We start from the raw sequence: 57,671 nt of genomic DNA, 5'->3' as shown, positions 1-57,671 counted from the left end.
CTGGTAAGCGCACCGAAGATCATGAATATCCCGCCGATAACCAGGTACCGGTAATAAAAATTGACCGCGGAGGAAAGCTCACCTGGCACGGCCCTGGCCAGCTCGTTGGCTACCCCATCGTACAGTTGCCCCAGCCCTTTGATGTTGTCAAATATGTGCGCCTCTTAGAGGAGGTACTGATTAACGTCCTCACAGATATGGGCATCACCTGCCAGCGGGTAGAAGGACGCTCGGGGGTATGGGTCATGGGCGATGGCGCCTTAGTGCCCGATAAGAAGATTGCTGCTATCGGTATTCGCGTCTCTAAGAAGACAACCATGCACGGCTTTTCTCTGAACTGCAACAACTCCACTGATCCCTTTGGCGCTTTTATCCCCTGCGGTATCACCGATGCCGGTGTTACCACCATCTCAGAACAGCTGGGGCGGAATATTAGCCCCTCTGATGTTGTTGATGCAGTAGAAAAAGAACTAGCGCGCTACGCCGATCAACTAGCTGCCAACTTCACTGTCCAAGACTAGTCTGATTAGCTGCCATACCCTATCACCGGCGAGAACCAAGCTATATACCAAGGAGAACCCCACCTCATGAGCGCCCAGCCAGAAGGCCGCAAGCTGCTTCGCGTTGAAGCCCGCAATGCCGAGGTCCCCATCGAGAAGAAGCCCTCATGGATTAAGACCAAGGCCAAGGTCGGCCCTGAATACAAGGAAATGATTGACTTGGCCCGAGGCTCTGGCCTGCACACTGTGTGTGAAGAGGCAGGCTGCCCCAACATCTTCGAATGTTGGGAAGACCGCGAGGCCACCTACCTCATCGGCGGTTCAGAATGTACCCGCCGTTGTGACTTCTGCATGATTGACACCGGCAAGCCTGTTGCCATCGACCGCACCGAGCCTCTGAAGGTAGCACTGAACGTTAAGAAGATGGGTCTGCGCTACGCCACGGTCACCGGTGTAGCACGTGATGATCTTGAAGACGGCGGGGCCTGGCTTTATGCCGAAACTATCCGTCAGATTCACCGGGTTTCCCCTAATACTGGGGTCGAAATCCTGATTCCCGATTTTAAGGGTAAGGAAGAGGACGTCCAGCAGGTTATTGATGCCCAGCCTGAGGTCTTTGCCCACAATCTTGAGACTGTTCCTCGTATCTTCCGTCAGATTCGCCCTGCCTTCCGCTACGAGCGTTCTTTGGACGTCATCACCCAGGGTAAAGAGGCAGGCTTGATTACCAAGTCCAACCTGATTCTGGGTATGGGCGAAACCAATGACGAAGTCTACGAGGCCCTGTGCGACCTGCACGATGCTGGCACTGATTTGATTACTCTTACCCAATACCTGCGCCCTGGCCCTCTCTTCCACCCCATCGACCGCTGGGTTAAGCCCGCTGAGTTCGTTGAATTGTCGAAGATGGCTGAAGAAATCGGCTTTGCCGGCGTCATGGCAGGCCCCATGGTACGCTCGTCCTACCGTGCCGGTAAGCTCTGGGCTCGTGCAATGAAGAAGCAGGGGCGTAAGATTCCTGAGCACCTGTCTCACATCGAAGATTCAGGTTTTGCTATGCAGGAGGCCAGCTCTTTGGTAGCGGCCGGAGCATAAAAGCTAGCTCAGCCTCTAGAGTTTCAAGCGCCCAGCGGTTTCACCGGTGGGCGCTTGCCGTATAGAATAGGTAAGTTAGGGCGCGTATGGCACCCGCCCGCCCAGAATCGACTCACGAAGGAAACACAGTGGCTGAATCCCGTGGCAGCACCCGCGCACAGACCCGCGAAGAAAAGAAGAAAGCTCGTCAGGAGCGCCGCGCCAAGCGTGGCCCCGGCATGTTTGCTCAGATGAAGCAGGTCTATGCTATGACCCGCGAGCAGGACCCCACCATCCCCTGGATTCTTGCCCTCATCTTCTGTGGCACCCTTCTGGTTTTCCTACTCATCGGTCTGCTACTGAATAACTGGATTACCTTCCTGCTGATTGGTATCCCCCTGGGTATCTTGTTCGCTGTCATGGTGCTCTCTCGCCGTGCAGAAAAGGCTGCCTTCGCGCAGTTAGAAGGCCAGCCCGGACGCTCCGGTGCAGCTCTCTCTACCCTGCGTCGCGGCTGGATTTTCGAGCAGCGCCCCGTAGCAGCCAACAAATCCCAGGACGTCGTCTTCCGCGCCATTGGACGCCCTGGCATCGTCCTCGTCACTGAGGGGCCCACCAGCCGCGTCAATGGCCTGGTTCAGAAGGAAAAGCTCAAGTACACCAAGATTGTGCCAACTGTTCCTGTTACCGTCATTAACACCGGTTCTGCTGAGGGCCAGGTTGAGCTTAAGCAGCTCACCAAGACCATGAATAAGCTTTCTAAGAAGCTCACCCAGCAGGAGATGCACCAGGTAGCAAACCGCATTGATTCGCTGTCAAAGCAGAACAACATGCTCAATGCTATTCCTAAGGGTATTGACCCTATGCGTATGCGCCCTAACCGTAAGGGCATGCGCTAAGCCTAAGGGTTTACTCACATAAGGGGGGCCCGCTCAACACCTGTTGAGCGCCCCCCCCTTTGTACCGTGGGCAAGTCTACTGCCCAGTTTTTTTCTTAGAGCTACGCCACCAGTTCATGATGAAAACGTAGGCAATCAAGGCCAGGGTTATTTGCATCATGTAGCGGTCGATAGTTTCGAGAGTTGGCTGTATGCCTTCACCAAAACGCAATCCCAGGTAGAGGTAGAAGAGCTTATTGCACAGGGCCAGCAGGAAGATATAGAGGCCAATCATCCACCCCTTGATTTTGCGAATCCCGGCGATTGCAACCAGGATTGTGGCAGGGATAGGTGAGAAGGGGATAAACCCTAATGCCAGGCTCAGGAAAAGGTGCTTCTCGACAAACCCTTCAAGTTTGCGCCACCACAGGGGGGTGTGGTTGGCGAATATCCAGGTGATGAAATCCTGCCCCCAGTGTTTGCCCATGAAGAAGTAGACAAGCAAGAATTTGATGGCACTGGCAGCTGCAGCTAGGCTGAGGGCAGCTAGCATGAGGACAGCACCCTGGTTCTGGGCGGCTGTAATCAGTAGCCCCAGCCCTGATCCTGTGAGCAGTGAGAGAAGCCAGGGGGCATCAACCATGAGGTTAGGGCGCAGAGGAATCATGACCATTGAATAAATAGTCATCAAACCCAAAAGACTCAAAAGAATCTTGTCGATTTTTCGTGGCTGGGTGAGAAAGGACGGTAGCGCCGGGTCCTTTGTGTGGGGCGGTTCTTCGGGGTTAGGGTTCGTCATATTATCTTTCTTTTATCGAATCATCACCAAAATAGTGTGACGGGCCCGGTCATGTAAGCCTCGCTGGTCTGCGTCCATAATGACAACGGGTAATACCAGCATGATGAGGGACTGGCGGATAAGGGCGGTCAGCCAACCAGCGGGTTTACCATCGAGTCTTTGCACCTGCATGCCCAGGGCAAAATGCCCCATGGTATGCCCCATGAAACCTACAGCTGCCACCATATAGAGCCAGAAAAAGACTAGCTGTACGATATCGGGGATGGCCGTATTGACGGTGGGGAAGATAGTCTGCCCCAGCACAAAAAAGATGCCTTCAACCAGTAACCAATCCACCCAGAAAGCTAGCAGACGGCGCCCCGGGCGAGCCACGGCTCCCCGTCCTGACCGCGGTCTGCCCATATTCTGGCCGGGGTACTCCTGATCAGTGGGGGCACCTTCAATCCATGAGCCTAATTCTTTTCTTGTCAGCACCCCACTAACCTTACCGGCTCTTAGCTCCTTTCACTGGGGAAAAGCTGGGGCAAGCATCCCGTACTCTGAGAAACTTGAGCTTAGAACCCCTACACTAGATATAAGGGACCGTAGCCCCCTTAAACCAGGTAACGCCCACGCAACCCAGGCACAAGGCAAGTTACATGCGCGAAACAAAAGCGACACTTTAGGGCAAAAAATACGCCTTAGGCTAGAAACAACAGCGAGGGAGCCCCTGCAAACGGGCACCCATGGGTCGATAACAACTCAAGGAGAACAAACGACCATGTTCACTACTGCACAGGAAGTCCTCGACTTCATCAAGAACGAAGACATCAAGTTCGTTGACATCCGCTTCTGCGACCTGCCCGGCGTTCAGCAGCACTTCAACCTGCCCGCTAAGGCTATCGACGAAGATTTCTTCACCGTAGGCCAGATGTTCGATGGCTCCTCAATCCGTGGTTTCCAGGGCATCGCAGAGTCTGACATGCAGCTGATCCCCGATGTCACTAGCTGCTACGTTGACCCCTTCCGTCTTGAAAAGACCCTGGTCGTTACCGGCTCCATTGTTAACCCCCGCACCGGTGAGTCATACCACCGTGACCCCCGTGGTGTTGCAGAACGCGCCGAAGAGTACCTGAAGTCAACCGGTATCGCAGACACCGCTTTCTTCGCATCAGAAGCAGAATTCTTCGTCTTCGAAAACGTCCAGCACGAAGTCACTCCCCAGTCAGTCTCCTTCAAGATTGATTCAGATGAAGCTCCCTGGAACTCTGGCCGCAAGGAAGAAGGCGGCAACCTGGGCAACAAGACCCAGACCAAGGGCGGCTACTTCCCCGTCTCCCCCGTCGATAAGCAGGCAGATTTGCGCGACGCCATGTGCGTAAGCCTTGACGAAGTAGGCCTCGAAGTTGAGCGTTCCCACCACGAAGTTGGTGCACCCGGCCAGGCTGAGATTAACTACAAGTTCTCTACCCTCACCCAGGCAGCAGATGACCTGCTCAAGTTCAAGTACGTCATCAAGAACACCGCCGACCAGTGGGGCAAGACCGTCACCTTCATGCCCAAGCCTGTCTTTGGCGACAACGGTTCAGGCATGCACTGCCACCAGTCACTATGGCAGGACGGCGAGCCCCTCTTCTACGATGAGCGCGGCTACGCAGGCCTCTCAGATATTGCCCGCTGGTACATTGGTGGTCTGATTGAGCACTCCTCATCAGTTCTAGCTTTCACCAACCCCACCGTCAACTCCTACAAGCGCCTGGTTCCCGGCTACGAAGCACCTATCAACATGGTCTACTCACAGGGTAACCGTTCGGCAGGTATCCGTATCCCCATCACCGGCACCAACCCCAAGGCCAAGCGCCTCGAGTTCCGTGCACCGGACCCCTCCTCTAACCCCTACCTGTCCTTCGCAGCCCAGCTCATGGCAGGTCTGGACGGTATCCGCAACCGCATCGAACCGCCTGCACCCATCGACAAGGACCTCTACGAACTGCCTGCTGAAGAAGCAGCAGACATCAAGAAGGCCCCCATCAACCTTGAAGAAGCCCTGGACGCTCTGGAGAAGGACCACGACTTCCTGCTAGCAGGCGACGTCTTCACTGAAGACCTCATCTCAGCATGGATTGACTACAAGCGCACCAATGAGCTCGCTCCCCTGCTGCTTGTACCCCACCCCCTCGAATACGAGATGTACTACGGCGTCTAAGACCTGTAGCTCCTAGATATTCCTCTGGCGGGGGCCGGTCACCTTTTCAAGGTAACCGGCCCCCGCCTTTTGCATGCGCTGGAAGGTTGATGCCCGCCCCCCCTAAGTAGGGGTCTGCACGCCAGAACACGCCCAGCACAAGTCGTCTTATCTGAGCCTTCTACGAGGCCTGCGGGTAGAAGAGCTTTTCATAGACTGCGCGGGCCTGACGTGTAATACGCAGGTAATCGTCCTCTAGTTTCCAGGCAGAACCGGGCGCGTAACCACACCAGCGGGCAATCGCTTCAAGATCTGAGCGGGTGGTCGTCAATGTATCTGATGCTCTACCGGTACGCAACACGTTCAGCCCGCGTATCTTTGAGGCAAGTTTCCAAGCCCTTGAAAGCAAGCTGGCATCTTGCTCATCAATAAGTCCGGCCTCTACAGCTGCCTCTAAAGCCTTGAGAGTAGAGGTTGTCTGCATCCCTGGTACTCGGTGTGCATGTTGTAGCTGCAAGAGCTGAACCAGCCATTCGACGTCCGTCAACCCGCCCCGGCCCAGCTTGAGCTGGCGGGTCTTATCAGACCCGCGGGGCATACGTTCGGTCTCCACACGGGCCTTCATACGGCGGATCTCGGTGACCTTCTCAGCAGAGAAAGAAACCGGGTACCGGTAGGGGTCGATGAGCTCAATAAAAGCCGCGCCCACATATTCAGAACCAGCAAAAGGGCGAGCACGCAGTAGAGCCTGAAACTCCCAGGTATCTGCCCAACGCTCATAGTATTCGCGGAAAGACTCCAGCGAGCGCACCATAGCCCCAGACTTACCTTCAGGGCGCAAGTCAGCATCAATCTCGAGAACCTTCTCAGCCCGAATCGGTGGTGTGGTGGGTTGTTTGAGTAGGCTGACCATGCGGTTGATGAGGTCCGTTGCTTCTGCTTGGGCTGCTTTACCATCGGCCCCCTCGCGCGGTATGTGCACGTAGATGAGGTCGGAGTCTGAGCCGTAGCCGATTTCGGCCCCGCCCTGACGGCCCATAGCGATTACCGCAAGGTCAGTGAGCGGGGTGCGGCCATCTGTGTAGGTTTCTCGCTCGGCAATAGCCAGGGCTGATTGGATGGCTCCCCGGTCGATATCTGATAGGCCGTGGGCAACTTCTGCGTTGGTGTTCAGGCCGAGGGCCTCCCCCATGGCCAGGCGCAGTATTTCGCGGCGGCGCACCATGCGTACTGCCCGAATGGCTTCGGCAGAATCGGTATGGCGGGTGAGCTGGGAACGTAACTCTCCTATGATGACGTCGGTGCTGCGCGGTTTGAGATCTTCAGCCCGGTCTAGCCAGGCGATAGGTTCTGGGGTGTCCTCCAATAGGTCTGTGATGAAGCGGGAGGAGGACAGCAGGGAGCAGAGTCGTTCTGCTGCTGCCGGTGAGTCGCGGAGCATGCGCAGGTACCAGGGGGTGCCGCCGAGGGACTCGCTGATACGGCGGAAACCGAGGAGGCCGGCGTCCGGATTAACACCTTTGGCGAACCAACCCAGAAGCACAGGCATAAGGGTGCGTTGGATCTCTGCTGAGCGGCGCAGCCCCTTAGTGAGGGCTTCAATGTGGCCCATAGCGCGTTTGGGGTCCTTATAGCCCAGGGCAGCCAGACGATCTTGAGCCGCCTGGGGCGAGAGGGCAACTTCGGCCTTAGAAAGGTGGGCGACAGCGGCCAGAAGAGGACGGAAGAAAAGCCGCTCGTGCAGAGACTTGACTACCCGTTTGATACCAGCCCACTGTTTGAGCATCTCAGCTTCGGTCAGGTGGGTGGGGGCTAGGGGCGAATTCATGGCCCGGGCAAGAGCGCGGCGGTCTTTTTCTTTAGCGGGCATCAGGTGGGTGCGGCGCATATACAGGAGTTGAATACGGTGCTCCATGACCCGTAAGGTGGCATAGTTCTCGGCAAAATCGTGGGCGTCTTTACGGCCGATATAGCTGGCTTTAGCGAGGGCGGCGATGGAGTCGGTGGTGGTTTGGGTGCGGATGCTCTCGTCGGTGCGTCCGTGCACGAGCTGCAGTAGCTGCACGGTAAATTCGACGTCTCGTAGCCCGCCTGGGCCTAGCTTAATTTGGCGGTCTACTTCTGCTGCGGGGATGTTATCGGTAACGCGCCGGCGCATGGCTTGGACTGATTCTACAAAGGAGTCGCGGGTTGCAGATTCCCAGATGAAGGGGCGCATGGCCCTGGCCCAGCGGACGCCTAGCTCGGGGGTGCCAGCGATAGGGCGGGCTTTGAGCAGGGCCTGAAATTCCCAGTTTTCGGCCCAGCGTTTGTAGTAGGTGGTGTAGGATTCCACGGTGCGAACCAGGGCCCCGTCCTTACCTTCTGGGCGGAGGTTAGCGTCTACTTCCCAGAGGGCAGGTTCTGGGGCTGGGGCCATAATGGCCTTGGAGAGGGCCATGACCAGTTCGGTACCAATCTGGGTCAGGGTGTTCTCATCTAGGGGGGTAAAGCCCTCCGGTAGGTCGGTGAGAGGTGTGTGGGCTACCGCGTAGACGACGTCGACATCAGAGATGTAGTTGAGTTCGCGTGCCCCGCATTTGCCCATGCCGATGACTGCCAGTTGCACAGCAGCTACTGTCTGGGGGTCGTAGTTTTTGCTGACGTCGGCTCGGGCGATAGCGAGGGCACCTTCAATGGCGGCAGCAGCCAGATCAGCTAGGAGCCGCCCGACCGTTGGCATGAACTGGGCCGGGGCGAAGCTGGTGAGGTCGTAGATGGCTAGTTCTGTGAGGTGACGGCGGTAGGCTACGCGCAGGGCAGTGTAGGCTTCTTTACCGGTGAGCTGGGCTTGCGGGTCAGTCGCATTGGGGTCTGCGCCGACGGCTGTGAGTAGTTCACGGCGGTAGAGAGTATCTAGCGGCGCGATTGGGGATAGATATTCTTCATCTGTCTCTGGCATTAAGGAGGCCGGGTGGTCCTGCCCAGAAAAGGAGGTGGGGTCTAGGGCCAGTAAGGAGGCGTGTTCGGGGTGGCGGATTAGGAACTCCCCTAGCGCCTCAGATCCCCCTAAGAGACGGTAGAGGGCTTCAGCTTGAGCGCCTTTTTGCGCTAGCTCTGCCACCTGGGGGGCGCGCTCAATGAGCCGTACCAGGGCAGGAAGGGCGATATCAGGTGAAGGGGCAAGGCGTAGGCCCTCAAAGAGTTTGGCCCGGTCTAGGCCCTGGAGTTCTGGGGATCTGAGCCAGCGGACGCTTTTGGCAGCGTCATAGAAACCTAGGGACACCATTTCGCTGACCAGGCGGAGGTGGGCCTTGCGTTCTTCTTCAGCCCGGTAGGCTGCCTCTTGGGGGGTTTCGTTCTGCTGGGTGTGGGTCACCGCTGACTCCTTGGGGTAATATCGCAGCAGGCGCAACACCTGTTGGGGTGTTGCGCCTGCTTGCGGGTGCTAGAGAATTCCGAGGCTATTTTTCAGTTCATAGGGGGTTACTTCTGCGCGGAAGGCCTCCCAGTCCTGGCGCTTGTTGCGCAGGAACTGTTCAAAGACCTGTTCGCCAAGGGTTTCAGCCATGAACTCTGATTCTTCGGTGCGGTGGATTGCATCGTAGAGAGATGAGGGCAGGGCGTGGTAGCCCATGGCCCGGCGTTCGGCGCTGGTCATTGCAGCGATATCCTCGGTGACTGCGGCGCTAGGTAGCTCGTATTCGTTCTCCACGCCCTTGAGGCCAGCAGCCAGAATCACGGCATAAGCCAGGTAGGGGTTGGAGGCTGAGTCGATACCGCGGTATTCCATGCGGGCTGACTGCATCTTATTGGGCTTATAGAGAGGAACGCGGACCAGGGCTGAGCGGTTATTGTGGCCCCAGGAGACGAAGGAGGGTGCTTCGCCGCCGCCCCAGAGGCGCTTGTAGGAGTTGACGAACTGGCTGGTGACAGAGGTGAACTCAGGGGCATGGCGTAGCACACCGGCGATAAAGTGTTTGGCGGTGCGTGAGAGCTGGTATTCTGCTCCTGCTTCGAAGAAGGCGTTAGTGTCACCTTCAAAGAGGGAGAAGTGGGTGTGCATGCCAGAGCCTGCGTGTTCAGTGAAGGGCTTAGGCATGAAGGTTGCGTAGATGCCCTGGGAAAGAGCGACTTCCTTAATGACGGTGCGGAAGCTCATGATGTTGTCGGCAGTCTGGAGGGCGTCTGCGTGACGAAGGTCGATTTCGTTTTGGCCGGGACCAGTTTCGTGGTGGGAGAACTCTACAGAGATGCCGATTTCTTCTAGGTTGGTTACTGCTTTGCGGCGGAAGTCTTGGACTGCCCCGCCGGGGGTATGGTCAAAGTAGCTTTCGAAGTCGACCGGTTCGGGGAAACCATTGGGCCCAAGTTCCTTCGATTTGAGCAGGTAGAACTCAATTTCTGGTGAGGTGTAGCAGGTGAACCCCATGCCCGCTGCTTTAGACAGCACTTTTTTGAGCACACCACGAGTATCAGAGGTGCTAGGTTCCCCGTCGGGGGTCAAGATATCGCAGAACATGCGGGAAGTAGATTCGTCCTCCCCACGCCAGGGCAGAACCTGGAAGGTGGAGGGGTCAGGTTGCAGCAGCATGTCTGACTCATAGACACGGGAAAGGCCTTCAATAGAAGAACCGTCAAAACCAATACCTTCGTCAAAGGCGCTTTCTACCTCAGCCGGTGCGATAGCAACTGATTTAAGTTGCCCCACCACGTCGGTAAACCAGAGGCGGACGAAACGCACGTTGCGCTCTTCAATGGTGCGCAAAACGAATTCTTGCTGACGATCCATGTAACCTATCCGTTCATGTCTAAAGGTGGTGCCCGCGCCCCGGTGGGCGAGCAAACGAATCCTTAGCATCAACTCTAGAACGTAACCCCCACAAGTGCCCAGTTGGCACGCTCTCAGAGCATATAAGAGTAACGATTTTTAAAGATTTCTTTCACCGGCTGAGATAACCCCCAAGAGTGCACTCAGTTGGCGGTGTGCCCTGAGGCCACTAGAGTTAAAGCATGTCTACGGCAGAAACAGCACCACACGCGTCATCAGCTACCCCTACCCCGGCAGAGATGATTGAAAAAACCATCACCGCCTTAGAGATCAAAGCTAAAACAGCAGATGCCTCTCCCCTCAAGACCTTCCTACTGGCCTTACCAGGAGGTGGGCTCATCGCCTTTGGCTTCGCCCTTTATATCAACACCCAGCTCGGGGGAGAAAACATGCCCAGCGGTGTTTTGAAACTCTTGTGCGCAATGACCTTCTCTGTGGGTCTGATGATGGTGGTCATGACCGGGGCTGAACTCTTCACCTCAACCACCATGACGCTTGCAGCCCGCGCCTCCGGGGTAATCTCATGGGTGCAGCTTCTCAAACATTGGGCTCTGTCTTATACGGGGAACCTGGTGGGGGCAGCACTCGTGGTTGCCCTATGCTACTGGGGAGGCTTACAGGAGAGAAGTAGCGGGGCCTGGGGGCAGCTCGTAACCACAGCAGCCACAACCAAAGTAAGCTACCCCTGGGGCCAGGCCTTTGCCCTCGGCATTGGTGCTAACTTCCTGGTCTGCACAGCAGTCTTCATGACCTTCGCGGGCCGTAGCACCGTAGATAAAATCATCGCTGTCATAGGCCCTATCACAGCCTTCGTAGCCCTAGGGTTCGAACACTCCATCGCCAACATGTTCCTGCTGCCCTACGGGGTGATTATCGGAACAGAACCCACCCTCACCTGGGGCGCAGTCATTCTCTCCAACCTCATCCCAGTTACCCTGGGGAACATCGTGGGCGGTGGCCTGTGCGTAGGGCTCTTCCACTGGCTGACCCAACAGAAACTTCGATAAGACCTCAAAAGATAAAAGTTAAGAGAGCGCACCAGCAGATAAGACGAGAAGCTCACCTACCACTTCTGGTTTTCTTGGTCCCACTGCTCGTTGCGCTCTTTAGCTTTCTCCATAGCCCGCTCGGCCTCTTGGCGGGTAGCAAAGGGGCCCCACAGCTCAGTAATTTTAGACTGCTGCCCCTCCTCCACCTGACCGGTGCTCAAGTTGTACCAGTACTGGCGGTCATGGGGGCCAGGGGTGTAATCATTGAGTGACATGGCATCTTCCTTCGCACCATCAGGGATGTTACATGCACCACTTTACGCCTTCTTAGGTGAAAGATACAGCTTTTGACACCGCCCTAAGCCCAACCGATGAGCACTCAGCGGTTAAGCTAGAAGACATGTCGACATCATCAGTAAGCCACAACCTCCCCACCGAACCAGGCAAAGCCCCCATCGGAAACCTCACCCCCGGCACCGTTGCCCCCATGCGCCCGGTACCAGCCCACATCGTCCGCCCCGAATACGTCGGTAAACCCGAAGCCAACGAAGGGCAAGGCTCAGACTTCTACACCCCCGAAGAAATAGAAAAAGTACGAGCCGCCGGAAAAATCGCAGCCGGAGCCATCGTCGAAGCCGAAAAAATTGCGACCCCCGGCACCACCACCAACGACATCGACGTACTCGTCCACGAATACATCTGCGACCACGGAGCCTACCCCTCCACCGTCGACTACCGCGGCTACTCCAAAAGCGTATGCACCTCACTCAACGAAGTCATCTGCCACGGCATCCCCGACTCCACCGTGCTAGAAGACGGCGACATCCTCAACCTAGATGTAACCGCCTACCTAAACAACATGCACGGTGACACCAACCGCACCCTCCTCATCGGCAATGTAGACGAAGAATCCCGCCTACTAGTTGAGCGCACCGAAGAAGCCCTCAACCGCGCCATGAAAGCAGTACGCCCCGGCCGTGAAATCAACATCATCGGCCGCGTCATCGAAAAATACGCAGCCCGCTTCGGCTACGGGGTAGTACGAGACTTCACCGGCCACGGGGTAGGACGCGAATTCCACTCCGGCCTCATCATCCCCCACTACGACGCCGCCCCAGCCTACAACACCGTCATCGAAGAAGGCATGATCTTCACCATCGAACCCATGCTCACCCTCGGCACCATCGAATGGGACATGTGGGACGACGACTGGACGGTCGTCACCCGCGACCGCAAACGCAGCGCCCAATTTGAACACACCATGGTTGTCACCGCCGACGGCGTTGATATTCTCACTCTGCCCTAACCGCCACGACCCTCAAGGAAAGCCCATGACGGACACAACCACCCCCGGCATCCCAGCACCCACCCCAGCGGACCTGGTCATCGGCATCGACATCGGAGGCACCGGAATGAAAGGCGGTATCGTCGATATCCGCACCGGCCAGCTAGTAGGCGACCGCTTCCGCATCCCCACCCCCCAGCCAGCCACCCCCCAAGCCTGCGCCACCGTGGCACAAGAAATCGTCGCTGAGCTACAAGGCCGAGAACTGGCACCCCTCCCCGATGCGGCGGTAGGCATTGATTTTCCAGCCATCGTAAAAAACGGGGTAACACTCTCTGCCGCCAACGTGCACGAATCCTGGATTGGTGCTGACCTTGAGGGCACCATGAGCCAGGCCCTGGGCGGCCGCACCGTTTACGCCCTCAACGACGCCGACGCCGCCGGCCTAGCCGAAGCCACCTACGGGCAAGGCCAAGGCAAGGAAGGGCTCATCATCATGGTCACCCTCGGTACCGGTATCGGCTCTGCCCTCATCATGAACGGCCAGCTCATTCCCAACACCGAACTGGGCCACCTTGAACTTGATGGCCACGACGCAGAAACCCGCGCCTCAGCCCGAGTACGTGAACACCAAGAACTCTCCTGGAAAAAATACGGCAAGCGACTGCGCCGATACTTCTCCCACGTAGAATCCCTCTTCTCCCCCGACCTGTTCATCATTGGCGGCGGCATCTCGAAACACCCAGAAAAATTCCTACCCTACCTTGAAACTGAGATTAACACCCCCCTGGCCATAGCCCAGCTACGAAACAACGCCGGCATCGTAGGCGCAGCCCTATGGGCAGCAGGCCACCCCAGCGAACACGAACGCCGCGCCACCGCCCAGAACTAGATACCCCCAGCCCCAACAAATAAAGGACGCCGCTGCCCCCTCTCCTACCAGCAGGTAGCAAAGTGAGCAGGCGGCGTCCTGGCATATCTAGCTGCTAGAGCAAGGTGGGCTGCTCCCCCTCGTCCGCGCCCTCTGCGCGCAAGGCCGCAATAGCCCGCTCAAAATCATCCAATGACTCAAAAGCCTGGTAGACACTAGCAAAACGCAGGTAAGCTACCGTATCCAGCTTAGAGAGCGGCTCTAAGATTGAGAGCCCCACCTCGTGGGCATCAATCTCAGCGATACCCTTAGCCCGGATCGATTCTTCCACTTCCTGGGCCAGCTTGGCCAGGTCGTCCTCACCTACAGGCCGCCCCTGGCAGGCCTTGCGCACACCAGAGACAATCTTGGACCGATCAAAAGGCTCCGTCACACCACTTCGCTTAATAACCGACACGGCGGTAGTCTCAACGGTGGTGAACCGCTTACCGCAGTTACTGCACTGACGACGGCGGCGAATCGCTGAATTATCATCAGTGGTACGCGAATCAACCACCTTTGAGGTGGCATTACGGCAGAAGGGGCAATTCATGTGGTTCCTCCGGTAGGTACCTTTACTGAGCCTGACCAGTACGCACGGTGATAGCTTCACCATGAGCGGGTAGGTCCTCGTCGTGGGCAACCGCAACAATAGCATCGCCAATGTCAGCCAGTGCCTCCTGGCTGTAGTTAATGAGCTGGACAGCTTTCATGAAAACAGTGGTGTTCAGCCCAGAAGCATAGGCTGCTGAACCGCCGGTCGGCAGAACGTGGTTAGAACCTGCCGCATAGTCCCCCAAGGGCACCGGCGAATAGGAACCGATGAAAATAGCCCCAGCATTACGCACCTTCCCGGCGACCTCTTCGGCCTTCTCCGTGTGAATTTCCAGGTGCTCGGCGGCATAAGCATCTGCCACAGCGATAGAGGCTTCCAGGTTATCGGTCAGCACCACACCGGACTGGGGGCCTGTTAGGGCTGTGGCAACGCGCTCGCGGTGCTTGGTTGCAGCTCCCCGGCGGCTAACGGCTTCTTGGACGGCGGCAGCTAGGGCGGGGCTGTGGGTGATGAGTACGGACCCTGCGTTAGGGTCGTGCTCTGCCTGAGAAATCAGGTCGGTTGCTACATACTCAGGGTTGGCGGTGTCATCTGCGATGATGGCGATTTCGGTGGTTCCGGCTTCACCGTCCACACCTACCACGCCTTGCAGGGCGCGCTTGGCCATGGCTACGAAGATGTTACCGGGGCCGGTGATGGTATCTACTGGTTCCAGTGTTTCATCGGCATCTTCAAGCCCGTAGGCCATAGCCCCTAGGGCACCGGCGCCGCCGATTGCCCAGATTTCGGTGATACCGAGCAGGCCCGCGGCACCCAGAATAGTGGGGTGGGGCAGGCCACCAAATTCTTTTTGGGGCGGGGTGCACAGCACAATGGAGCCGACCCCTGCTGCTTGGGCAGGCACAGTGTTCATAATGACCGATGAGGGGTAGACGGCCAGGCCACCGGGCACATAAACACCGGCGCGGCGGACGGGGGTCCAACGGTTAGTGAGGACGGCCCCAGGTGCTACCTCAAGGGTCTGGTCAGCCGGACGCTGGACGGCAGCAAAAGCACGGGTACGTTCAATAGCGATTTCTAGGCCCTTACGCACACCAGGGTCAAGGTTGGCCACAGCCTGGTCAATAGCGCTTTGGGGCACGCGCAGGGCGCCTTGCTCAACGCCATCAAACTGGGCGGAGAGCTCACGCAGGTAATCAGCCCCGCGGGTTTGCACCTTTTCAAGGATGTCTTGCACAGTGGTGAGCGCCTTCCCCACAAATTCGGTGGTCTGACGCGGGACGATGCGGCGCAGCTCAGCATAGGAATGGTGACTACCGCGCAGGTCAATGGTGCGCAGGGTGAAGTCAGCGGGGGCAGCGGGGTTCTGGGTGTTTTCTATTGTGCTCACTCTTTGATTTTAACGCCTCCGTCAAGGTAGGTGGAGCTTGGGAGCCTGATTATTTCAGCTGGGGGTCATTGTAGGTCTTTTTAGCAGGCTACCCTAACCACATGGCCACTCAGGCTACTGCGCAAATAGCTCTAGAATTCCTCAATCCCCGGCCCGCCGGATCATGTTTCCCGTAGCCGAGACGGTCACTGAACAACTCGCGACGCAACTCGCGAGCCATCGGCTCAGACTCAGGGGTTTACTTGTTCATATTGTTCATAGACGCGGTCAATCTTTTCACATCAGATTAGCCATGTACACAAACAATCTGACACGCTCCTAGCTGGTGGATTTACCCCTTATGAATAAGCCTCAAAGTTTTTAAGGGGTGATATGTACTGGGTTTAGGCCACACCAACCACCCACACAAAATCATACAAACCAAACAAACATCAAAGCACTTTCCTCCACCTCCCACAGCATCCAATCACCAAACCCCTCATACAACCACCACACCCAAGAAGCCGTCTCAGCCTCCAACCAAACCACAGAACCAAAAAACCAGGCTTTCCACCATTTCAGCCTTATACACCCCATTGACCGGCTCAGCCAGCGCATTATCATACGAACCTCCACAAGACCCAACCAACAACTGCACACCGAGCGCTTTCAACTCACGCGTGTAATCAGCAGAAACATACTGCGACCCACAATCAGAATGATGCACAACCCGAGTCAAATCAGACCCCGATTTCTTTGCCTCAAACAAAGCCTGCCGCAAAACTCTCAGCAGCTTTCATCAGCCGGTAGATCTAACCCCGTCCGATACCCCAGCCAGACCGCCGCATAGCCTGCCACATTTTACGCACACCATAGACCCCGTAATTCTCAGCATGAATCTGCTGAAGATCGGGAATCAACAGCTGGTCTTTCAGCACCCGAGCTAAAGGCACACGTTTCTTTGCCCTGTATTGGCACGGCGCAGTTCGGCGTTTTCTCCTTTGAGTCGTCGCATTTCAGCGTTGGCTTCGGTGCCGGCGGTGATTTCTTTGCCGGTGTCTAGGGCAGCGTGGTTGCACCAGCGGGTGAGAGTGCTGAGGGGGGGCGCCTAGTTTGGTGGTTGTGTCTTGACGGCTCATGTCATTGAGGGTGCGTCGTTGTCTTGGAGTTTGGTGTTGATGAGTCTGATGGCTCGTTCTTTGAAGTCGGTGGGGGGTATTGGGTGGGTGTGGTTTTTATTATTCCTTCGGTTGGGGTTGGGCGGAAGGTATGACCTAAACCCAGTACAAGAGAAAAACAACAGGCACCTGACTAGTAAGTATGCATAAGATATTACTTATTGTTAACTAAACCACCATTTAGTAAGTTTACTTTCTTTATAAATTATAAATACTGGTGAGATGGAGACATCGCCAATCACCGCGGCAAAGGCGCTGCGGAACGAAAGGAAAATACGATGACCACCAAGAAAGCTATCACTGGTTTTGCTTCTATCGCACTAGCTGTAAGCGGAATGTGTGCGATTGTCCCGGCAACCCATGCAGATACCGTCACAACACCCATAAGTGCTGTTTCAAACACCGCTGATTCTCCTCAAGAATCGCTCAAGTATCTCGCCGTTAATGACAGCCAGGTTATCGTTGGCTCTGACGAGCTAAAGTTCACCATCAATGCTGATGGCAAGGCTATCGCAACCGATGCAAAAGGTAACTCAGAAGTACTTCCCGAAGAAGCTGTTGACCAAAATGGTAACCAGATTTTCTTGAAGTACGAAGATAACGGCAATAACGAGCTTCTTATTTCTGCAATTGCGTCTACTGAGATGCGTAGCGTGGGCAAGTGCCTGACAGGTATCGGTGGCGGAGCTGTAACTGGCGCAGGCACCTTGGGTCTTGCAGGAGCCACAGTCGGAACCGTCACTCTCCCTGTCATCGGTACTGTGGGCGGGGGCGCAGTAGGAGCTGTCGTCGGAGGAATCGGCGGCGGACTAACTGGAGCATCTGTCGCCTGCTTCGACTAAAGCCGAAATATTTATCTAGCCAGATAGGTTGAACAGTATGTTAGAAAGAATTCAAAACAATATTGGGCTTCCCACGATTCTACTGTATTGGGGTCTAGGTATTATCAGCTGGCTATTGTTTCACAGTTTGGGAGCTGACCAACGGGTAGTTGGCTGGCTCTTGGGAGTACCGTTTGTAACAGTAGGCGTGCTCGTGAGTGTTGGATGGCTACTTGGACGAAAACCTCAATAGCTGATCTAGTTCCCTAATAAAATAAGGAACCTCAGATTCTTTCAAGCAAAATAAGGCCCCGTAGAAACGGATTTTTCCGTCTCTACGGGGCCGGCTATGTGCTACGGGTGAGGTTATTTTTGTATGATGGAGCGCTTCGAGGGATGCAAGAGGAGGCGCTTAAAGCCATTTTGCTTGCCTTGGCCTTCTTCAGCGACGTTAGCGTTAGGCATGTGGCTCATTGCAGTGACAAAGGCCGGACGGAAGACCTCTCGGAATTTATCTAAGTTCTGCGTTTGAGTGATATGTACGTGGTTTAGTTCCGACAATTATAAGACCACTAAAGCACCATCAACCACCTCCTGCGGAGTCCGATAACCAAGACCCTGATGCAACCGGCCAGTACTCCACCAAACCACCCAGCCAGCAGTCTCAAACTCCAGCTGACCAACAGAACCAAAAAGCCGGCCCCGCACCATCTCAGCCTTATAAGCACCATTGACGGACTCAGCCAAAGCATTATCATAAGAATCCCCAGTCGAACCCACCGACAGTTGCACACCCAACGCTTTCAAACCCTGGGTGTAATCCTACGCAATATACTGCGAACCACAGTCAGAATGATGCACAATCTGCGTCAAATCAGAGCCACCCTTCCTCACTTCAAAAAGCGCCTGCTTCAACGCCGTCAAAGGCATCCCCAGAGTATGCATAGTTGAAGAAACACCCCAACCCACAATCTTCCGGGAAAACACATCAGTAATGAAGGCCGTATAGCAAAAACCTGAATAGGTTCTGACATAGGTGAAGTCTGCTACCCACAGTCTGTTAGTGCATCAGCGGTGAAGTTGCGCTGAACCAAATCAGAACGGTCATCAATCACTGTGGCCGCTCTGGTGGTAATAGGTTTACGACCCCGATGAGCACCAGCAACACCGGCTATTTTCATGAGTCGGTAGGTCTGATCCCGACCAATATCCCAGCCGGCACGCCTCATGGCGTGCCACATCTTGCGCACACCATACACGCCATAATTCTCTGCATGGATTTTCACCAGTTCAGGAATCAGAAGCTGGTCCTTCAAAGTACGTGCTGCAGGAACACTAGCCTTAGCGGCGCGGTAGCCGCATGAGGTGATGAAACCACCAGCGAGGTTTTCTTGTAGTGCGGTGCAGATGTTCTCAACCCCGAAACGATTCCTATACCTATCGATATAGCGGATCATGATTGGGCTGGACGGTCGAGTTCTGCCGCGAAAAAGCTGATGCTGTCTGTAGAATCTCGTTGGTTCGCTTCAACTCGGCGTTTTCTTTGCGTAGGCGTCGGTTTTCTGCTGCCATATCAGTGGTGGTGCCGGGGGTGCTGCCAGCATCGATTTCGGCTTGTTTGTGCCATTTTCGCAGGGTTTCGGGGCCGTTGCCGAGGCGTTCTCCGATGTTTCGGCAGGCGGTGTAGATGCCTGTGTCGGGGTTGTTTTCGAGGTGGTCGTCCAGTAGGCGTAGGGCTCGTGTTTTGAGTTCGGCGGGGTATTGGGTGGGCATGGGTTTATTCCTTTGTTTTTTGTTTGTTTTCAATTTTAGGGTTCGGAACTAAACCCAGTAAATATCAGTTGGTGCTTCGGGTGCTGGGTCGACGTTTACGTTTCCGTATACGGATAATTTGAAGGTCGGGTTGGTGCCAGTATCGTAGGGTGCATTAATAACTTTTTGAGTTGCACCAGAGCCGTGAGACGCGTATCAGAAGCAAGGCTGTATTTTTTGAGTACAAGTGTTGTGTATGTCTTGGGTCACTGGTAGCCTGGCCGTGGGGTCGCTCCTGAGGAGGCCCCACGACACTACACCCATATTTCAAAGGTCCAAAGATGAGCTATCTGGAGGATAATCATGAAGCAAATAGCTTTTGTAGGCGCCGGAGCCGCAGCACTCATGTTGGTGCCTACCATTACTAGTGGGGCTTATGCATCAACCCAGATAGCGATAGACCAGCACTATGAAGAGCAGATTATCCAGGAGCTGGACGAACTCGAGCAAGACTCTCTGGAGAACAAATTTGTCGTAGAAGAAGAAAACAAAGTTCAACTTACCACTTTCGACGGTATATCCTCGCTGAGCCTTCCCGGAACCGATGTTGGCCAAACCGTTGATTCCGCTCAGCTTCCCAAAGAACTATTCTCCGGGATAGGTGAACCTGTACTAAATACAAGTAGCCAGGGAGCTACTATTTCTACATATGAAACGAGCCGGGGACACCAAACTCTCATCTCGATACCAGATTCTTCAGCAGCAAAAGACTACAGATTTGAAATTGGCGTTCCTGACGGTGGACGAGTACTTCAGAAAGAAGACGGAAGCATAGATATCCTCTCGTCTTCGGATGAAGTAGTAATGAGTTATGCATCTCCGTGGGCATTAGACTCAGTTGGAAATAAGGTTCCTACACATTACACCGTGGAGGGGAACGCCCTGATTCAAACGATTGAATTTACCGAAGATACCGCGTTCCCTGTTGTAGCAGATTCTGAAGGTTTTTGGGGCTGGGCTGAGTGCGTTGGAGTGCTTGGTGTAGAAGTTCTACCTTTATTTGTTCCAGGAGGGAAGCTGGCTGTTGCTGGAGTTAAAATTGCCGCAAAATTTGGAAGCGTCAAGAAAGGCGTGGAATTCATCGTACGCTCTCGCAAAGCTTTTAATGGGTGGGATGCCTACATGGCGCACCTAAAGAAAACTTATGGCAATGTATTTGCTGATGTGCTTGGTATTACTGCTGTTCGACACGCTTGCTTCTCATAGAGCCTTAGAAAGAAGTAAATATGCGCGACGTGGAGTATCCTCTTTTGCACGTATCGATAGTTCTAGCCCTTGTAACGATTCTAGGGGTTGATGGATTCGATGGCTACCTTCGGTACCTTATTCCTATCTTGGTTGCCGGGGTTCTGGTTACCTCGTGGTGGCGTCTGATTTCTTTGCGTAATTCTAACAGGCGCTAGTACACCAGATACAATAACTTTCTCATCATCATTTGGCGGAAAGGCGTTAGTTCTAGTAGGACTAACGCCTTTTCTTTTTGTTCGTGCTCTAGATACTAAATTTCCTCTTCCTTATCTTTGCGGCGCTTTTTGCCTGTTAGGAAGGCCCAGGGACCTGTACCAATGGCTACGAGAACTCCGGCGATACTAGTAAAGGTATACTACGGCGAGATGCTCTTAGAAGTATTCTCAGCAGTTTCTGCTTCCGACTCAGCCTGCGATGAAGCTCCTGACGTTGTGTTGTTACGGTTGGGCGCTGTGGGGTCACTGCTGGTAGGGGTTTGTGCCTGTGCAATCTCTACGCGAGCTGGAGATTAGCAAAGGGGAGAAAGACTCCTTCAAACTTTCAACGAACCTAGCGAAACCCGTCTCGGGATGTCTAAGGAAGGGTATCAAGGTAAAGGTGCCGCCTTACAGAAAGGTACTGAGATTTGGAATAGTCTGCGTACCGATGCGCAGGGATTGCTGAACGTGGGAATCTTTCACATGTTAGAGGAGTTGCCGGTTTTTGTTGATGGAGTAGGGGCAGATGTGACATCAGACCTGACTACTCGTATCATCTTCGAGCCTTTAGCTCTTTTTACTCAGAAGATGCTCGCTGAATACCCTCAACTTACTAGCGGAAACCATAAGATAGAAGCTATTCGTCGAAACGTATGGGACTCCCAGGCTAAAACCTGGATGGAAAAGGAATTTCTTCTTCCTGTAGTCGACAATCACCCTTTGCTTCTTGTTCCCCGCAACTGGGCACGCGCTAATGCTAGGGGCTTCAAGTGTGTATGCTCATGTTTGGGCAGAGAGCATGGTGGTGGTGAGGGTCGGCGGTGGATTCCAGTAGGAGACACTGAGGGTTATTATTCATAAGGGGTACCCCCTTATGAATAACCCTCTAAGTATCTACATCAGCTAATGATTGGGCGTCAGCAGTATTTGCCCCTCGGTAGTTACGGTCACTAGCTTACTACCTGGTTTGAATGATGGCGAGACCAGCTCACGAAGGTTGCTTCGAGGGGTGCAACTGGGGCTTTGCTGGATTCGCCGCCTGGTGAACACCGGAGCAGAAGATGTTGCTCAGCTTAATCGGGCCGGTATGGAGCGGTATGTGAAGGATTCGGTGATGTTCATTGGGCCGGCTGCTCCACCCCTGACCTACACCACCAAAACAGTCCTTGAAGGCTCCCTCTCACCCTAGAAACCATAAAAACCAGTTTTGAAGGGCGATGACTACGGCGGCAAATGAAAGATAGGACAGCTAAACCGACTAGCTCACTACCGCGCCCCTCCCCCACCAACTATCACGCTGCTCACCACCGTCCGTATTTGGGTATAACACCGTTTGGCAAGGGAAGAGACGGTACACCAGGAGACGGGGGCGGCTCTGACTCCCTGCACATCTCACATGATTCGAAAGGATTCCCTTTGGTGGAAACCACTGTCTATGACCAGCCAGCTTCGACTGGTTCCCGGCCCCGTCCCACGGTCAATTTCAGCCAGGCAATCAAAAATAATTTCAAGTACCTCTTCCACTTCTCAGGTAGAGCATCTCGCTCAGAGTTCTGGTGGGTTTACGGTGCCTTCTCTCTTGTGTCGCTCATCATCGCGATTATCTTGACCTTTGCCTTCAATCACAGACTCAGCGAAATGGATAAGTTCGAGGCACTCACCACTCAGTACGCGAATGGTGAAATCACCTACGCTGAGTACCATTCTCTGGCCGAAAGTGGCACCGGCCCTGCCTACGGCGTCATTATTCTTCTCGGCCTTCTCTTGCTCTGGTCGCTTATCTCTTTGGCCTGTACCCTAGCTGTTAGCTGGCGCAGACTCCAGGACGCTGGTTTCCATGGGGCCTTCTACCTGCTTTCTCTCGTAGGTTTTTTGGCATTGTCCCCTTTGTCATGTACTTCTTCCCCAGCTCCCCCAAGGGCTACCAGTACGACAAGCCCGCCGATATAGATCGCCCCTAAATCGCAACTACCTGCTGTATCAGGTACATAAAGCAAAAACAGTGAGAGCGCGTAGATTCTACGTGCTCTCACTGTTTTAACCGGTCACAGTGGGCGGGGCTGCCTTTTTACACCTAGAGTTAGGCATCCAAGCAGGCCGGGCCCAGCAACACCTTGAGATCACCAAAGAGGGCCGGGTTGGGGTTGACCCGCAGATCCGCCCCTAAGCGGATGAGTAGGCGCTTAGTGCGGGTCGTCATAGCAATGCGCACCTCAGATTCACCCTTGTGATTCCGCAAAATATCGCGCAGCTGCCCCAGGGTCTCTTCAGTTGCCTTATACTCAGGAATAGCGATTGTGACCGGCCCGCTGGTGCCGTCCGCTGAAATCTCAGGGATATTCAGCTCCTGGGCGCTCAGGGTTACCGAACCATCATCGCGGCGCTGTAGGCGCCCCTTGATAGTGCAGATCAGATCTTCTGCCAGCACCCCAGCAATCGGCTCATAAGCACGGCCAAAGAACATCACCTCAATGGAACCGGTGCGGTCCTCCATCTCGATACGGGCATAAGGGTTACCGGAGTTCTTCGCGATACGACGCGAAACGCTGGTAATCATGCCAGCGACAGTCACAATAGCGCCATCGGGCTTGACCGAGTCCTCAGAGACCAGGCCTTGAATCGTAGAGTCAGAAAGAGCGTCAAGGGCATCTTCCAGGCCACGCAGGGGGTGGTCAGAGACGTAAAGGCCCAGCATCTCACGCTCAAAGTTGAGCTTATCGCGCTTCTCCCACTCAGGGACGTCTGGAACCTGTACCGCCAGCTCATTGGTCGGGTTATCATCGTCCATACCCAACCCGCCAAAGAGGTCGAACTGGCCAGCAGCTTCTTGACGTTTAACCGAGACGGTTGCGTCAATAGCCTCTTCATGGATCATGGACAGTGGACGCCGGTCATGGCCCAGGGAGTCAAAGGCACCGGCCTTAATGAGAGAGTCCACGGTTCGCTTGTTACAGACAACGATGGGCACTTTAGCTAAGAAGTCGTTGAAGTTCTCGTAGCGGCCCTTTTTTTCGCGGGCCTCAACCATGGCAGAAACCACGTTAGCGCCCACGTTACGGATAGCGCCCATACCGAAGCGGATATCATCACCGACCGGGGTGAAGTTCAGGGCAGATTCGTTTACATCAGGCGGTAGCACCGTGATCTTCATGTGGCGGCACTCGTTCAGGTACAGGGCGAGTTTGTCCTTATCATCACCCACCGAGGTCAGCAGGGCAGCCATGTACTCCTGGGGGTAGTGGGCCTTCAGATAAGCCGTCCAGTAGGACACCAGACCGTAGGCTGCCGTGTGGGCCTTGTTGAAGGCGTAGTCAGAGAAGGGCAACAGGATATCCCAGAGGGCCTTGACCGCACCCTCAGAGTAGCCGTTATCAATCATGCCCTGGTGGAAGGTGGCATACTGCTTATCCAGCTCCTCCTTCTTCTTCTTACCCATAGCACGACGCAAAATATCTGCCTCACCCAGAGAGTAATTAGCGACCTTCTGGGCAATCGCCATCACCTGCTCCTGGTACACAATCAGGCCGTAGGTGGTATCAAGAATCTCAGCCAGAGGCTCCTCAAGCTCCGGGTGAATCGGGGCGACTTCCTGCAGGCCATTCTTACGCAGAGCATAGTTGGTATGCGAGTTCGCGCCCATCGGGCCCGGGCGGTAAAGCGCCAAAACCGCCGAAATGTGCTCAAAATGGTCAGGCTGCATGAGCTTAAGCAGCTGACGCATGGGTCCACCATCAAGCTGAAAAACACCTAGCGTATCGCCACGGGCTAGTAGCTTATAAGACTCAACATCATCCAGTTCCAGGGTTTCAAGATCCAAATCTGTACCGCGGTTGAGCTTAATATTCTCAATGGCATCAGAGATGATGGTCAGGTTACGCAGACCCAAGAAGTCCATCTTAATCAGCCCCAGCCCCTCACAGGTGGGGTAATCGAACTGGGTGATAACCTGCCCGTCCTGCTCACGGCGCATAATGGGGATAACGTCAATCAGGTTATGGCTAGACATAATGACGCCCGCCGCGTGCACACCCCACTGGCGCTTCAGACCCTCAATACCCTTAGCGGTCTCAAAAACCTTTGACGCATCAGGGTCAGACTCAATCAGGTCACGCAGCTCCTGGGCATCGTTATAGCGTTTGTCCTCGGGGTTATAGACGTTAGCCAGGGCAATGTTCTTACCCATGACGTCATCAGGCATGGCCTTAGTGAGACGCTCACCGGTAGAGAAGGGGTAGCCCAGCACGCGGGAGGAGTCTTTCAGGGCCTGCTTGGCCTTGATAGTACCGTAGGTGACGATCATTGCCACCTTGTCTTCGCCGTACTTCTCGGTCACATAGTGAATCACTTCAGAACGGCGGCGATCATCGAAGTCCACATCGAAGTCGGGCATAGAGACACGGTCAGGGTTAAGGAAGCGCTCAAAAATCAGGTCGTGATCGAGCGGGTTCAGGTCAGTAATACGCATAGCGTAAGCAACCATAGAACCTGCACCCGAACCACGGCCAGGGCCCACACGGATACCGTTCTCCTTAGCCCAGTTGATGAAGTCAGCAACCACCAAAAAGTAGCCGGGGAAGCCCATCTGCGAGATGATGCCCACCTCATATTCAGCTTGCTTGCGCACCTCATCAGGTATGCCCTTGGGGAAACGGTAGTGCAGGCCACGCTCAACCTCTTTCACGAACCAGGATTCCTCGTTCTCCCCCTCAGGCACGGGGAAGTTAGGCATATAGTTAGCCTTGGTGTTGAACTCCACCGAGCAGCGCTCAGCGATTTCCATGGTGTTATTGCAAGCTTCAGGGTAATCGCGGAAGAGATCACGCATCTCAGCTGGTGATTTCAAATAGAAGTTATCAGCATCGAACTTAAAACGCTTGGGGTCCTGCAAGGTAGCACCAGACTGCACGCACAGCAAGGCAGCATGGGCTTTAGCGTCCTCTTCGTGGGTGTAGTGCAGGTCGTTGGTAGCAACCAGGGGCAGGTTGAGTTCCTTAGCCAGCTTGAGCAGATCAGCCATGACTTTTTTCTCAATATCAAGCCCGTGATCCATGAGCTCGCAGTAGAAGTTTTCCTTACCGAAAATATCGCGGAAATCGCTCGCTGCTTGCATAGCCTCCTTGTACTGGCCCAGGCGCAGACGGGTCTGCACCTCACCGGAGGGGCAGCCGGTAGTTGCAATCAGACCCTTACCGTACGTTTGCAGTAGCTCCCGGTCCATACGCGGCTTATAGAAGTGCCCCTCAAGAGAGGCCAGAGAGGACGCCCGGAAGAGGTTATGCATACCCTGGGTATTCTCTGCCCACATAGTCATATGGGTGTAGGCACCACCACCGGAGACATCATCACGCCCACCCTCACCAAACTTCACGCGAGTGCGGTCCTGGCGGGCAGTACCCGGCGTCAGATAAGCCTCAACACCAATAATGGGTTTAACCCCAGCATTTTTTGCCTTATTCCAAAAGTCAAAGGCACCGAAGAGGAAGCCGTGGTCGGTAGTAGCCAAGGCATTCATGCCCAACTGTTTAGAGCGCTCAAAGAGGTCAGTTAGGCGGGCAGCACCATCGAGCATGGAATACTCGGTGTGCACGTGCAGGTGAGTAAAATCAGTGTTAGCCATACAAGTTACGTCCTTAGCGTCGGGCTCTAGAAGTTGCCCTCGCGCAGGGTATCAAGAGCGTACTGAAGATCAGGGGTGTAAGGGCTTTCAAACTCCACCTGCTCACCACTGGTAGGGTGGGTGAAGCCCAGACGGTGGGCGTGCAACCACTGACGGGTAAGGCCCAGGTGGGCACTCATGGCAGGGTCCGCCCCGTAGGTCAAATCACCGGCGCAGGGGTGGCGCAAAGCTGAAAAGTGCACACGAATCTGGTGGGTGCGCCCGGTTTCCAGATGCACTTCAACCAAGGACGCTGGCCCAAAGGCCTCAAGCACCTCATAGTGGGTGATAGCGGTCTTCCCATCCTCATTGACCGCAAACTTCCACTCACTCCCAGGGTGACGGCCAATAGGGGCATCAATGGTGCCCTTCAGCGGGTCAGGTAGACCCTGCACCAGAGTGTGATAAATCTTGGTGACAGTACGGTCCTTGAAAGCATTTTTCATGACCGAATAAGCACGCTCGTTCTTAGTCACCACCATCAGCCCAGAAGTGCCAACATCCAAACGGTGCACAATGCCCTGGCGTTCAGCAGCGCCACTGGTAGCAATATCAACACCAGCATGCTTCAAAGCCCCCACCACAGTAGGCCCATGCCAGCCCATCGACGGGTGTGCCGCAACCCCGGTGGGCTTATCAACCACCACAATGTCATCATCCTGGTAGACAATCGAAAAACCATCCACCTGCTCAGCCTCAATCTGGGTTAGATCACGCGGCGGGGTACCGGCAGCCTGCACAGTCATTCCCTCCAGAAGTTTAGAGGAGGCCTTAACCTTCACCGGCCTGCCCTGAGCATCAAGAAGCTGCACCTCCCCGTCCTTAACCCAGTTACTGACCGTTGTGCGGGACTGGCCGCTCACATCCGCCAGCAGAGTATCAAGACGGGCACCGGCCTGGTCAGCGCCCACCACATATGTCAGTTCAACCTTCTCAGACACTAAACCTCAACCTCCTTCTTCGTGGCCTTATCGGCTCGTACTTCACGCCGGCCATCTAAGCGATACCCCAGAAAAGTCAGCAAAACAATCGCTGCCATCGAGACACAAATAGCAGCATCAGCAATATTAAAAATCGCAAAATTTGGTACAGAAATATAATCAACCACATGCCCTAGACCAAAACCAGGCGCACGGAACAAACGGTCATGCAAATTCCCCACGATACCGCCAGCCAAAATAGCCAGCAAAATCACCCAGGGCAGGGTCTTAGCTCGCACCACTAAGGTCAAAGCCACCAAGGCACCCACCACCGAAATCAGGGTAAAAAGCCAGGTAGAACCCTCACCCATTGAAAAAGCAGCCCCCGGATTCAGGTAATAACGCCACCACAACCACCCATCAATAACCGTAATGGTCTGGCCAAGCGTCATAGTGGTCTCTACCAAGTACTTAACCCACTGGTCAGCCCCATAGACCAGGGCAAATAAAGCTAGGGCCAGCAGGGTCTTAGCCACCCCAGAAATCGTACGCACAGGCACCAAAACTGTGCCCTCCTGCCGGGTGTTACCCACCGTGCTCCCTGTCTCCAAAAGTCAAAACTGCACACACCAGCTTATCGCGTTCACCCCATAGCCGGTACCACAAACCAGTATCTTAAACATCTCAGGCGGCCCCTCACCAGAGGAGCCGCCTGAAGACCACCAAACTACTGCCTAAGCAGCAGAAAGCTTAGGAGTTCTTACCAAAAGCCCCATTAGTCGGGGTGAACGTTCCAAAACCCTGAGCCGGCGCTGGCGCTGCCACCTCAACGGGATCCCCCTCAGCCTTAGGCTCTAGAGCAGGAGTCTCTTTAAGAGTAGCCAGCTGCTTGTTCAAGTAATCGTGCAAAGAAGTGCGGTACTGGTTCTCAAAGGAACGCAGTTTAGCAACAGAAACTTCCAAATCGCTCTTGCTCTTTTCAAGCTCACCCAGAACACGCTCTGACTGTTCCTGAGCCTCTGAAACCAGCTGGGCTGCCTCTTCGCGGCCTTCGGTGATGAGGCGTTCCCGCTCGCGCTTACCCTCAAAGACATAGTCATCGTGTACCTTCTGAGCCATTGCTAGCAGGCCAGTTGCACTAGAGCTAGAGGGTGATGAGGTAGGTTCAGCGGCGGCAGGGGCTGGAGCTGCTGCGGGGGCAGAAGCTACAACTGCGGGCTGATTCTCAGCTACGGTCTCGGCCTCTTCTAAGGTGCCGCTTTCCTGCTGAGCAGGTGCCAGTGAAATCTTTGCCTCAGCCTCTTCAAGCTGGCGCTTGAGGCTTGTATTTTCGGCGTTCAGACGGCGTAGTTCAATGACAATCTCATCAAGGAAATCATCAACTTCTTCAGGGTTGTAGCCTTCTTTGAATTTAGTCGGCTGGAAGCGCTTGTTGATTACTTCCTCAGGAGTGAGTGCCACGGTTGTTCACCTCTATTTTCTAAAAATCTTTATGCTTAGCCCGTAGTATTACCGGTGCGCAGTGTGTGTGCTGGAATCAGGCGCATGAAGCTCGAACTTTCAGTGCGCTAAAAGTTCGGACTGTTCCCTATTTTCTACAACACAAAATTACCTGGCAACGGAGCACCGCGCAACACTCTAGGCCCTGTTATATGTGAGCTACTGGTCACGTCACTATTTTGGGGGACAAAACTCATACTTACTGACAGACAGTCAATAAAACACTCAAGGCTCTCTACCCACCAGAGGAAGCACTACAGAGCACCCTAGGCTGACAAGACCTGAGCCAGGTTAACCAGAAACACATGGGCAAACCAGAGAACTATGAGCAAAACCATGAAACCCACATCCAAGGAGATACCGCCCAGGTTAATGGGCTTAATCAGATGGCGAGCGGCCTTCATGGGCGGATCAGTTATTGCATACACCAAGGAGGCAACCACCAGAGCTACCCCGCGAGGCCGCCAGTAGCGGGCAAACATCTGCACCCAGTCAAACACCAGGCGAATCATGAACACAAGAATCAGCAGATAGACCGCAATGGCTAGAAGAGCTACGAGATAACCCAACGTACTTAAGCCTGATCAAAGGGGTCTTGGTTCTCGTCCTTTTGCTTCTTACCGCGATTGGGGTCTATAACTTCAACGTCAGCGGGAGAAAGCAGGAAAACGTTATCGGTGACACGCTCGATTGTGCCCTCCAAAGCAAAAGCTAAACCAGAGGAAAAATCAACAAGACGCTTGGCATCAATCTCGCTCATCTCGGTGATGTTGATAATGACAGGAAGATTCTGCCGGAAAGACTCACCAACAGTCTTAGCATCGTTGTATGAGCGGGGTTTAATGGTTGTGATACGGCGCAATTCTTCGCTGCTTTCTTGGGAGAATGAGGGGTTCTGATGAGATGACATAGTGCTTGTTTTCTGCTGGCCAGCAAGAGGGAAACCCCAATCAGCACTAGTACTTTCGGCCTGTTCAAGAAGCTGATCATGGGCTTCAGCTGCAGAAACACTACCTGCACCGGAGTCAAGCGCCCCCTGGTGCCGAGAAGTTTGAGATGACACATCCAAAAGGACGTCGCGGTCGGCACTGGATGCGATATGTGCCGGGCTCTCATCTGAGGCGAAATCATCAGGGTAAGTATCGTACTCATCATCAGCATCAAACACGGTCTCTTCATAAACCGTTTCAGGGCGGCGCTGATGCCGCTCTGCTCCTGGCGCTTCGTCTTCAACCTGCCCCAGGCCCAAGTAGGCCATTGCCTGGTGTAGTGTGCGAGCCATTCTTGCCCTCCCTTTGAGTAGCCTTTCCGCCGAGGGGCGGGGGCTTATAAACCTCTGTGTCTATCAACTTTTTACGGTACCAAAAAGTTGCCTATCTTTCTCGCAGACAAGCCCAAGGGAAACCTCAGTATTCCCAGTAAATTATGGGCACCTGCATTTAGAGCGCCGGGCGTGAGCCCATAATGGCAGAGCCAACCCGCACTGAGGTAGCCCCCCAGCGTATCGCCTCACCCAAGTCATGGCTCATACCCGCTGAAATAGTAGTCGCCTGGGGGTAGTGCTCCTGCAAGTGTTGGGAGTAGCTGTACAGTCTCTCAAAGGCGGCGGCAGCGTCCTGCCCCAGAGGGGCAACTGCCATCAGCCCTCCCACAGTAAGGCCAGGCAAGGAACTGATATGCTCGGCAAGAGTGAGAATCTCAGCAGGGTCCACGCCCCCGCGAGCCCCCAGGGCCGCCTGGCCGGCGGTAGCTTCTACCCTTGTATCTAGCCCCACCTGAATAAGACACCGCAGACCCTTGTGGGCAAGAGCGGCCGGAGCATTACCCTCACCGTTCTCGTAGCGGACCACCCGATTGTTATAGGCCCTAGAGAGAGCATCTGCTAGCTGAGGTCGATCAACTGACTGCACTTCATGGGCATATTGCACCACAGACTTAGCCTTATTGGTCTGCAACTGGCCAATAAAGGACCACCGCAAGGGGTCATCGTGGCCTGTATAGTCGATCAGTTCCTGTGCTTTAGCCGCCGCCTCTTGGTCCCGGTTCTCCCCCACAGCACGCACCCCGGCATCATAAAGAGCGGCAACATCTGAAGCCGGGAAAAATTTAGTGACCACGATAAGTTCAGGCAGGGCGGACGAAGCGGTTCGCGCGCCGCTGAGATCCTCTGCGGCATGGCGAATGCGGGACTGTACAAGGGCAAGACGTTCACTGAGCTCTGCACGACGCTCAGGGGTGTAAGTGAGGGTCATATTTCCTTCCTTAGAAGGGGTGATAGGGGTTACTTTTATCATTGATGGGGTAAGCAGCCTAGCTACTTAGGTATCAGTTTCCACCCAGACCAAACCCGCAATACGCCCTGCTGGCTCCTGTTTTTGGGTATGGCCACGGTGGGAGAAGAGGTTTTCATTTTCAAAAGTACAGGCTGCAAGGTCACTGTGCACGCCGGTTACCTGTGGCAAAGAGGCGAGGACGGCACGAGCTCCAGCTGGCAGATCAAGGCCAGGAGTACCCCAAGAAGTTGTGGCATAGACCGACGGCAGAATCTCAGCAGACTCCTGCCTCATACTCTCAGGCACCTCGTAGCAGTTCCCACAGATTGAAGGGCCCACCCAGGCCTGGATCTTACTAGCTCCGCCCTGAATCATAGCTTCAACCTGCTGTTCAATCACCCCATCGAGCAGACCCCGCCTCCCAGCATGAGCTACGCCCAAGACCGGCTGGCCTGTTTGAGCATGCTCGCCCACAAAGACCAGGGGAATACAGTCAGCCACCATAATAGCCAGCGGTCTACCTTCACAGGACACAGCAGCATCGGCAACAGGGGCAGCAACAAGAATCTGCTCAGGGCTCTGCTCCTGGCCAGCTTTTCCGGCATGGAGGGGTGCGTCCGCCCAGTAGACTTCTGTGCCATGCACCTGGTTAAGGTAGATAAACCCGCAAGATGCTTTAGCTCCTAGAAGTTCTTTATCAAGAGCCTTCCTGTTGGCTAAGACTTCTTCACTATTATTGCCCACATGCAACCCCAGGTTGCCGGCGGTAGCAGAGGTAAAGGCCACGTTAACCAGGGTGCCACCGGCCAGAGTGACCTGCTGGTGGGAGAACAGAAAGTCAGCCACAGGCCTCATCTACCTTTCGTGCTAAACCAGGGCCAGAGAACGAAGAAGGGGTGAAAGCTAGGATTAGCTTTCACCCCCTCTCAGTTCTTGAGGCAAGAAGTCCCGGCCTATGGTGTAGGCCTGTAATTATTACTTGAGAAAGTCGGGCACATCGAGAGTGTCGCGACGTGCTGACTGGGAGTCCTCAACGACCGGAGGTAGATCAACATCAAAGCCAGCGTTGGTAGGAAGGTCGTTATTACCCTTATCCCAGCCCTTACCTGCGGCAGGAGCTGCACCGAAGCTTGCGGCAGCAGCAGGTGCGGCTGAAGCGCCACCAAAGTTCTGCTGGGTGCGAGCAGCCTGGTTAGCTGCGGCGTTAGCGTTGTTGGAGTTAGTTTCGGGGTTGACGGAGTCAAAACCTGCGGCAATCACGGTCACGCGGGCCTCATCGCCTAGGGCATCGTCGATTACGGCACCAAAGATGATGTTGGCGTCGGGGTGTGCTACTTCCTGCACCAGGCGGGCAGCTTCGTTGATTTCGAAGAGGCCAAGGTCTGAGCCACCCTGGATGGAAAGCAGAACGCCGTGGGCGCCGTCGATGGATGCTTCGAGCAGGGGTGAAGCAATTGCCAGCTCGGCTGCCTTGACGGCGCGGTCCTCGCCAGAGGCTGAGCCGATACCCATGAGAGCTGAACCTGCACCCTGCATCACGGACTTGACGTCTGCGAAGTCCAGGTTAATCAGGCCGGGGGTGGTGATGAGGTCGGTAATGCCCTGAACACCGGAGAGAAGAACCTGGTCTGCTGACTTGAAAGCGTCGAGCATGGAGACATTGCGGTCTGAGATGGAGAGCAGACGGTCGTTGGGGATAACGATGAGGGTATCAACCTCATCGCGCAGAGCTGCGATACCGGTCTCTGCCTGGTTAGAGCGACGACGGCCCTCGAAGGTGAAGGGACGGGTAACAACACCGATGGTCAGAGCACCTAGGGAGCGAGCGATACGAGCAACGACGGGAGCACCACCGGTACCGGTGCCGCCACCTTCACCTGCGGTCACGAAGACCATATCGGCGCCCTTAAGCACCTCTTCGATTTCCTGTTCGTGGTCTTCTGCTGCCTGACGGCCAACGTCGGGGTTGGCGCCTGCACCCAGACCGCGGGTCAGTTCTCGACCAACATCAAGCTTGACGTCAGCGTCTGACATCAGCAGAGCTTGAGCGTCAGTGTTGATCGCAATGAATTCAACGCCACGCAGACCAACCTCAATCATGCGGTTGACAGCGTTGACGCCACCGCCGCCGATACCGACGACCTTAATGACTGCCAGGTAGTTCTGGGGAGTTGCTGTATCCATGGATTCCCTACTCATTTGTGCTTGTTTCAAACCACCTCAACCTTAGAGTGAAAGTTGAGATTGGAGTAAACCTATTTGTTTCAATCAATGAAAGATTATCAATTTCACCTTGCAATGTCGCCCTCGTTTCACCCCTGATCTTATTTTTCTCAGAAAATATCAAGGTCGAGAGAAAACTTCAGGTAGAAGTTGAAACTATTTGACCGTGGGCACCAAAGGACTCGACACATCATAGGTCTCTACAGCCTGCTCACTACCCACTGAGTCCATAAGCTGAACTAACACCTTAGCTTTAAGGTCACTTTCCTCGGGAGTTCCCCAGACAACCCGAGTACCATCAACCATCTCCAAAGTAATAGTCGAGGCCGAATCAGCCTTAGCCTCAGACACCTGAGACAGAATCGAGCCAGGCAAAGCAGCCAACACCCCAGTAACAGTGTTAAAAGCAGCCGAGCCCAAAATATCCAAGCCACCGGCAACCAGCGGAACACCAGCGTCCTCAACAGACGCTGCCGTGCCCAACTGCACGCCCTCATCATCGACCAGCACGAAACTGCCCTCATTCTGTACCACAGCCACAGGCACCCGCTCATGCAACTGCACCACCAACTCATGAGGCGGATGAGCCTGCAAACTCACCCCATAAAGCACCTGCTCATGACCAATCAGAGAAGCAACCTCAGACTCACTAATACGAGTCATAGGTACCCCCTCCAACTGACCAAGCTGCTGCTGCACAGCCTCCTCATCTAACAAAGAGGCACCCTGCACCGTAATCGTCCGAGTAGCCAACAGAGGCGAGAAAAAGACAAGCCCCACAAAAACCGCGGCAGCAAGAACCAAGGCACCAAACCCATACACCCACTTCTTCCAGCCCCCCACCGCACGATGAGAAGGACGCAAAGGAACAGGAGCAGACGGAAGACTCTGAGCCTCTTCTTGCCCCTGGCGCTTATCCTCTTCCTGAGCACGGCGCCACTGAGCAAAACGACTATTTTCAGAAATATCCACCAGGCTATCGCCAGCATCTGGCAACTGACTGACTTTAGGAGAGTTCAAGCGAATACGAGGCTTCTTCCCCGCACCACTACCCCACGCGCCCACCTTCTTCTGAGATTTCTCTTCACCAGCCACTAGAGCGCAGCACCTTCACGTGCAGCTAACTTATCTACCAGGCGGGGCCCCAAAACGGTCACGTCACCGGCACCCACAGTCATAATGATGTCACCAGGCAAAGCCGCGGCAACCACAGCATCAATAGCCTGCTCAGCACTCTGAGCAAAATGCACCTCAGAGAAACCCGCCTCAGTAATCAGATGGCTAGTCACACCCTCCATAGGCTTTTCACGAGCCGGGTAGATATCAAGAACGTAGCTACGATCAGCCTGAGACAAAGCCTGAGCAAACTCGGTAGCGAACTCCTGAGTACGAGAGAAAAGATGGGGCTGAAAAATCACGTAAAGATTATGCCCAGCAGCAACCGTACGCCCGGTCTCCAAGGCACGGTGCACCTCAGTAGGGTGATGAGCGTAGTCATCAAAAACCTTGACCCCAGCAGCTTCACCACGCAAAGTAAAACGACGATCAGTACCCGAGAAACAGGCCAAAGCCTTCACAGCATCCTCAGCGCTAGCACCAGCTAACAAGGCGCAGATAAAAGCAGCAGTGGCATTGAGCTGATTATGAATACCAGGAACCGGCAAAGTCACAGTAATCTGCCCCGCAAACTGCTGACCACCCACCGTAAAATCCCACAGCAGGTTCGAAGAACAATCCGTACCCTCAGAGGTGATACCGGTTAGACGCACCATAGCGTCCTCCCCTTCACCATAGGTCACAACCTGCACACCAGCGTCCGCAGCCTTAGCCGCTAGGGCAGCGGCACCGGCATCATCTGAGCAGGTCACAAGAACACCGCCCGGGGCAAGAGAGGCAATAAACCGATGGAAAGCCTCAAAAACCCGTTCACTGGTTCCATAAAAATCCAGGTGGTCAGGCTCAGCGTTGGTAATCACCGCAATCTCAGGGCGGTAACGCACAAATGAGCCATCAGACTCATCAGCCTCAGCCACAAACCAAGACTCCGGGCCAGAAGCACCCAAATGGGCATTAGTACCATACCCGGCAATAGTAGAACCCACCGCAAAAGAAGGGTCTAGCCCCAGGCCGTCCAGCATCACAGAAATCATAGATGAGGTGGTGGTCTTACCGTGGGTCCCGGCAACCGCAATCACCTTAGAATCTCGCATAGTCGCCGCCAAAGCCTCAGACCGGTGCACGATACGCAGACCACGGGCACGAGCAGCAGCCAGCTCAGGGTTATCCTCAGGAATCGCAGTTGATACCACAACAGTATCAACGCCCTCAATATTCTCAGCAGCCTGCGGCACAGACACCCGGGCACCCAGCTCACGCAGCCCCTCAAGAGCCGCACCCTCAGCCTGATCAGAACCACTGACCGCCATACCGGCCCGCAACATCAGCCGCGCAACAGCAGACATGCCAGCGCCGCCAATACCCACAAAATGTACCCGCCCCAAAGTAGCAAGAGCCGGACGCTCAGGGAAAGGAGGGTTCAAGGGTGCAGGGAGATTAATTGAAAGATCCATCATTGAGGTGCTCATGCGCGGGCCGCCTTCAGTACTTCATCTGCCATAACCTGCGCGGCATCACGAATGCCGTGCCGGTAGGACTTTTCTGCCATGTCAGTAAGTTTATCGGTGTCTGTAAGCAAAGAAGGCACATTCTGCCTAAACCAGCTCCCAGTGAAATCTGAGTCATCAACGAGCAGAGCCGCCCCAGCTGCAACCAAAGAACGAGCATTCAAGGCCTGTTCACCATTGCCAATCGGAAGCGGCACAAAGATCGCAGGCAGACCCACCGCAGCAACCTCACTCACCGTAGCAGCACCCGAACGCACAATCATCAGATCAGCGGCAGCATACACATCTTCCATCGAGGTAATGAACTCAACCTGCCGGTAGCCAGGAGCAGAGCGCAACTGACCAGACTCATCCTTAACCGCCTTATCGCGGCCGGTAATATGCAAGAGCTGATAACCGCCAGGGGCAATCTCATCAATAATCTCAGCAACGGCCCGGTTAAGGCTCAAGGCCCCTAAGGAACCGCCTGTAACCACCACGGTCGGCAAAGCCGAATCAAGGCCCAGACGCTCCCGGGCCGCAGCCTGCTCAGCAGCGCGGTCAAGATCAGCAATATTCTGACGCATGGGCATGCCCACCGTGCGAGCGCCAGCGATAGGGGTATCGGGGAAGGCAGTAGCTACCAGGGCAGCTTTCTTGGCACCGACCTTGTTAGCCAGGCCCGGTTTAGCGTTTGCCTCGTGGATTAGCACAGGGACACCTAGCTTGTGGGCGGCCAGGTACATGGGGGTGCAGACATAGCCGCCTACTCCCACCAGCACATCAGCCCCGGTCTCTCTTAGGATCTGTTCAGCTGCTTTGAGTGATGCCCGGAAACGCCCAGGAAATTTGAGGGCGTCAAGATTCGGGCGGCGGGGGAAAGGCACCTTGGGGATAAAGCTGATGTCAAAACCTGCTTCAGGTACTAGCCGGGCTTCCATGCTGTTTTCGGTGCCGACAGTCATGATGGTGACATCGGGCTCGCGCTCCTGGAGAGCTCGGGCGATGGCCAGCATGGGGTTGATATGCCCGGCTGTGCCGCCACCTGCGAGCACGACAGTGGGTGCGTGGGTCATCAGGTTTCACTCCCTTAGTGTTCTATAACGCCCCTTAGTTTACGCGCAATGGGCTAGAGGCACACCTTGGGCACCATAGCCGTGAGGCACCTTACCCTCTTAGCGTTGATGGGGACGAGCCGCCCGCTGGGTTTTCTGGGTTCGCTGGGTTCGCTGGGTTCGCTGGGTCTGCTCGGTTCGCTGGCGCTGATCAGCTGTGGCACGACTACGAGCCTGCTGCACGCTGGCAGAAGACCGGGCCCCACTCACCGAACGAGAACGGCGGGCTCTTGCAGCCTCGGTACTAGCTTCAGCCGACAGCGGAGCCGACCTGCGGACAGCTTGGGAAGAAGGACGCGCTGTAGCTGCTGAAGGGCGCACAGCACGGGTGCTCCCCCGCCCTCCTTGAGGCGCAGAGGCCCGAGGGCTGGCAGAGGTGCGACCATCAATCAAAGCACCAAAGCGGGTCATAAACTTTTCGAGGGTCCAGCCAGTACCATCGGGGTCAGCGGCAATGACAGCCTGCTCCTGCTCAGCAATACGGACCAGGGCAACACGACGGGCGGCGTCCTTTTGCAGCTTGCTATTGGCAATGCCAGTACGCTCACCCACAATCGGGTTGAGAGGGGTCTGCCGGGCAAAGGCAATAAGAATTCCGATACCGATCAGGGAGGAGATGAGGGCCGAACCACCTGCAGAGATGAAAGGCAGAGGAACACCAATCACAGGCATGATTCCTACTACCATGGCGATGTTCAGTAGGGCCTGACCGGCAATCCAGGTGATAATGCCGATAGTGGCATAGCGGATAAAGAGGTCAGATGACCGCAGCATAATGCGCATAGCGCAGTAAATCAAAGCCGCGTACAAAAGCAGAACGGCAATAGCACCAATCAACCCCAGCTCTTCACCGACCACCGCAAAAATGTAGTCGTTATGGGCCTCTGGCAGATAGTTATACTTCTGACGGGACTGGCCCAGCCCCACACCCCAGAAACCGCCGGTTGCAAGGGCAGCTAGACCAGAATTAGCCTGGTCGCAGGTAGCCTCCACGCAGTCTCGCCAAAAAGCAAAGGTGTTGAAAAGACGCTCAATACGGTTAGGGCTAATAGCTACCATCATGATGCCAGCGAAAGCCCCCACACCGGCGCTAATGGTCACCAGCCCGCGAGAGGGGCGGGCTGCTAAGAAAATTGCTCCAAAGAAAAGGGCGTAGATAAGCACCGTGCCCACATCGTGCCCGGCCAGAATCAGGATGACCACCAGGCCAAAGCCTAAGAGAGCAGGCATGAGCCCCTTGTAGGCGGTCTGAGCCAAGGTTCCCCGGTGAATACGGCCCTGACGAGAATACACCGAAGCGAGCCACAGAATTGTGATGGGCTTAGCAAATTCTGAGGGCTGAATCGAAAAGCCAGCAATGTTAATCCAGTTGCGGTTACCGTTGACGGTCGTACCCGCAAAAATCACGGCAATCAGTGCCACTACCGCTACAACCAGTAAGAAATGTGCGGCTCCAGGGCGCCGGTAGAGGGTAACAGGTAGCAGGTAGCCCACCACCACCATGGCAGCCAGGCCCAAGACTGCGAAGATGGCCTGAGAGCGGGCCTGGCTAAAGGGCCCAGCCCCGGCTGAAATCTGTTCCACACTGGAGGCTGAGAGCACCATCATCACCCCGAAGAGGGTGAGCACGGTGGCAGTAACCACCAGCACGATAGGCACATCGGCCAAGACCATGGACCCTAAACGTACCTGGGCGTTCTCCCAGGTGCTGCGGGCTATACCCCAGGCACGCCGAATCAAGCCAGGGCCATGCTGGGAACGGGATTCTGATGCCAGGCTCATAATCTTTTCGTTTCTCTTCTCTCAGGTTAGGACGCCCCGCTGTAGGTGCGGTTAAAGGTGAAGGAGGGTGGGAACCAGCAGCTGCTGGTGGCCCGCCCTCCGCATCGTAGGTTTTAGGAATTAATCTGATTGACCAAATCGGCCACAGCATCAATGAAGGCGTTACCGCGGTCAGCGTATGAGGCGAACTGGTCCATGGAAGCTGCCGCGGGGGCCATGAGCACGGTGTCATTTTGTTCCGAAATCTCATGAGCCTTGGCAACTGCTAGTCTCATGACAGCCTGCCCATCACTGGGATCTGCCAGCAGGGGGCTCTCACTGATCTTGTAGACCGGCACCTGGGGGGCCTGCTCTGCAAGAGCTGAAACCAAGGCTGCGGTATCGGTGCCAATCATGACTACCGCTTTGAGACGGTCCTTGTGCTCAGCGACCAGCTCATCATAGGTCACGCCCTTAGACAGGCCACCGGCCACCCAGATAACAGGGTTGAAAGATGAGAGTGAAGCATGAGCTGCGTGGGGGTTAGTGGCCTTAGAATCATTAACCCACAGCACCCCGTGCGTATTAGCCACCAGTTGAATACGGTGAGCCCCAGGCTCATAATTCTGCAGGCCAGCCTTCACCTGTTCAGGTTCAATACCAGCAGCCCGGGTCAAGGCAGCAGCAACCAGGGCATTCTCTACGGTGTGCTTAGTAGGTAACTGGCCGGTATCTGATACAGAGGCTAGTTCCAGGGCCTGGTTGCGGCGGTTATCCAGGAAAGCCCGGTCAATGAGCAGCCCATCAATGACACCCAGCATCGACAGGCCAGGGGTATTCGCCCAGAAGCCGATAGCGCGAGCGCCCTCAAGGACGTCCGCCTCTTCAACCATCTGCACAATTTCGGGGTAGTTGGCGTTGAAGATGCAGGCGACCTGAGTGTTTTCGTAGATACGGGCTTTATCGGCCAGGTAGTTCTGGTAGCCAGCGTGCCAGTCGACGTGGTCTTCAGCCACGTTGAGCACCACAGAAGCGAGTGGTGACATGGAGTAGGTCCAGTGCAGCTGGAAGCTGGAGAGCTCAACGGCGAAGAAGTCATAGTCAACCGGGTCGCGTAGGGCATCGAGGATGGGGGTGCCCACGTTGCCCACGGCAATGGCCTTATAGCCTGCTGTCTGCAGGATAGATTCGGTCATGCCCACTGTGGTGGTCTTACCGTTGGTGCCGGTGATAGCCAGCCAGGGGGCAACTTTACGCCCTTGGCGCTGACGCAAACGCCAGGCCAGTTCTACATCGCCCCAGATCTGAATTTTCTGGGTGAGGGCATCAGCCAAGATGCCCGTGGTGGGGGCAAGGCCCGGTGAGGTGATAACCAGTTCTGCTGGTTCTCCTTCTACCAGGGGTAGGGCCTCCATGGCTCCGGCGCCCAGTACGGAGCCAACTGCACCAACAATTTTCAGGGTGTCGGCTTTACCGCGGGTGACCTCGTTATCGTTACCGTCAACGACGAGGACGCGGGCACCTAGCTCTATGAGGGTATCAGCGGCCGAGAAGCCAGAGACGCCTAGGCCTGCAACGACAACGCGCAGGCCGGCCCAGTCAGATTCCCAGCTGGTGAGCGATTCAAGACGCTCATAGCCGTAGATGGGGTTTGCGTTACTTGCCTGCATTAGAAGACGCTCCCGTTATTTACTAGCCAGTCGCTGTAGAAAATGCCTAGGGCGATGGCTACAAAGAGGCCCGCCAGGATCCAGAAACGGATGACCACGTTCACTTCAGGCCAGCCCTTGAGCTCAAAGTGGTGCTGTAGGGGTGCCATGCGGAAAATACGTTTGCCGCCTGAGAGCTTGAAGTAGCCTACCTGCAGAATCACGGAGATAGCGATTATCACGAAGAGGCCGGCAATAATGGGCAGCAGCATCTGGGTGCGGGTGATGATGGCAAAAGCCGCCAGGGCCCCACCTAGGCCCAGGGAGCCGGTATCACCCATGAAGATAGTGGCAGGTGAAGTGTTCCACCAGAGGAAGCCAATGAGGGCACCAATCAGTGAGGCCGCTAGCATGGCCATCTGCCCAGACGCGGGCACCTGGTAGCACAGGGCATCTGCGGCCCCTGGGGCGCACAGGTACTGTTGCTGCCACATAGAAATCAGGAGGTAACCGCTAAAGACCATGATGGCCGCACCGGTTGCTAGGCCGTCGAGACCGTCGGTGAGGTTCACTGCGTTAGTGGTGGCAGTTGCAATCAGGTTGGCCCAGATGATGAAGAGAATGATACCCACAACAGGGCCTGCGAAGGCCAGATCCAGCCAGGGGATATCGCGGGTGAAGGAAAGGTTGAAGGAGGCAGGTGACCAGCCCCGCTCGTCCTTAATCAGCAAGGCACCCACAGCAAAGAGAGTGCCAATCAGCCCCTGGAGTACGATCTTGCCCTTGGGGGTCAGGCCCTCGCTTTGCTTCTTCCAGATTTTCTGGAAGTCATCGATGAACCCAACAGCGGCCATACCCAGCATGAGGAACATAGCAAGGAGCACCGAAGCGGAGGGGGCCACAGCGCTACCGGTTAGCAGGGATGAGAGTGCCAGGGCCAGGAAGAAACCGATGACGGTTGCTGCCATCATCATGACGCCGCCCATGGTGGGGGTGCCCCGCTTGGTCTGGTGGGAGGTGGGGCCGTCCTCGCGAATGAACTGGCCGAACTGCTGCTTCACCAACCATTTGGTGTAAAGCGGGGTTCCGGTGATCGAGATGATCAGGCCGAAAGCGGCAGCCAACAGGATGGAAATCATGCGGTGTTTGTGCCTTCCCGGTTATGAGTTGTCTGTAGTTGTGGCGGCAGCATCGGGCTGGGCGCCATTGTTTGAGTTTAGTGCCTGTATGAAGTCACCGGAGCTTAACCAGGGCTGTGAATTCCCACTATCAGGCTCATGCTGGGTGAGGTTCCCCTCATAGTCAGCAACTTTTTGCCCCAGCAGCCCCAGTCCAGCCCCGTTCGAGGACTTAAAGAGGACGATATCGCCTGGCTCTAGAGCGCCCTTCAAGAGTTCGAAGGCTTCCTCGGTGCTGGGCACCCAGGTTGCCTCCTTGCCCCAGGACCCTTCCAGGTGGGCGGTGTTGTAGATGGGCTTGGCGATCTGGCCTACCGCAATGAGCTTAGAGATATTCAGGCGTACCGCTAGCTGCCCGATTCGGTCGTGCTCAGCTAGGGTTTGGTCCCCCAGTTCCAGCATGGCACCGAGCACCGCCCAGGTGCGGTGGGCTGAGGGCAGACGGCCCAGCTGGGCCAGAGTCTGTAAAGCTGCGGTCATGGACTCGGGGTTAGCGTTGTAAGCATCGTTGATGACTGTCACGCCGTCAGCTCTGTCGGTGCGCTGCATCCGCCATTTGGAGGCAGCACCTGCGGTATTGAGCTGCTCTACAATCCGCTGGGGAGAAATTCCTACCTGGTAGGCGACGGTAGCTGCCGCAAGCAGGTTATAGACATGGTGCTCACCAATGAGCTGGGAGCTAACCTCGTAGGATTGCCCCTCAGGGAAGGTCAGAGTAAAGGCAGGCTTTCCTTCATCGGTGGTGGTCAGCTGTGAAGCTGTTATGCGATTTTCGTGAACACCAGGGTTAGCGGTGTGGGTCAGCTCAGCTTCGCGCCCCTCAACCCCAAAGTAGGTGACGGGGGTAGAAGCCCGGTTAATCATGCGGCGCACCCGGTAGTCGTCCATGTTGAGGCCCAGCCCCAGGCGCACGCCCTCAGCCATCTCTCCCTTAGTTGCTTCGATGTTATCGACGCCACCGAACTCACCAGCGTGAGCTGTACCCACCTTGAGCACAACCCCGTAGTCAGGTGAGATCATATCGGTCAGGTATTTGATGTTGCCCACCCGGTCAGCGCCCATTTCAATAACCAGGTACCGGGTGTCTTCTTCTGCCCGGAATACAGTAAGGGGAACCCCCACTTCACCGTTGAAAGAACCAATGGGGGCTACGGTCTTGCCCTCTGCCCCAAAAATAGCTGCCAGTAGGTCCTTGGTGGTAGTTTTACCCGCAGAGCCGGTGATACCCACGACCGTCACCTTACCGCCCTTACGCAAGCGATCCACGATATAGGAGGCCAGACGTCCCATGGCCAGCACCACATCATCCACCAGGATTGAAGGGTAGAGCTGACCGTTAGCGTCCTGAATTTCACGTTCAACCAGAGCTAAAGAGGCACCCTGCTCAAAGGCGGCAGGGAGGAAGTTGTGGCCGTCGGTCACTTCACCCGGTTTGGCGATAAAGAGACACCCAGGGCCTACCTCACGTGAATCGGTAGTAGCAGAAGTACAGGTCAGATGAGGCGCCTGAGCAGGTTCTACCCCTAAGAGGGTGCCTGCTACGGCTTCTTCAATCTCAAGCGCTGAAAGTTCAATCATAGGTTTACCTTTAGGTTACTGCTGGTGGTACTGGTAAGCCGGAAGCACACTGAAACCAGCAGCTTGCAAGGCCCGGGCAGTCTCTACACGGTCATCAAGGTCAATATCAGTGCCTGCAACGTCCTGAGCCACCTCATGGCCTCGCCCCGCCACCAGAATCGAATCCTGGGGGCCAGCTAGGGCGATAGCCTCATCAATGGCTGCTGCTCGAGGCGCAATATTCAGCACCCGTTGAGCCCGCGCACCAGTATCCACAGCGGCCAGGGCCCCTGCCTCCACAGTCTGCCGGATCGGGGCTGGGTCTTCACTGTGCGGGTCATCATCGGTCACCACCACAATATCGGCGTATGTGGCCGCAACCTCCCCCATCAAGGGGCGCTTGGTCTGATCCCGCTCGCCGGTGGCACCAAAAACAATGATGATCTTGCCGTCCTCATCTGCCGGCTCGATTGCTTCAAGCGCACGTTTCAGGGCATCGGGGTTGTGGGCGAAGTCCACCAGGGCGGTGGGCTCGGTGGAAATCAGCTGCATACGACCGGGCACAACGGGGGTCAGGGTCTCGGTGCGAGCCAGCACTTCGGTGATGCGCTCGCGCTCTAGCCCGTCGCGGGCGCTCTCAAAAACCATCACGGCGGCCAGCGCAGCGTTCGAGACGTTGAAATCAGCTGGAAGCAAGGTGGCGCTGGGCAGTTCAAAACCGTCGCCACGGCGCAGGGTAAAGGAGTGGCCGATACCGGAGCGCTCTACCTGCACCAGGGCCCAGTCCTGGGCAGCAAGGGAGGTGAGAGCGTCCTCCCCCGGCTCGTAACCGGCACCGAAGTTGGTAAAGAGGCGAACCACAGCGCGGGCCCCCAAAGCCTGAACCGCGCGCTTTGCCATGTCAAGACCCCAGTGGTCATCGGCAGTGATAACGGCGCGACGGGTACGGGCCGGGGTGAAGAGCTCGGCCTTGGAATCAAAGTAGCTTTCCATGGTGCCGTGCAGGTCCAGGTGGTCCTGAGTGAGGTTGGTAAAGCCCGCAACGTCATAGCGAATGCCATCGACGCGGCGGTAGTCCAGGGCATGCGATGACACCTCCATCGCGGCGCTGGTAATACCCTGCTCGCGCATCAGGGCAATGAGGGAGTGCACGTGGGGGGACTCAGGGGTGGTGAGCTTAGAGGGAATAGCCTGCCCGCCGGCAAGAATCTCAATGGTACCAATCAGGCCGGTAGTGTGCCCCAGCGCCTGCATGATTGAGTTGGTCATGTAGGTAGTGGTGGTCTTACCGTTGGTGCCGGTCACCGCAAAGAGGCGGGGTGCTCCCCCGCCACTGGGCTGAGAAGCGTAAATGCGAGCAGAGAGCGGGCCGACAGCAGCTCGCACCTGGTTGGTGGTGACTACGCCCAGGTCGTCGGGAATACCCAGCTCGCGCACAATCTCAAGGCCCGCTTCATCGGTCAGCAGGGCGGACGCCCCCAACTCGATTGCAGCAGGAAGAAAGGACGCACCGTGGGCCTTTGCTCCGCCCAGGGCAACATAGAGGTCACCAGGCTGCACTTCACGGGAGTCCATAGTGATACCCGTGATGGGGCGGACGGACGCCTGCACCAGCTGCGCTCCTAACCCCACCTCGGTCAGCCAGTCGGCGACCTCAGCGCAGGTGCGCTCGGTAACCTGACGGGGGCGCAACGTCTGGGCGCTGCCATCAAGTGCTCGGTTTTGTGTCACGGGCTTTCCCTCCAATGGGCGGTCTATGTTAAGGTGCGCGGTGTGGCGCGAGTGCTAATAGGGTCTACTTTAGCCGTTTTCGTCATGTCCCTCAGCGAATTTAGGGGTCTCCTGCGGCTCCGTTGTGGAGCGGGGCACATTATAGATGTGCAGGGTTTTCTCCATAATTTCTGCAAACTGGGCTGTGGTATTTGCCAGGCCAACAGCCGATGCCGTGGTTTTCGGGCGGTGCATAGTAACCGATACGAGGAAGCGGGGGTCCTCGGTGGGAGCGACCCCCACAAAAGAGGTAGTCCAGCCATCATAGGTGCTAGAACCTTCGCCCACGTTTTCTGCGGTACCGGTCTTACCGGCGACCCGGTAGCCGTTAATCTGGGCACCTTTCGCACCACCACCACCCTGGTACACGACAGCCTCCATGACCTGGAGGGTCTTCCGGGCGGTTTCTTCACTCACCATGCGGGTACCTTCAGCGACCTCGCGGACTTCTTCGGTACCGTCCGTATCAATCACAGCATCAATGATGCGGGGCTTGAGCATAATCCCCTTATTGGCCATAGCTTGAAAAATCATAGAGGTCTGCAAGGCTGACTGGGCCACGCCCTGGCCAAAAAGCACATTGTACTGCTGGCGGATATCCCAGTCCTTCCAATCGGTGACCAGGCCCTGGGATTCGCCGGTTAGCTCAATACCGGTGAACTCCCCCATGCCAAACTTCTTGAGCCAGTTATAACGCTGTTCCTTGGTGAGCTTGCTCCCCATCATGACGGTACCGGTGTTCATCGAGTCAGCGATGATACCGGCAACGGTGCGCTTCTGGGCAGGGTGGACGAAGGGGTCGGTAATGGTCTGCCGGTCAATTTCCAGCTCAGCAGGCACATCGTACACTGTTTCCGGTTCAGCGATACCTTCTTCAAAGACAGCAGCAGTAGTCAAGATTTTTTCAGTAGAACCTGGCTCAAAAACCTGTGTAATAGCGCGCGGGTTCATATCGGCTAGCTCAAAACGTTCAGCACCTGGGTCCATCGTCGAAGAATCTGCCAGCGCCAAGATTGAGCCGTCACGGACGTCCATCACAACAGCCGTACCCCACTCAGCTTTCAGCTCATCAGCACGGGCCTTGACCACCTGCTGCGCAAAATACTGGACGTCCTGATTAATGGTGAGCCGCACACTCTTACCATCTTGAGCAGGAGTTTTTTGCTCATCCCCAATAGGAATACGGATACCATCAGCTGAAATCTCGTAGATACGCTCCCCGTCAGTACCGGCCAGGTGGTCCCCCATGGTGCGCTCAATACCCACTGAGTTATTGACCAGTTGAGTTTCGCCACTCGTGCCTTCTACCGCTTCTTCAACAATGCTGAAGCGCCCCACCACTGAGCCACCCACCTGGCCATTAGGGTATTTCCGTTCAGATAGAATCTCACCATAAATGTAGGGCGCTCCCAGGGCGTCTACCTTGTTGTAGAGGGCAGGAGTGACGTTCTCTTTAACAATTTTGTATTTGAGATCCCCGTCAAGGGCCGCTTTCACATCAGCATCACTCATCTCCAGAATGTCAGCCAGCTCATAGACCAACTCTGTGGGGGTGACTTCTACCGGGTCGCGGCTACCCTCGGTATAACGCTTGAAATTAGCTACAGCAGACTGATCGACAGTGATGTTATAGCGCTGAACACTACGGGCAAGCACATTGCCATTAATATCAAGAATCTCTCCACGCAAGGCCGGGATAGTCTGGATACGAGTACGCCGAGCCTTAGCAGCTTCTGCAAGACCGTTGGGGTCAAGACCCTGCAACCAGGCAAGACGCAGACCAACCAGGCCCAGACCGCCCATACCTAAAGTACCGGCAATAAAACCGCGCCGCCCAACGGTGCTTTTGATTCTCTGCACAGATTCATTGCGCTCAGTGCCGCTCATCGTCCCCTTATCCTCTTCCGCTCTTTCACCGTGGCCTGCTCACCACAAGATGTACTTACCGGCTCATCACAGGAACAGGTGCCCACCATCAGGGCAGACACCACCCCACGCACTAGCTACCGGTTACCTGCACTCGCCGCAGCAGAGGGCTGGGCTGAGGCCTGAGCCTCAGGTGCAGCACTGGCAGAAGCTGAGGTCTGTGCCCTGGCCGATGCAGCCGCGCTGGCTGATGCCTCAGCAGAGGCCTTCGCTTTAGCTTCTTCCTTCTTGCGCTGCTCCTCAGCACGGGCACTGGCCTCTTCGTAGGCCTGAGTATCGGCTAGGGCAGGGGGTGCAATCAGGTTCTTTGTTACTGCTTCACCTTCAACCGCCGCAAGGGGGGTACCGGTAATTTCGCCGGTTTGCAGATCGATGGTTGTCTGGCTTGAAGCTGCAACAAGCCCTAGCTGGCTGGCTCGGATGGCTAGATCCTGCGGAGCCTGATGGAATTCAATTTCCTGAGACAGAGCCTCATTGTTCTGAATCAAGGCCTGCTCTTGGGCTCGTAACTCTACCAAGTCGTACTGGCGTGAGGCCATAACAATGCTGAGCACCAGCACGGTCAGCAGGGCAACAAGCATGGCACCTAGGGCCATGAAGACACGCCAACGGTTAGAGTTAGCACGCAAAGAGCGAGAACGTGAGAGCGGGCGGCGGGCGGGGGTAGCTTCTTGAGGCTCATCGCGCACCACAGACAGGCGGGGCTTGGTCAGCTGCCCGCTATCGGGTGAGGTGGGGAAACGGGGTTCCGCGCTCATCGTGTTGCCTTTGGTGTCTTGATTTTTTCTGCTGCCCGAAGTTTTGCGGACGCTGCCCGCGAGTTCTCTTCAATCTCTTGCTCGGTAGGTGGCTCAGCACCTCGAGTAATGATTTTGAGTTCGGGTTTATGTTCTTCAAGCTCTACGGGGAAGCCCTTGGGAGCACTTGAGGTAGCCCGGGCGGTGAAAGCTCGTTTAACGATTTTGTCTTCTAGGCTGTGGTAGCTCATAGCTACACAGCGTCCGCCCAGGTTGAGGGCGTCAATTGCTGCCGGTATGGCGCGCTCAAGAGCATCTAGCTCATGATTGACCTCGATACGCAGGGCCTGGAAAGTACGTTTGGCAGGGTGCCCGCCCTTGCGCTGGGCCGCCACCGGCACAGCCTGCTGAATGACCTTGACCAGCTGGCCGGTAGTTTCAAAAGGACGCTCGGTACGGGCCGCAACGATACGGGAGGCAATACGGGCGGCAAATTTTTCTTCGCCCCACTGGCGGATAATACGGCGCAGCTCTGCTTCGTCGTAGGTGTTGACAACGATAGCGGCGGTGAGCTCTTCAGTGTTATCCATGCGCATATCAAGCGGAGCATCGTAAGAGTAGGCGAAACCGCGTTCACGCTCATCAAGTTGCATGGACGATACACCCAGGTCAAAAAGAACACCGTCTACCTGACCTACGCCGGCTTCTGCCATAGCCCGGGGAATCTCATCGTAAACAGCGTGTACCGGGATGAAACGGCTACCGAAACGGGCTAGGCGTTCACCTGCGAGTTTGTGGGCCATGAGGTCACGATCGATGCCGATGAGCGTGAGGTCTTCAAAGCGCTCTAGCATGGCTTCTGAGTGGCCTCCCATGCCGAGGGTTCCGTCAATGACGACAGCCCCGGGGCGGGAGATTGCGGGCGCAAGGAGGTCCAGGCAGCGGTCAAGCATGACCGGCACGTGCCTGTCTTTGGCGTCCTTGCCGGGTGAGGGGTTCTCTACCTGAGTCAAGGTCTGCTCCTCGCGTTAGTGGTGGTCGGTGCGCTGTGGGTGGGTTTTAGAGCATGAGCCCTGGCAGGATTTCATCATCGGTGCCAGAGAAAGTTTCTTCCTGTTCTTTCAGGTAGGCTTCCCAGGCTTCGGTGCTCCATATTTCTGCTCGTGAGCCTGCGCCGATAACCGTGAGGTCTTTTTCGAGCCCAGCGTAGTCTCTGAGGTTTTGAGGTATGGTGATTCGCCCCTGCTTATCGGGCACCTCATCTGAGGCTCCCGATAGAAAAACTCGGATGTAGTCTCGCGCCTGTTTGGACGATAGTGGGGCTGTGCGCAACTGTTCATGGATGCGCTCAAACTCAGTCATGGTAAAGACGTAGAGACAGCGTTCTTGCCCGCGGGTGAGTACCAGACCTGCCTCTAGTTGCTCACGAAATTTCGCCGGAAGAATCAGGCGCCCCTTGGCGTCCAGACGCGGAGTGTGGGTCCCAAGAAACATGGCACCACCGCCTCTGCCTGTCGCCTTTGCCTCCCCCAAACACGAGGGAAACTACACCAGTGTTGTTCTATCCCTCCACTTTACTCCACTATGCTCCACCGAATGTACCAAATACAGAATTTTTACTGGGTTTTTCAGCGTTTTCACATGAAATACGTTATTTGCAGAATATTCCGGTATTGAGGGCAGACTTTATTCCCTCTTACACAGCTTTTCCTTTTACCCATATATCACTTTGCGGGCATACAAAAACCGCCCAGCATAAGCCGAGCGGCACGGTATCACAAGCGCAAAGAAGTTAACTAAAAGCGAGAGCCACCTTGGCGCTCATCCCACTTATCTTCCAGGTGCTGCATAAAGCTAGAAGTGCTTCCAGCTTTTGAAGGCACAGAAGGCCCAGAGCCCCGCTTGCCATTAGCTTTAGATTTCTGAGGGGCAGTAGTAGCAACATACACGCCGACCGCTGCTACAACAAAGCCCAGTACACCCAGCACGATGAGCTTAGTAGAGACACCTGCGATGATAATGCCCAGGCCAACCACGGCGATAAGGGCACCAAGAACCAGGTTGCGAGGTGACGACGAGACAGCGGGAGCCACAAGAGGCTGAGGCCCGGTCATCGTTGAGGCAAAGGCGGGGTCGTCATTGAGCTGCTTTTCGAGCTGGGCAAGAAGTTCCTGTTCCCGGTCTGAAAGCGCCATGGTGTCTCCTTAGCTGGTGCGGTAGGCCTTGGCGCACGGTAAAAAGGCTAGTGCCCAGGTGCCAGTGCGCATCAAGTTGTCCACTTATCTTAGCGTTAGCTCTTGGGTGCAGCCTAGACACTCTCTGAAAATGACCTTGCATTTCATGATTATTTTCGCTTGCCGGAGCTAAGCAAACTAGCCGGTAGCAGCCCCTGGGCACCGAAGCGGGCGTTGATGGTGTCCATGGTGTTTTCTGCTTCTTCCCATTCTTCAGCACGTAAATCCTGAGTCACAGGAGAGCCCTCGTCACCTACCTGGGCACTTTCCGGGGCAAAAAGTTGCATCTGCACCCCGACTTCTCGCCCTTCAAGTTTCTCTGCACGCACACCCAGCAGACGGACGGGGCGGGAAGAAGAGCCATCCGCCTCTAAGACCCCCAGCTGCTTGAGGTGGGCCATAACGGCATCGAACATGACGCGCCCCGATACAGTGGCAAGAGGCAAAGGGCAAGAACGGGTGAGGGTTTCAAAGTTGGAGTAGCGAATCTTGAGGCTAAGGGTACGGCTCTGGCGCTCAGCTACCCGCAAGCGGCGGGCTACGGTGAGGCAAAGATTGTAAAGCTCTGCAGCGATATCCTCTGCCCCTGTCTGATCGGTAGTAAAGGTGTGTTCAGCACCGATTGATTTTTCAATACGCTCAGAGGTAACCTCGCGCCGGTCAATACCTCGGGCAAGTTCATAAAGGTGCAGGCCCGCAGCCTGCCCGCAACGCCCCTGCAACCAGGTCAGATCGTATTCTCGCAGCTGGGCTACGGTATGAATTCCTAAGGCTTCGAGCATGGCGGCACTTTTAGTGCCAACACCCCACAATTTACCCACCGGCAGGGGGTCAAGGAACTCCTGCACCCGGTGCGGCGGAATAACCCATAGACCATTGGGTTTAGAACCGGCAGATGCCATTTTGGCGATAAATTTACTGGATGAAATTCCCACTGAGCTAGGCAGACCCAGCTCAGCTTTAATACGCTGCCGGGCAGAGTTAGCGATATCTACAGGGCTACCTTGAGCGCGGATAGCTCCGGTGAGGTCAAGAAAAGCCTCATCTACACTGACCTGTTCGAGCCGGTCAGTGATGCTACCTAGAATCTTCATCACCTGAGCCGAATAGCTGCGGTAGTGGGCAGATGGCTCCAGTAGCAGGGCTGCCGGGCACAGCTGGCGGGCTTTTGCCAGCGGCATAGCCGAGCGCACCCCATAGCGGCGAGCTTCATAGGAGGCAGAGAGGACGACTGAGCGCGGGGAGTTACGGGCTACGATAAGGGGCCGGCCACGCAGGGCTGGCTGAGAAAGAAGCTCTACGTTGACGAAGAAAGCGTCCATATCTAGGTGCATGATGATGCGGTTAGGTGCAGGTGTGCGGCTATTTTTTATGCTCTGCTCTCTCACGCAAGACACCCACCTCTCGAAACTATGTTCTAATCCATCCTAGGGTGGTGAGGTCGGTTTTGACCAGGGCTAGGGCCCTATCTACTAGACTGGTGTGCAAAGCACCCCCAGACCCGAGGACGTCATGACCAACCAGCCAGCTCCCCTTACCGGCACCGATGAGTCCGCAGCCTATATTGAGGCTCTTGAAGCTGAAATGGGCCGCTTTTTTGCTACCCAAGAGGAGCTCATGACAGCCGTCTCGGTAGAGACTTTGCCGCTGCTTGAGTCCGTCCGCGCGCTCTCCACCGGGGGGAAGCGTCTACGAGCTCTGCTAGCTTACTGGGGCTACCGGGGCGCAGGCGGGGCGGGGGTGACCGACTCCATCGTTCGGGCAGGTCTAGCTATTGAGCTCTTCCAGACTGCTGCCCTCATCCATGACGATATTATCGACGCCTCAGACGCCAGACGAGGAGCCCCCAGCGTACACCGCCGCTTTGAGGCCATGCACCGCGAACTAGGCTATAAGACCAACCCCGCAACTTTCGGCACTTCAAGCGCTATTCTAGCTGGCGACACCTGCCTTACATGGTCAGAAATGGTTTTTTCATCTATCCCCGAGGTTACTGCCACCAGCGAAGCCCGTTTCATCTTCGATGTGATGCGCACCGAAGTCATGGCTGGCCAGTACCTCGATATTGTGGGCGAAGTTGTGCCCGAAGAAGAACCAGAAACTGCACTTAAGCGGGCCAAGAACGTCATTCGCTACAAGTCCGCCAAATACTCCTGTGAGCACCCTATAGCCTTAGGCGGGGCACTAGCCCTAGGCTTACCCCACGGCGAGGTATCCGATCTCATCACAGGCTACCGACAATTTGCCCTGCCCCTCGGCGAAGGCTTCCAGATGCGCGATGATGTACTAGGAGTTTTTGGCCAGCCCGAAACCACCGGCAAACCAGCAGGGGACGATCTGAGGGAAGGTAAGCGCACCGTCCTGACAGCTCTCACCGCGATGAAGTCCTCTCCTAGCCAGCGGGCTTTCTTGGAAGAGTCACTCGGCTCCCCCACCCTCAACGCAGAAACTATCGCCCAGTTACAAGAGCTCATACGGAACTCTGGGGCCTTAGAAGCAACTGAAGAGCTCATTGACGCCAAGGGTAATCAGGCTCTAGCTGCTCTTCAAACCCTAGATGGTGAAGCCGTGAACCTTGAAGCCACAGTGCAGCAGGCTCTGCGCGCTATTGCCGCTAAGGCCTTGCACCGCTCTTTCTAAAAGGCTTCCCTCACCTAGCTGTCCTTCTCGCATACCCCCTCATAGATATGCCCGCTGACAGATACACCCGCTGATAGAAAAGGCAGGCTTACACAGTGTGTAAGCCTGCCTTGAAGTATGGGGCCTAAGGCCTTACCAGGCTAGAGCCGAGGCGCGGCGGCGGATCTCAGTTTTACGGCCGTCAACCAGAGCATCAATAGGGCGGCCAGGTAGGGTCTCATCAGCAGTGTAAAGCCAAACAATCGCTTCTTCTGCGGTGAAGCCAGCATCTGCCAGCACACTCAAGGTCCCTTTCAAGGGTTCCAGTACGCGATCTTCATGCATGAAGAGGGCAGGCACCTTGCGGACGCCAGTTTCGGGGTCGCGCACGGCCAGTAGGGTGCCGTCCGCTAGCAGGTTATGAACCCGGGTGACCTTCAGGTCAAGGGCTTCTGCAATGTCGGGGATGGTAAGCCAATCGCCAACGAGAGCAATTACTTCGGGTGTAGTTTTTTCATCAGTCACCTATCCATTGTGCCCCAGAAACCGGCGAATCGGTAGGTAGTATCGGCTGAGGCACAGCAGGTAGGGTTTTCGGGCTCTTCCCAGGGCCCACCCGTACAATAGTGAGGATGACTCATAACTTCTCTGCTGCCCCCTGGCTGACCGGGGTTATTTTCAAGGGCCATTTTGAGGTAGGCCACCTGATTGCCCGCGGTGGCATGGCTGAGGTGTACCACGCAGTTGACCTGTGGTCAGATAACCCGGTGGCGCTCAAGGTCTTACTCCCCCACCTCTCAAACGACCCCGCCCAGCAACAGAAGTTTTTTAGAGAAGGCTCAGCACTCAAAAAGATTCAGCATAAGTATGTCGTAGGTGTCATCGATGAAGGCACCGAGACAGTCCACGGCCAGCAGGTTATGTTTCTGGTCCTCGAATACGTGCACGGGTGCACACTAGCCCAACTCCTGCAGCTACGGCCGGTGCTCTCGGTCGGCGAGATGCTACAGGTCATCATCCCTACCGTTGAAGGTTTATCAGAGGTGCACGCCCACCACCTTATTCACCGTGATATCAAACCCGCCAACGTCCTTCTAGAGGCCGAGACTGAAGGAGTTAAACTCTCTGATTTTGGTTTGACGCGCAGGGCCGATCAGAACGCCACCGGCCAGCTCATGGGCACCCCCTCTTTTGTGGCCCCAGAGATTCTTGACGTTGCCTCACCGGTAGGACCACCCGCCGACATCTTTGCTCTAGGGGTGATGATGTACCGCATGCTCACCGGGCGCATGCCGTTTGCTGGGGCCGATAACGACCAACAAGTGCTTTACCACAATATGAACACCGACATCCCCTCACTGACCCACCTAGCAGAGGGTATTTCTTCCGATATTGCAGGAATAGTAAGCTGGTGCACCCGCCGTAGCCCCCGCGACCGGCCCCAAGATGCCACCGAACTCTACCGGGCTCTTGGCGATATTGAGTCTCGCGCCAGCCAGCAAGAAAAAGCCTACCGCCTAGGGCAGACAGAGCAGCCGGTACCATCCCTGTGGGAGGCAGTTGCTGCTATTACAGAACAATCAGGGCGGGTACACCACAGGCACACTGCTATCACCGGCTTCGGTGCCGCAGATGACCTACTCGATGCAGGGTCTACCGGCCCCCTAACCGAGCAGGAACAGGCAATACGCTCAGCTGCGGACGCCCCCGTGGAGGTCTACTCCCCCACCAGCTTGGCCGGGGTTGGGCCCCAGACCGAAACTCAGGCCGTCCTCGAGACCCAGCTATCTGCCCATGAATCACACCAGGACCCTGCGGTAGTAGAGCACCCGTCTATCTCCGCTGAGTACAACAGGGCGCGGGCTGCTGCCTACCGTAGCAAACGCGCAAGTCTTCCCCCAGCATCTGCGGTACAGCCGGCCTCGGTGCGTGCTGCTGACCCTGCCCAATGGACTGCGCCCCAGCGTCGCACCCCTGCCCAACGGTGGCGTCCTCCGCTTTCCCCTACCGCTGTGGTTCTTAGTGTGATTCTGGTGCTCTTGGGTTTTGTTGCGGCCGGTCTTGTGGGCTGGTGGTTAGCTAGTTTGGTTCTCTAACCTAGCCCTCTAGCGTCTTTTTGTATCTGTCTTAGCATAGGGAAAGCCGCCGTAGCCCTATCTTGATACTCATGTTCAAGAAGAGGCAACGGCGGCTTGCTCTGTAGCCCTGTGAGCCTGCCCTCTTAGCGGCGGGCCAGGTACTCAGCGACCTGGAAAGCGATTTCCAGGGACTGCTGGTGGTTCAGTCGCGGGTCACAGAGGGTCTCGTAACGGTCAGCAAATGCGGCTTCTTCAATGGGGTCAGAGCCGCCTAGGCACTCGGCAACGTCATCGCCGGTCATTTCTACGTGGATACCGCCGGGGAAGGTTCCGAGGGCCTCGTGTACCTCAAAGAAGCCTTGAACTTCGTTCATGACGTCATCAAAGCGGCGGGTCTTGTAGCCCGAGGGCACGGAGATGGTGTTACCGTGCATGGGGTCAGTGACCCATACGACCTTGGCCCCTTCTTTCTGTACGCCCTCAACAATGGCGGGCAGGTTTTCACGGATCTTGTCTGCGCCCATGCGGGTGATGAAGGTCAGGCGGCCAGGTTCACGGTTGGGGTCAAGCTTGTTGATGAGGGCCATAGCGTCATCGGCGGTGGTGGTAGGGCCGAGTTTGACGCCGATGGGGTTGTGTACCTTGGAGAGGAAGTTAACGTGGGCGTCCTCTAGCCCGCGGGTGCGCTCACCGATCCAGAGGAAGTGGGCGGAGGTGTCGTAGGGCAGGTGGGTGCGGGAGTCTACGCGGGTCATGGCGCGTTCGAAGTCTAGTAGTAGGGCTTCGTGGCCGGTGTAGACGTCGGTGGTTTTCAGCGGGCCGAAGTCAGTTCCGCAGGCTTCCATGAATTTGATGGCACGGTCGATTTCACCGGCGATGGATTCGTAGCGGGCGTGAGCGGGGTTGGAGGTGAAGCCCTTGTTCCAGGAGTGTACTGAACGTAGGTCGGCAAAACCGCCCTGGGTGAAGGCACGAATGAGGTTGAGGGTGCTGGCGCTGGTGTGGTAGCCGTGCAACATACGGTTGGGGTCGTGAATACGGGATTCTTCGGTGAAGTCGAACCCGTTGACCATTTCACCGCGGAAGGAGGGGAGGGTCAGGCCGTTACGGGTTTCGTCGTTGGAGGAGCGGGGCTTGGAGAATTGCCCTGCCATACGGCCCATCTTCACTACGGGCATGGAGGCGCCGTAGGTCAGCACAACGGCCATCTGTAGTAGGGTTCGCACGCGGCCTGAAATTTTATCGGCTGTAGCACCTGCGAAGGTTTCGGCGCAGTCGCCGCCTTGGAGGAGGAAGGCTTCACCTTCTGCAACGCGGGCCAGGTCTGCGCGCATCTGGTCGACTTCACCGGCGAAGACCAGCGGGGGCACGTTGTTGAGTTCGTTGATGACCTTGGCAAAGTCGGGGTGCTGAGCCCATTGGGGGTGCTGGTCGATGTGCCGGGAGCGCCACTCTTCGAGTTCGGGTAGATCCTTGGGGGTGGGTGCGGTGCCGGGGGTGGTCACGGGTGACTCCTTTGTGTGTGGTCGCGAGAGATGAGCAGGGGTTGGGCTTTGTCTCTTCTTCAAAACTATTGGGCTTGGTGTGGAGGGTTCAAGGGCGTATCCAGTATGTGACATACAAGGTTGGGGCTAGGTGAGCGATCTAGTGCCCCTTGGGTTGGCCACCTTATGAGCGGTTCTCTAGGAGCCGGTCGGTTGCTTGGTCTGCACTGAGGCCTTCTGCAGCCATCAGCTTTTTGACGTCAGCGGCATAGACGGGGGTGACGGGGCGGCCGGTCATCTGGCTAATACGCTCTATCACCACATCTGCCAGTTCGCGCTGGGCTGCCCACTGATTCTCTCGACTCAGGTAGGGGGTTACGTCGATAGGTTCTCCGATGAGGGTCTTCACGCCGATGGGTGCACCGTCTTTGCGCAGACGCAGGCGGTTAGATCCGGGTACCTGCACCTGCTCGTTACCAAGCTGGGCAACAGGGATGATAGGGACGCCGGCCTCAAGTGCTAGCCGGGCTACACCAATTTTTGCGCGGTAGAGCCGGCCATCAGGGCTGCGGGTTCCTTCAGGGTAGATGCCTATTAGTTTACCTTCGCGTAGGGCGGCCACGGCAGCTGCTAGGGATTGGGCTGATTTGGCCCCGCCGGAGCGGTCGATAGGTAGCTGGCCGACTGAGGTGAAAAACCATTTCATCAGGCGCCCTTTGAGGCCTGGTGTGGTGAAATAATCTGACTTGGCGAGAAAGAAGACCTGGCGCGGGGCTGCCAGGGGCAAGAAGATAGAGTCGATGAATGAGACATGGTTACTTGCCAAGATAGCGCCGCTTGAAGCCGGAATGTTATCTGCCCCTATGACCTCGTGGTGATAGGCCCGCTGCACCAGGGGTTTGAGTACGGTGCGTAGGTGCATGTACATGGTGTCTCTCCTTAATGCGGGGCTAGTGTGAGGGTCTTGTGATGGGTGTAGGTGGCTCAGGGTATTTCGCTTCATATATATTGTATGCCCGAGGTGGGCTGGCTCAGAAATATACCCCTTATCTAGACCAGCCAGTATGAGTAAACTAGGCTGGCAGCCAAGCATTTCTACCCAAAAGCGTCATACCCGCCCAAAGCTAAGTTTTACCCTGCTTAGGGGCTGTACAATGACCAGAAAGCACCAGGTACCTGGCATCTGAGGCCAGGTACTGACAGCCCCTCCCCTTACCAGGGCAGGCTAGAGACAAGGTAACACCGTGAAAGAAATTCACTCCCCCCAGCTTGTTACTGTTGACCCGGCAGTCAACCTCACCGATATGGTGGAGCTACGCGCTCAAGATAGCCGTGACCCCCTGGTCTACCGGGTGCAGAAATCTACCGGCAACTGGGTTCCGGTAACTGCCAAGAACTTCCGCCAGCAGGTCATCAGCCTAGCTAAGGGGCTCATGGCAGCAGGAATTGAGGCCGGCGATGTTATTGGCGTGATGAGCCGCACCCGCTACGAGTGGACCTTAATTGACTTCGCTATCTGGTACGCCGGCGCTATCTCTGTACCCGTCTATGAGACGTCCTCCCCTGCTCAGGCAGCCTGGGCGCTCTCTCATTCTGGCGCTAAGGCTATCTTTGTAGAAAACAGTAAACTGGCAGACCTCATTGACCAGGCCCGTACCCTCACCGAAGAAGAACTGTCCCTTGATACCCTCAAGGACGTGTGGGTCATTGAGAATTCTGCTATCGACACTCTTACTGCCAGCGCTGCCTCCGTCTCTGATGAGGAGGTTGAAGAACGCCGCTGCCTTGCCACTCTCGA

Annotated in this window: 48 protein-coding genes and 1 pseudogene (2 of these 49 cut by a window edge); 14 read left to right on the top strand and 35 right to left on the bottom strand. The window is 55.8% G+C overall.

Annotated elements, in window-relative coordinates; all coding sequences use genetic code 11:
* From lipB to ACED87_RS03260, 3 genes are all read left to right on the top strand, one after another.
* Positions 1-521: the 3' portion of a lipoyl(octanoyl) transferase LipB gene (gene lipB, locus ACED87_RS03270; RefSeq protein ID WP_449082687.1), read on the top strand. Its footprint begins 205 nt before the window's first position; only the last 521 of its 726 coding nucleotides appear in the window; the start codon falls outside the window, past its left edge; the stop codon is at positions 519-521.
* A 66-nt stretch (positions 522-587) separates the two neighbouring features.
* Positions 588-1,595: a lipoyl synthase gene (lipA, locus tag ACED87_RS03265; protein ID WP_449082685.1), complete on the top strand. Its 1,008-nt coding sequence runs from the start codon at positions 588-590 to the stop codon at positions 1,593-1,595.
* 128 nt (positions 1,596-1,723) lie between these two features.
* Positions 1,724-2,473 (top strand): DUF4191 domain-containing protein, encoded by a 750-nt coding sequence (locus tag ACED87_RS03260; RefSeq protein WP_449082683.1) that lies wholly within the window; start codon positions 1,724-1,726, stop codon positions 2,471-2,473.
* 76 nt (positions 2,474-2,549) lie between these two features.
* Here the strand turns inward: ACED87_RS03260 and ACED87_RS03255 are convergent, their stop codons facing one another.
* Both ACED87_RS03255 and ACED87_RS03250 read right to left on the bottom strand, forming a co-directional pair.
* Positions 2,550-3,251: a hypothetical protein gene (locus ACED87_RS03255; RefSeq protein ID WP_449082681.1), complete on the bottom strand. Its 702-nt coding sequence runs from the start codon at positions 3,249-3,251 to the stop codon at positions 2,550-2,552.
* Between the two features lie 12 nt (positions 3,252-3,263).
* On the bottom strand, positions 3,264-3,623 hold the full coding sequence (locus ACED87_RS03250; protein WP_449082680.1) for an RDD family protein: 360 nt from the start codon (positions 3,621-3,623) through the stop codon (positions 3,264-3,266).
* Positions 3,624-4,011: 388 nt separating this feature from the next.
* Between ACED87_RS03250 and glnA (ACED87_RS03245) the strand changes: the two genes are divergently transcribed.
* Complete coding sequence (glnA, locus tag ACED87_RS03245; RefSeq protein WP_449082678.1) at positions 4,012-5,436, top strand: type I glutamate--ammonia ligase; 1,425 nt, start codon at positions 4,012-4,014, stop codon at positions 5,434-5,436.
* 160 nt (positions 5,437-5,596) lie between these two features.
* Here the strand turns inward: glnA (ACED87_RS03245) and ACED87_RS03240 are convergent, their stop codons facing one another.
* Positions 5,597-8,773 (bottom strand): bifunctional [glutamine synthetase] adenylyltransferase/[glutamine synthetase]-adenylyl-L-tyrosine phosphorylase, encoded by a 3,177-nt coding sequence (locus ACED87_RS03240; RefSeq protein WP_449082676.1) that lies wholly within the window; start codon positions 8,771-8,773, stop codon positions 5,597-5,599.
* 69 nt (positions 8,774-8,842) lie between these two features.
* Positions 8,843-10,186 (bottom strand): type I glutamate--ammonia ligase, encoded by a 1,344-nt coding sequence (glnA, locus tag ACED87_RS03235; protein ID WP_449082674.1) that lies wholly within the window; start codon positions 10,184-10,186, stop codon positions 8,843-8,845.
* A gap of 221 nt (positions 10,187-10,407) precedes the next feature.
* Between glnA (ACED87_RS03235) and ACED87_RS03230 the strand changes: the two genes are divergently transcribed.
* Positions 10,408-11,232: a formate/nitrite transporter family protein gene (locus tag ACED87_RS03230; protein WP_449082672.1), complete on the top strand. Its 825-nt coding sequence runs from the start codon at positions 10,408-10,410 to the stop codon at positions 11,230-11,232.
* Positions 11,233-11,288: 56 nt separating this feature from the next.
* Here ACED87_RS03230 and ACED87_RS03225 read toward each other — a convergent pair whose 3' ends face one another.
* The gene (locus ACED87_RS03225) at positions 11,289-11,489 is read right to left on the bottom strand and encodes an SPOR domain-containing protein (RefSeq protein ID WP_449082670.1); all 201 of its coding nucleotides are present in this window, start codon (positions 11,487-11,489) and stop codon (positions 11,289-11,291) included.
* Between the two features lie 125 nt (positions 11,490-11,614).
* On the opposite strand from ACED87_RS03225, the gene map reads away from it, so the two are divergent.
* Together map and ppgK are read left to right on the top strand one after the other, a co-directional pair.
* On the top strand, positions 11,615-12,520 hold the full coding sequence (map, locus tag ACED87_RS03220; RefSeq protein ID WP_449082669.1) for a type I methionyl aminopeptidase: 906 nt from the start codon (positions 11,615-11,617) through the stop codon (positions 12,518-12,520).
* A 25-nt stretch (positions 12,521-12,545) separates the two neighbouring features.
* Complete coding sequence (gene ppgK / locus ACED87_RS03215; protein ID WP_449082667.1) at positions 12,546-13,391, top strand: polyphosphate--glucose phosphotransferase; 846 nt, start codon at positions 12,546-12,548, stop codon at positions 13,389-13,391.
* Between the two features lie 94 nt (positions 13,392-13,485).
* Here ppgK and nrdR read toward each other — a convergent pair whose 3' ends face one another.
* From nrdR to ACED87_RS03200, 3 genes are all read right to left on the bottom strand, one after another.
* The gene (gene nrdR, locus ACED87_RS03210; RefSeq protein ID WP_449082665.1) at positions 13,486-13,962 is read right to left on the bottom strand and encodes a transcriptional regulator NrdR; all 477 of its coding nucleotides are present in this window, start codon (positions 13,960-13,962) and stop codon (positions 13,486-13,488) included.
* 22 nt (positions 13,963-13,984) lie between these two features.
* Positions 13,985-15,355, bottom strand: a complete 1,371-nt coding sequence (gene hisD, locus ACED87_RS03205; RefSeq protein WP_449082664.1) for a histidinol dehydrogenase — start codon at positions 15,353-15,355, stop codon at positions 13,985-13,987.
* A 791-nt stretch (positions 15,356-16,146) separates the two neighbouring features.
* A complete protein-coding gene (locus ACED87_RS03200) occupies positions 16,147-16,272 on the bottom strand; it encodes an IS3 family transposase (protein ID WP_449082844.1) in 126 nt (41 codons plus the stop codon).
* A gap of 518 nt (positions 16,273-16,790) precedes the next feature.
* Here ACED87_RS03200 and ACED87_RS03195 point away from each other — a divergent pair.
* On the top strand, positions 16,791-17,354 hold the full coding sequence (locus ACED87_RS03195) for a hypothetical protein (protein WP_449089601.1): 564 nt from the start codon (positions 16,791-16,793) through the stop codon (positions 17,352-17,354).
* A gap of 540 nt (positions 17,355-17,894) precedes the next feature.
* Here ACED87_RS03195 and ACED87_RS03190 read toward each other — a convergent pair.
* A pseudogene (locus tag ACED87_RS03190) lies at positions 17,895-19,106 on the bottom strand (IS3 family transposase).
* A gap of 342 nt (positions 19,107-19,448) precedes the next feature.
* Here ACED87_RS03190 and ACED87_RS03185 point away from each other — a divergent pair.
* The 3 genes from ACED87_RS03185 to ACED87_RS03175 all read left to right on the top strand — a co-directional run bounded on the left by ACED87_RS03185 (position 19,449) and on the right by ACED87_RS03175 (position 22,540).
* On the top strand, positions 19,449-20,351 hold the full coding sequence (locus ACED87_RS03185; protein WP_449083556.1) for a hypothetical protein: 903 nt from the start codon (positions 19,449-19,451) through the stop codon (positions 20,349-20,351).
* A 1,248-nt stretch (positions 20,352-21,599) separates the two neighbouring features.
* A complete protein-coding gene (locus tag ACED87_RS03180) occupies positions 21,600-21,779 on the top strand; it encodes a hypothetical protein (protein WP_449083554.1) in 180 nt (59 codons plus the stop codon).
* Positions 21,780-22,009: 230 nt separating this feature from the next.
* Positions 22,010-22,540: a DUF805 domain-containing protein gene (locus ACED87_RS03175; protein WP_449083552.1), complete on the top strand. Its 531-nt coding sequence runs from the start codon at positions 22,010-22,012 to the stop codon at positions 22,538-22,540.
* A 130-nt stretch (positions 22,541-22,670) separates the two neighbouring features.
* On the opposite strand, the gene dnaE is transcribed toward ACED87_RS03175, so the two are convergent.
* The 23 genes from dnaE to dinB form a co-directional block, all read right to left on the bottom strand.
* Positions 22,671-26,207 (bottom strand): DNA polymerase III subunit alpha, encoded by a 3,537-nt coding sequence (gene dnaE / locus ACED87_RS03170; RefSeq protein WP_449083550.1) that lies wholly within the window; start codon positions 26,205-26,207, stop codon positions 22,671-22,673.
* A 26-nt stretch (positions 26,208-26,233) separates the two neighbouring features.
* Positions 26,234-27,187 (bottom strand): RluA family pseudouridine synthase, encoded by a 954-nt coding sequence (locus tag ACED87_RS03165; protein ID WP_449083548.1) that lies wholly within the window; start codon positions 27,185-27,187, stop codon positions 26,234-26,236.
* Positions 27,187-27,759 carry a signal peptidase II gene (gene lspA, locus ACED87_RS03160; RefSeq protein ID WP_449083547.1) on the bottom strand — a complete coding sequence of 191 codons (573 nt, stop codon included), beginning with the start codon at positions 27,757-27,759 and terminating at the stop codon, positions 27,187-27,189. Before lspA ends, ACED87_RS03165 begins: the two co-directional genes overlap by 1 nt.
* Positions 27,760-27,916: 157 nt before the next feature.
* Positions 27,917-28,627, bottom strand: a complete 711-nt coding sequence (locus ACED87_RS03155) for a DivIVA domain-containing protein (RefSeq protein ID WP_449083545.1) — start codon at positions 28,625-28,627, stop codon at positions 27,917-27,919.
* A gap of 305 nt (positions 28,628-28,932) precedes the next feature.
* Positions 28,933-29,235 carry a YggT family protein gene (locus ACED87_RS03150; RefSeq protein WP_449083543.1) on the bottom strand — a complete coding sequence of 101 codons (303 nt, stop codon included), beginning with the start codon at positions 29,233-29,235 and terminating at the stop codon, positions 28,933-28,935.
* Positions 29,236-29,240: 5 nt separating this feature from the next.
* Positions 29,241-29,948 (bottom strand): cell division protein SepF, encoded by a 708-nt coding sequence (locus tag ACED87_RS03145; RefSeq protein WP_449083541.1) that lies wholly within the window; start codon positions 29,946-29,948, stop codon positions 29,241-29,243.
* A 157-nt stretch (positions 29,949-30,105) separates the two neighbouring features.
* The gene (locus ACED87_RS03140) at positions 30,106-30,918 is read right to left on the bottom strand and encodes a YggS family pyridoxal phosphate-dependent enzyme (protein WP_449083539.1); all 813 of its coding nucleotides are present in this window, start codon (positions 30,916-30,918) and stop codon (positions 30,106-30,108) included.
* 66 nt (positions 30,919-30,984) lie between these two features.
* Positions 30,985-31,794 (bottom strand): polyphenol oxidase family protein, encoded by an 810-nt coding sequence (locus ACED87_RS03135; protein WP_449083537.1) that lies wholly within the window; start codon positions 31,792-31,794, stop codon positions 30,985-30,987.
* A gap of 120 nt (positions 31,795-31,914) precedes the next feature.
* A complete protein-coding gene (gene ftsZ / locus ACED87_RS03130; protein ID WP_449083535.1) occupies positions 31,915-33,123 on the bottom strand; it encodes a cell division protein FtsZ in 1,209 nt (402 codons plus the stop codon).
* A 195-nt stretch (positions 33,124-33,318) separates the two neighbouring features.
* The gene (locus tag ACED87_RS03125; protein WP_449083533.1) at positions 33,319-34,182 is read right to left on the bottom strand and encodes a cell division protein FtsQ/DivIB; all 864 of its coding nucleotides are present in this window, start codon (positions 34,180-34,182) and stop codon (positions 33,319-33,321) included.
* A 74-nt stretch (positions 34,183-34,256) separates the two neighbouring features.
* Positions 34,257-35,747 carry a UDP-N-acetylmuramate--L-alanine ligase gene (gene murC / locus ACED87_RS03120; RefSeq protein WP_449083531.1) on the bottom strand — a complete coding sequence of 497 codons (1,491 nt, stop codon included), beginning with the start codon at positions 35,745-35,747 and terminating at the stop codon, positions 34,257-34,259.
* Positions 35,744-36,841 (bottom strand): undecaprenyldiphospho-muramoylpentapeptide beta-N-acetylglucosaminyltransferase, encoded by a 1,098-nt coding sequence (murG, locus tag ACED87_RS03115; RefSeq protein ID WP_449083529.1) that lies wholly within the window; start codon positions 36,839-36,841, stop codon positions 35,744-35,746. The genes murC and murG overlap by 4 nt, the downstream gene beginning before the upstream one ends.
* 99 nt (positions 36,842-36,940) lie before the next feature.
* Positions 36,941-38,662 (bottom strand): FtsW/RodA/SpoVE family cell cycle protein, encoded by a 1,722-nt coding sequence (locus ACED87_RS03110; protein ID WP_449083527.1) that lies wholly within the window; start codon positions 38,660-38,662, stop codon positions 36,941-36,943.
* Between the two features lie 113 nt (positions 38,663-38,775).
* On the bottom strand, positions 38,776-40,311 hold the full coding sequence (gene murD, locus ACED87_RS03105; protein WP_449083525.1) for a UDP-N-acetylmuramoyl-L-alanine--D-glutamate ligase: 1,536 nt from the start codon (positions 40,309-40,311) through the stop codon (positions 38,776-38,778).
* Positions 40,311-41,429 carry a phospho-N-acetylmuramoyl-pentapeptide-transferase gene (gene mraY / locus ACED87_RS03100; protein ID WP_449083523.1) on the bottom strand — a complete coding sequence of 373 codons (1,119 nt, stop codon included), beginning with the start codon at positions 41,427-41,429 and terminating at the stop codon, positions 40,311-40,313. Before mraY ends, murD begins: the two co-directional genes overlap by 1 nt.
* A gap of 21 nt (positions 41,430-41,450) precedes the next feature.
* Positions 41,451-43,046, bottom strand: a complete 1,596-nt coding sequence (locus tag ACED87_RS03095; RefSeq protein ID WP_449083521.1) for a UDP-N-acetylmuramoyl-tripeptide--D-alanyl-D-alanine ligase — start codon at positions 43,044-43,046, stop codon at positions 41,451-41,453.
* 15 nt (positions 43,047-43,061) lie between these two features.
* A complete protein-coding gene (locus ACED87_RS03090) occupies positions 43,062-44,756 on the bottom strand; it encodes a UDP-N-acetylmuramoyl-L-alanyl-D-glutamate--2,6-diaminopimelate ligase (protein ID WP_449083520.1) in 1,695 nt (564 codons plus the stop codon).
* Between the two features lie 69 nt (positions 44,757-44,825).
* A complete protein-coding gene (locus tag ACED87_RS03085; protein WP_449083519.1) occupies positions 44,826-46,682 on the bottom strand; it encodes a peptidoglycan D,D-transpeptidase FtsI family protein in 1,857 nt (618 codons plus the stop codon).
* Between the two features lie 116 nt (positions 46,683-46,798).
* Positions 46,799-47,479, bottom strand: a complete 681-nt coding sequence (locus tag ACED87_RS03080) for a hypothetical protein (protein WP_449083517.1) — start codon at positions 47,477-47,479, stop codon at positions 46,799-46,801.
* Complete coding sequence (gene rsmH, locus ACED87_RS03075) at positions 47,476-48,471, bottom strand: 16S rRNA (cytosine(1402)-N(4))-methyltransferase RsmH (protein ID WP_449083515.1); 996 nt, start codon at positions 48,469-48,471, stop codon at positions 47,476-47,478. Before rsmH ends, ACED87_RS03080 begins: the two co-directional genes overlap by 4 nt.
* Positions 48,472-48,517: 46 nt before the next feature.
* The gene (gene mraZ / locus ACED87_RS03070) at positions 48,518-48,952 is read right to left on the bottom strand and encodes a division/cell wall cluster transcriptional repressor MraZ (protein WP_449083513.1); all 435 of its coding nucleotides are present in this window, start codon (positions 48,950-48,952) and stop codon (positions 48,518-48,520) included.
* 302 nt (positions 48,953-49,254) lie between these two features.
* Positions 49,255-49,653: a DUF3040 domain-containing protein gene (locus tag ACED87_RS03065; protein ID WP_449083512.1), complete on the bottom strand. Its 399-nt coding sequence runs from the start codon at positions 49,651-49,653 to the stop codon at positions 49,255-49,257.
* 149 nt (positions 49,654-49,802) lie between these two features.
* A complete protein-coding gene (dinB, locus tag ACED87_RS03060; RefSeq protein ID WP_449083510.1) occupies positions 49,803-51,080 on the bottom strand; it encodes a DNA polymerase IV in 1,278 nt (425 codons plus the stop codon).
* 94 nt (positions 51,081-51,174) lie between these two features.
* Here dinB and ACED87_RS03055 point away from each other — a divergent pair, with 94 nt between their 5' ends.
* A complete protein-coding gene (locus ACED87_RS03055; RefSeq protein ID WP_449083508.1) occupies positions 51,175-52,332 on the top strand; it encodes a polyprenyl synthetase family protein in 1,158 nt (385 codons plus the stop codon).
* Positions 52,333-52,464: 132 nt separating this feature from the next.
* Here the strand turns inward: ACED87_RS03055 and ACED87_RS03050 are convergent, their stop codons facing one another.
* Complete coding sequence (locus tag ACED87_RS03050; protein WP_449083506.1) at positions 52,465-52,836, bottom strand: Rv2175c family DNA-binding protein; 372 nt, start codon at positions 52,834-52,836, stop codon at positions 52,465-52,467.
* A gap of 107 nt (positions 52,837-52,943) precedes the next feature.
* Here ACED87_RS03050 and ACED87_RS03045 point away from each other — a divergent pair, with 107 nt between their 5' ends.
* Positions 52,944-54,407: a serine/threonine protein kinase gene (locus ACED87_RS03045; protein ID WP_449083504.1), complete on the top strand. Its 1,464-nt coding sequence runs from the start codon at positions 52,944-52,946 to the stop codon at positions 54,405-54,407.
* A gap of 125 nt (positions 54,408-54,532) precedes the next feature.
* Here the strand turns inward: ACED87_RS03045 and ACED87_RS03040 are convergent, their stop codons facing one another.
* Positions 54,533-55,894: a class II 3-deoxy-7-phosphoheptulonate synthase gene (locus ACED87_RS03040; protein WP_449083503.1), complete on the bottom strand. Its 1,362-nt coding sequence runs from the start codon at positions 55,892-55,894 to the stop codon at positions 54,533-54,535.
* 163 nt (positions 55,895-56,057) lie between these two features.
* A complete protein-coding gene (locus ACED87_RS03035) occupies positions 56,058-56,795 on the bottom strand; it encodes a lysophospholipid acyltransferase family protein (protein ID WP_449089600.1) in 738 nt (245 codons plus the stop codon).
* A gap of 322 nt (positions 56,796-57,117) precedes the next feature.
* Here ACED87_RS03035 and ACED87_RS03030 point away from each other — a divergent pair, with 322 nt between their 5' ends.
* Positions 57,118-57,671 carry the start of an AMP-dependent synthetase/ligase gene (locus ACED87_RS03030; RefSeq protein ID WP_449083500.1) on the top strand. Its footprint extends 1,549 nt past the window's final position, so 554 of the gene's 2,103 nt are visible here — the first part of the coding sequence; the start codon lies at positions 57,118-57,120; its stop codon lies off the right edge, out of view.

The organism is Rothia sp. 32237D007AR, assembly GCF_053544675.1.
The sequence above is the reverse complement of the archived record's forward strand: the minus strand, read 5'-3'. Positions and strand labels throughout refer to the sequence as shown.

Bases quoted from the DNA above. Each gene is read 5' to 3' on its own strand.
- lipA (WP_449082685.1), top strand. From the start codon at position 588: ATGAGCGCCCAGCCAGAAGGCCGCAAGCTGCTTCGCGTTGAAGCCCGC.
- ACED87_RS03255 (WP_449082681.1), bottom strand. From the start codon at position 3,251: ATGACGAACCCTAACCCCGAAGAACCGCCCCACACAAAGGACCCGGCG.
- glnA (WP_449082678.1), top strand. From the start codon at position 4,012: ATGTTCACTACTGCACAGGAAGTCCTCGACTTCATCAAGAACGAAGAC.
- glnA (WP_449082674.1), bottom strand. From the start codon at position 10,186: ATGGATCGTCAGCAAGAATTCGTTTTGCGCACCATTGAAGAGCGCAAC.
- ACED87_RS03230 (WP_449082672.1), top strand. From the start codon at position 10,408: ATGTCTACGGCAGAAACAGCACCACACGCGTCATCAGCTACCCCTACC.
- ACED87_RS03225 (WP_449082670.1), bottom strand. From the start codon at position 11,489: ATGTCACTCAATGATTACACCCCTGGCCCCCATGACCGCCAGTACTGG.
- map (WP_449082669.1), top strand. From the start codon at position 11,615: ATGTCGACATCATCAGTAAGCCACAACCTCCCCACCGAACCAGGCAAA.
- ppgK (WP_449082667.1), top strand. From the start codon at position 12,546: ATGACGGACACAACCACCCCCGGCATCCCAGCACCCACCCCAGCGGAC.
- nrdR (WP_449082665.1), bottom strand. From the start codon at position 13,962: ATGAATTGCCCCTTCTGCCGTAATGCCACCTCAAAGGTGGTTGATTCG.
- ACED87_RS03195 (WP_449089601.1), top strand. From the start codon at position 16,791: ATGACCACCAAGAAAGCTATCACTGGTTTTGCTTCTATCGCACTAGCT.
- ACED87_RS03185 (WP_449083556.1), top strand. From the start codon at position 19,449: ATGAAGCAAATAGCTTTTGTAGGCGCCGGAGCCGCAGCACTCATGTTG.
- dnaE (WP_449083550.1), bottom strand. From the start codon at position 26,207: ATGGCTAACACTGATTTTACTCACCTGCACGTGCACACCGAGTATTCC.
- ACED87_RS03145 (WP_449083541.1), bottom strand. From the start codon at position 29,948: ATGGCTCGCACACTACACCAGGCAATGGCCTACTTGGGCCTGGGGCAG.
- ACED87_RS03140 (WP_449083539.1), bottom strand. From the start codon at position 30,918: ATGACCCTCACTTACACCCCTGAGCGTCGTGCAGAGCTCAGTGAACGT.
- ACED87_RS03135 (WP_449083537.1), bottom strand. From the start codon at position 31,794: ATGAGGCCTGTGGCTGACTTTCTGTTCTCCCACCAGCAGGTCACTCTG.
- ftsZ (WP_449083535.1), bottom strand. From the start codon at position 33,123: ATGGATACAGCAACTCCCCAGAACTACCTGGCAGTCATTAAGGTCGTC.
- murC (WP_449083531.1), bottom strand. From the start codon at position 35,747: ATGAGCACCTCAATGATGGATCTTTCAATTAATCTCCCTGCACCCTTG.
- murG (WP_449083529.1), bottom strand. From the start codon at position 36,841: ATGACCCACGCACCCACTGTCGTGCTCGCAGGTGGCGGCACAGCCGGG.
- ACED87_RS03110 (WP_449083527.1), bottom strand. From the start codon at position 38,662: ATGAGCCTGGCATCAGAATCCCGTTCCCAGCATGGCCCTGGCTTGATT.
- murD (WP_449083525.1), bottom strand. From the start codon at position 40,311: ATGCAGGCAAGTAACGCAAACCCCATCTACGGCTATGAGCGTCTTGAA.
- mraY (WP_449083523.1), bottom strand. From the start codon at position 41,429: ATGATTTCCATCCTGTTGGCTGCCGCTTTCGGCCTGATCATCTCGATC.
- ACED87_RS03095 (WP_449083521.1), bottom strand. From the start codon at position 43,046: ATGATTGAACTTTCAGCGCTTGAGATTGAAGAAGCCGTAGCAGGCACC.
- ACED87_RS03085 (WP_449083519.1), bottom strand. From the start codon at position 46,682: ATGAGCGGCACTGAGCGCAATGAATCTGTGCAGAGAATCAAAAGCACC.
- ACED87_RS03080 (WP_449083517.1), bottom strand. From the start codon at position 47,479: ATGAGCGCGGAACCCCGTTTCCCCACCTCACCCGATAGCGGGCAGCTG.
- mraZ (WP_449083513.1), bottom strand. From the start codon at position 48,952: ATGTTTCTTGGGACCCACACTCCGCGTCTGGACGCCAAGGGGCGCCTG.
- ACED87_RS03065 (WP_449083512.1), bottom strand. From the start codon at position 49,653: ATGGCGCTTTCAGACCGGGAACAGGAACTTCTTGCCCAGCTCGAAAAG.
- ACED87_RS03045 (WP_449083504.1), top strand. From the start codon at position 52,944: ATGACTCATAACTTCTCTGCTGCCCCCTGGCTGACCGGGGTTATTTTC.
- ACED87_RS03035 (WP_449089600.1), bottom strand. From the start codon at position 56,795: ATGCACCTACGCACCGTACTCAAACCCCTGGTGCAGCGGGCCTATCAC.